This is a genomic window from Mesorhizobium sp. M0145, assembly GCF_040322355.1.
Lineage (GTDB): Bacteria > Pseudomonadota > Alphaproteobacteria > Rhizobiales > Rhizobiaceae > Mesorhizobium.
This window is the reverse complement of sequence record NZ_JAMYTK010000010.1, coordinates 112,652-169,514: the sequence shown is the minus strand read 5'-3', so window position 1 is coordinate 169,514 and position 56,863 is coordinate 112,652. Positions and strand designations below refer to the sequence as shown.

51 protein-coding genes and 1 pseudogene (2 of these 52 cut by a window edge) are annotated in these 56,863 nt (G+C 62.9%); 29 read left to right on the top strand and 23 right to left on the bottom strand.

The window, feature by feature from the left end; genetic code table 11:
* Positions 1-548, top strand: partial view of a transglutaminase-like cysteine peptidase gene (locus NKJ28_RS16935; protein WP_352453647.1) — the 3' portion only. It extends 70 nt beyond the left edge of the window; only the last 548 of its 618 coding nucleotides appear in the window; its start codon lies beyond the left edge, outside the window; its stop codon occupies positions 546-548.
* 9 nt (positions 549-557) lie between these two features.
* On the opposite strand, the gene NKJ28_RS16930 is transcribed toward NKJ28_RS16935, so the two are convergent.
* The 4 genes from NKJ28_RS16930 to NKJ28_RS16915 are packed head-to-tail and all read right to left on the bottom strand — an operon-like array spanning position 558 to position 3,350.
* The gene (locus NKJ28_RS16930) at positions 558-926 is read right to left on the bottom strand and encodes a helix-turn-helix domain-containing protein (RefSeq protein WP_352570112.1); all 369 of its coding nucleotides are present in this window, start codon (positions 924-926) and stop codon (positions 558-560) included.
* Between the two features lie 53 nt (positions 927-979).
* Complete coding sequence (locus tag NKJ28_RS16925) at positions 980-1,516, bottom strand: Smr/MutS family protein (protein ID WP_352636501.1); 537 nt, start codon at positions 1,514-1,516, stop codon at positions 980-982.
* Entirely contained in the window at positions 1,513-2,619 is a 1,107-nt protein-coding gene (gene mltA / locus NKJ28_RS16920; RefSeq protein ID WP_352636500.1) for a murein transglycosylase A, read from the bottom strand. The genes NKJ28_RS16925 and mltA overlap by 4 nt, the downstream gene beginning before the upstream one ends.
* Positions 2,620-2,642: 23 nt before the next feature.
* Entirely contained in the window at positions 2,643-3,350 is a 708-nt protein-coding gene (locus NKJ28_RS16915; RefSeq protein ID WP_352453662.1) for a Tim44/TimA family putative adaptor protein, read from the bottom strand.
* 198 nt (positions 3,351-3,548) lie between these two features.
* Here NKJ28_RS16915 and NKJ28_RS16910 point away from each other — a divergent pair, with 198 nt between their 5' ends.
* From NKJ28_RS16910 to NKJ28_RS16900, 3 genes are all read left to right on the top strand, one after another.
* Positions 3,549-4,040, top strand: a complete 492-nt coding sequence (locus tag NKJ28_RS16910) for an FxsA family protein (RefSeq protein ID WP_352570108.1) — start codon at positions 3,549-3,551, stop codon at positions 4,038-4,040.
* Positions 4,041-4,153: 113 nt separating this feature from the next.
* A complete protein-coding gene (secB, locus tag NKJ28_RS16905; RefSeq protein WP_023675917.1) occupies positions 4,154-4,654 on the top strand; it encodes a protein-export chaperone SecB in 501 nt (166 codons plus the stop codon).
* Between the two features lie 268 nt (positions 4,655-4,922).
* Positions 4,923-5,210, top strand: a complete 288-nt coding sequence (locus tag NKJ28_RS16900; protein ID WP_352570211.1) for a GIY-YIG nuclease family protein — start codon at positions 4,923-4,925, stop codon at positions 5,208-5,210.
* 196 nt (positions 5,211-5,406) lie between these two features.
* Here NKJ28_RS16900 and dnaQ read toward each other — a convergent pair whose 3' ends face one another.
* From dnaQ to NKJ28_RS16875, 5 genes are all read right to left on the bottom strand, one after another.
* Positions 5,407-6,126, bottom strand: coding sequence for a DNA polymerase III subunit epsilon (gene dnaQ / locus NKJ28_RS16895; RefSeq protein ID WP_352458814.1), 720 nt, complete (start codon positions 6,124-6,126; stop codon positions 5,407-5,409).
* Between the two features lie 86 nt (positions 6,127-6,212).
* On the bottom strand, positions 6,213-6,815 hold the full coding sequence (gene coaE / locus NKJ28_RS16890; protein ID WP_352636499.1) for a dephospho-CoA kinase: 603 nt from the start codon (positions 6,813-6,815) through the stop codon (positions 6,213-6,215).
* Entirely contained in the window at positions 6,812-7,654 is an 843-nt protein-coding gene (locus NKJ28_RS16885; RefSeq protein WP_352636498.1) for a shikimate dehydrogenase, read from the bottom strand. The genes coaE and NKJ28_RS16885 overlap by 4 nt, the downstream gene beginning before the upstream one ends.
* A complete protein-coding gene (locus tag NKJ28_RS16880; protein ID WP_352636497.1) occupies positions 7,647-8,246 on the bottom strand; it encodes a Maf-like protein in 600 nt (199 codons plus the stop codon). The genes NKJ28_RS16885 and NKJ28_RS16880 overlap by 8 nt, the downstream gene beginning before the upstream one ends.
* A 164-nt stretch (positions 8,247-8,410) precedes the next feature.
* On the bottom strand, positions 8,411-9,229 hold the full coding sequence (locus NKJ28_RS16875) for a pyruvate, water dikinase regulatory protein (protein WP_352453668.1): 819 nt from the start codon (positions 9,227-9,229) through the stop codon (positions 8,411-8,413).
* 401 nt (positions 9,230-9,630) lie between these two features.
* Between NKJ28_RS16875 and hemE the strand changes: the two genes are divergently transcribed.
* The 3 genes from hemE to rho all read left to right on the top strand — a co-directional run bounded on the left by hemE (position 9,631) and on the right by rho (position 12,640).
* Entirely contained in the window at positions 9,631-10,659 is a 1,029-nt protein-coding gene (gene hemE / locus NKJ28_RS16870) for a uroporphyrinogen decarboxylase (protein WP_352636496.1), read from the top strand.
* A 2-nt stretch (positions 10,660-10,661) separates the two neighbouring features.
* A complete protein-coding gene (gene hemJ, locus NKJ28_RS16865; RefSeq protein ID WP_031211566.1) occupies positions 10,662-11,207 on the top strand; it encodes a protoporphyrinogen oxidase HemJ in 546 nt (181 codons plus the stop codon).
* Between the two features lie 167 nt (positions 11,208-11,374).
* Positions 11,375-12,640, top strand: coding sequence for a transcription termination factor Rho (gene rho, locus NKJ28_RS16860; protein WP_023675925.1), 1,266 nt, complete (start codon positions 11,375-11,377; stop codon positions 12,638-12,640).
* 184 nt (positions 12,641-12,824) lie between these two features.
* On the opposite strand, the gene NKJ28_RS16855 is transcribed toward rho, so the two are convergent.
* Positions 12,825-14,843, bottom strand: coding sequence for a thioredoxin domain-containing protein (locus NKJ28_RS16855; protein WP_352636495.1), 2,019 nt, complete (start codon positions 14,841-14,843; stop codon positions 12,825-12,827).
* Positions 14,844-14,902: 59 nt separating this feature from the next.
* On the opposite strand from NKJ28_RS16855, the gene mnmE reads away from it, so the two are divergent.
* The 5 genes from mnmE to NKJ28_RS16830 all read left to right on the top strand — a co-directional run bounded on the left by mnmE (position 14,903) and on the right by NKJ28_RS16830 (position 20,901).
* Positions 14,903-16,231 carry a tRNA uridine-5-carboxymethylaminomethyl(34) synthesis GTPase MnmE gene (gene mnmE, locus NKJ28_RS16850; RefSeq protein ID WP_352636494.1) on the top strand — a complete coding sequence of 443 codons (1,329 nt, stop codon included), beginning with the start codon at positions 14,903-14,905 and terminating at the stop codon, positions 16,229-16,231.
* Between the two features lie 386 nt (positions 16,232-16,617).
* On the top strand, positions 16,618-18,507 hold the full coding sequence (gene mnmG, locus NKJ28_RS16845; protein ID WP_352636493.1) for a tRNA uridine-5-carboxymethylaminomethyl(34) synthesis enzyme MnmG: 1,890 nt from the start codon (positions 16,618-16,620) through the stop codon (positions 18,505-18,507).
* Positions 18,504-19,145, top strand: coding sequence for a 16S rRNA (guanine(527)-N(7))-methyltransferase RsmG (gene rsmG / locus NKJ28_RS16840; RefSeq protein ID WP_023675929.1), 642 nt, complete (start codon positions 18,504-18,506; stop codon positions 19,143-19,145). The genes mnmG and rsmG overlap by 4 nt, the downstream gene beginning before the upstream one ends.
* Positions 19,146-19,178: 33 nt before the next feature.
* Positions 19,179-19,979 carry a ParA family protein gene (locus NKJ28_RS16835; protein ID WP_352636492.1) on the top strand — a complete coding sequence of 267 codons (801 nt, stop codon included), beginning with the start codon at positions 19,179-19,181 and terminating at the stop codon, positions 19,977-19,979.
* Between the two features lie 40 nt (positions 19,980-20,019).
* Complete coding sequence (locus tag NKJ28_RS16830) at positions 20,020-20,901, top strand: ParB/RepB/Spo0J family partition protein (protein WP_352636491.1); 882 nt, start codon at positions 20,020-20,022, stop codon at positions 20,899-20,901.
* A 228-nt stretch (positions 20,902-21,129) separates the two neighbouring features.
* On the opposite strand, the gene holA is transcribed toward NKJ28_RS16830, so the two are convergent.
* Positions 21,130-22,176, bottom strand: a complete 1,047-nt coding sequence (gene holA, locus NKJ28_RS16825) for a DNA polymerase III subunit delta (RefSeq protein ID WP_352636490.1) — start codon at positions 22,174-22,176, stop codon at positions 21,130-21,132.
* Between the two features lie 432 nt (positions 22,177-22,608).
* On the opposite strand from holA, the gene NKJ28_RS16820 reads away from it, so the two are divergent.
* The 4 genes from NKJ28_RS16820 (at position 22,609) to lpdA (ending at position 27,902) form a co-directional block, all read left to right on the top strand.
* Positions 22,609-23,841 (top strand): 3-methyl-2-oxobutanoate dehydrogenase (2-methylpropanoyl-transferring) subunit alpha, encoded by a 1,233-nt coding sequence (locus NKJ28_RS16820; protein WP_352636507.1) that lies wholly within the window; start codon positions 22,609-22,611, stop codon positions 23,839-23,841.
* A 2-nt stretch (positions 23,842-23,843) separates the two neighbouring features.
* Complete coding sequence (locus tag NKJ28_RS16815) at positions 23,844-24,857, top strand: alpha-ketoacid dehydrogenase subunit beta (protein WP_352636489.1); 1,014 nt, start codon at positions 23,844-23,846, stop codon at positions 24,855-24,857.
* Positions 24,858-24,866: 9 nt separating this feature from the next.
* Entirely contained in the window at positions 24,867-26,261 is a 1,395-nt protein-coding gene (locus NKJ28_RS16810) for a dihydrolipoamide acetyltransferase family protein (protein WP_352636488.1), read from the top strand.
* Between the two features lie 246 nt (positions 26,262-26,507).
* Positions 26,508-27,902 carry a dihydrolipoyl dehydrogenase gene (gene lpdA, locus NKJ28_RS16805; protein ID WP_352636487.1) on the top strand — a complete coding sequence of 465 codons (1,395 nt, stop codon included), beginning with the start codon at positions 26,508-26,510 and terminating at the stop codon, positions 27,900-27,902.
* A gap of 168 nt (positions 27,903-28,070) precedes the next feature.
* Here lpdA and NKJ28_RS16800 read toward each other — a convergent pair whose 3' ends face one another.
* The gene (locus tag NKJ28_RS16800) at positions 28,071-29,174 is read right to left on the bottom strand and encodes a saccharopine dehydrogenase family protein (protein ID WP_352636486.1); all 1,104 of its coding nucleotides are present in this window, start codon (positions 29,172-29,174) and stop codon (positions 28,071-28,073) included.
* 123 nt (positions 29,175-29,297) lie between these two features.
* Between NKJ28_RS16800 and NKJ28_RS16795 the strand changes: the two genes are divergently transcribed.
* The 3 genes from NKJ28_RS16795 (at position 29,298) to NKJ28_RS16785 (ending at position 31,702) form a co-directional block, all read left to right on the top strand.
* Positions 29,298-29,726, top strand: a complete 429-nt coding sequence (locus tag NKJ28_RS16795) for an Lrp/AsnC family transcriptional regulator (protein ID WP_023675939.1) — start codon at positions 29,298-29,300, stop codon at positions 29,724-29,726.
* Between the two features lie 358 nt (positions 29,727-30,084).
* The gene (locus NKJ28_RS16790) at positions 30,085-30,450 is read left to right on the top strand and encodes a RidA family protein (protein WP_023675940.1); all 366 of its coding nucleotides are present in this window, start codon (positions 30,085-30,087) and stop codon (positions 30,448-30,450) included.
* A 22-nt stretch (positions 30,451-30,472) separates the two neighbouring features.
* Positions 30,473-31,702 carry an amidohydrolase/deacetylase family metallohydrolase gene (locus NKJ28_RS16785; protein ID WP_023675941.1) on the top strand — a complete coding sequence of 410 codons (1,230 nt, stop codon included), beginning with the start codon at positions 30,473-30,475 and terminating at the stop codon, positions 31,700-31,702.
* A 154-nt stretch (positions 31,703-31,856) separates the two neighbouring features.
* Here the strand turns inward: NKJ28_RS16785 and NKJ28_RS16780 are convergent, their stop codons facing one another.
* The 6 genes from NKJ28_RS16780 to NKJ28_RS16755 form a co-directional block, all read right to left on the bottom strand.
* Complete coding sequence (locus NKJ28_RS16780) at positions 31,857-33,638, bottom strand: NAD(P)/FAD-dependent oxidoreductase (RefSeq protein ID WP_023675942.1); 1,782 nt, start codon at positions 33,636-33,638, stop codon at positions 31,857-31,859.
* 139 nt (positions 33,639-33,777) lie between these two features.
* Entirely contained in the window at positions 33,778-35,811 is a 2,034-nt protein-coding gene (locus NKJ28_RS16775) for an aldo/keto reductase (protein WP_352570096.1), read from the bottom strand.
* A 56-nt stretch (positions 35,812-35,867) separates the two neighbouring features.
* Positions 35,868-36,965: an ABC transporter ATP-binding protein gene (locus NKJ28_RS16770; RefSeq protein ID WP_023675944.1), complete on the bottom strand. Its 1,098-nt coding sequence runs from the start codon at positions 36,963-36,965 to the stop codon at positions 35,868-35,870.
* An 8-nt stretch (positions 36,966-36,973) separates the two neighbouring features.
* Entirely contained in the window at positions 36,974-37,825 is an 852-nt protein-coding gene (locus NKJ28_RS16765) for a carbohydrate ABC transporter permease (RefSeq protein WP_023675945.1), read from the bottom strand.
* On the bottom strand, positions 37,822-38,682 hold the full coding sequence (locus NKJ28_RS16760) for a carbohydrate ABC transporter permease (protein ID WP_254817930.1): 861 nt from the start codon (positions 38,680-38,682) through the stop codon (positions 37,822-37,824). The genes NKJ28_RS16765 and NKJ28_RS16760 overlap by 4 nt, the downstream gene beginning before the upstream one ends.
* Before the next feature lie 205 nt (positions 38,683-38,887).
* Entirely contained in the window at positions 38,888-40,159 is a 1,272-nt protein-coding gene (locus NKJ28_RS16755; RefSeq protein ID WP_023675947.1) for an extracellular solute-binding protein, read from the bottom strand.
* A 106-nt stretch (positions 40,160-40,265) separates the two neighbouring features.
* Here NKJ28_RS16755 and NKJ28_RS16750 point away from each other — a divergent pair, with 106 nt between their 5' ends.
* Positions 40,266-41,138: a helix-turn-helix domain-containing protein gene (locus tag NKJ28_RS16750; protein ID WP_352541929.1), complete on the top strand. Its 873-nt coding sequence runs from the start codon at positions 40,266-40,268 to the stop codon at positions 41,136-41,138.
* A 9-nt stretch (positions 41,139-41,147) separates the two neighbouring features.
* Here the strand turns inward: NKJ28_RS16750 and NKJ28_RS16745 are convergent, their stop codons facing one another.
* Both NKJ28_RS16745 and NKJ28_RS16740 read right to left on the bottom strand, forming a co-directional pair.
* Entirely contained in the window at positions 41,148-42,386 is a 1,239-nt protein-coding gene (locus NKJ28_RS16745; protein WP_352577351.1) for a M24 family metallopeptidase, read from the bottom strand.
* 188 nt (positions 42,387-42,574) lie between these two features.
* Positions 42,575-42,913: a hypothetical protein gene (locus tag NKJ28_RS16740; protein ID WP_023675950.1), complete on the bottom strand. Its 339-nt coding sequence runs from the start codon at positions 42,911-42,913 to the stop codon at positions 42,575-42,577.
* Positions 42,914-43,314: 401 nt separating this feature from the next.
* On the opposite strand from NKJ28_RS16740, the pseudogene NKJ28_RS16735 reads away from it, so the two are divergent.
* The 4 genes and pseudogenes from NKJ28_RS16735 to NKJ28_RS16720 all read left to right on the top strand — a co-directional run.
* A pseudogene (locus tag NKJ28_RS16735) lies at positions 43,315-43,622 on the top strand (ferritin-like domain-containing protein); the annotation flags it as partial.
* 489 nt (positions 43,623-44,111) lie between these two features.
* The gene (locus tag NKJ28_RS16730; protein WP_352450264.1) at positions 44,112-45,326 is read left to right on the top strand and encodes a glycosyltransferase family protein; all 1,215 of its coding nucleotides are present in this window, start codon (positions 44,112-44,114) and stop codon (positions 45,324-45,326) included.
* 1 nt (position 45,327) lies between these two features.
* Complete coding sequence (locus NKJ28_RS16725; RefSeq protein ID WP_352636485.1) at positions 45,328-46,572, top strand: glycosyltransferase; 1,245 nt, start codon at positions 45,328-45,330, stop codon at positions 46,570-46,572.
* Positions 46,569-47,747 (top strand): glycosyltransferase family protein, encoded by a 1,179-nt coding sequence (locus NKJ28_RS16720; RefSeq protein WP_352570090.1) that lies wholly within the window; start codon positions 46,569-46,571, stop codon positions 47,745-47,747. The genes NKJ28_RS16725 and NKJ28_RS16720 overlap by 4 nt, the downstream gene beginning before the upstream one ends.
* A 213-nt stretch (positions 47,748-47,960) precedes the next feature.
* Here NKJ28_RS16720 and NKJ28_RS16715 read toward each other — a convergent pair whose 3' ends face one another.
* A complete protein-coding gene (locus NKJ28_RS16715; protein WP_352470917.1) occupies positions 47,961-48,629 on the bottom strand; it encodes a class I SAM-dependent methyltransferase in 669 nt (222 codons plus the stop codon).
* 468 nt (positions 48,630-49,097) lie between these two features.
* Here NKJ28_RS16715 and NKJ28_RS16710 point away from each other — a divergent pair, with 468 nt between their 5' ends.
* From NKJ28_RS16710 to NKJ28_RS16700, 3 genes are all read left to right on the top strand, one after another.
* Entirely contained in the window at positions 49,098-51,812 is a 2,715-nt protein-coding gene (locus NKJ28_RS16710; RefSeq protein WP_352570088.1) for an ABC transporter transmembrane domain-containing protein, read from the top strand.
* Between the two features lie 157 nt (positions 51,813-51,969).
* Complete coding sequence (locus tag NKJ28_RS16705) at positions 51,970-52,419, top strand: cyclic nucleotide-binding domain-containing protein (RefSeq protein WP_023675957.1); 450 nt, start codon at positions 51,970-51,972, stop codon at positions 52,417-52,419.
* Positions 52,420-52,541: 122 nt separating this feature from the next.
* Positions 52,542-53,396: an MBL fold metallo-hydrolase gene (locus NKJ28_RS16700; RefSeq protein ID WP_352570087.1), complete on the top strand. Its 855-nt coding sequence runs from the start codon at positions 52,542-52,544 to the stop codon at positions 53,394-53,396.
* Position 53,397: 1 nt separating this feature from the next.
* Here NKJ28_RS16700 and NKJ28_RS16695 read toward each other — a convergent pair whose 3' ends face one another.
* Together NKJ28_RS16695 and NKJ28_RS16690 are read right to left on the bottom strand one after the other, a co-directional pair.
* Entirely contained in the window at positions 53,398-54,222 is an 825-nt protein-coding gene (locus NKJ28_RS16695; protein ID WP_352636484.1) for a polysaccharide deacetylase family protein, read from the bottom strand.
* Positions 54,219-55,307 (bottom strand): glycosyltransferase family 4 protein, encoded by a 1,089-nt coding sequence (locus NKJ28_RS16690; RefSeq protein WP_352636483.1) that lies wholly within the window; start codon positions 55,305-55,307, stop codon positions 54,219-54,221. Before NKJ28_RS16690 ends, NKJ28_RS16695 begins: the two co-directional genes overlap by 4 nt.
* 74 nt (positions 55,308-55,381) lie before the next feature.
* Between NKJ28_RS16690 and NKJ28_RS16685 the strand changes: the two genes are divergently transcribed.
* Positions 55,382-56,560: a DUF3095 domain-containing protein gene (locus NKJ28_RS16685; RefSeq protein WP_352457190.1), complete on the top strand. Its 1,179-nt coding sequence runs from the start codon at positions 55,382-55,384 to the stop codon at positions 56,558-56,560.
* A 105-nt stretch (positions 56,561-56,665) separates the two neighbouring features.
* A protein-coding gene (locus NKJ28_RS16680; RefSeq protein WP_352636482.1) for a nucleotide sugar dehydrogenase crosses the window boundary here: on the top strand, positions 56,666-56,863 show its beginning. Its footprint extends 1,146 nt past the window's final position; only the first 198 of its 1,344 coding nucleotides appear in the window; it begins with the start codon at positions 56,666-56,668; its stop codon lies off the right edge, out of view.

The window sequence follows — 56,863 nt, the reverse complement described above, 5'->3', positions numbered from 1 at the left end:
GGGCCGGTTCGGCCTCGGCGGCCAGCCCGATGATAACAGGTGGCCCGACCTCGCAGCCGATCGGCCATTATGATTTCTGCAAGAGCTACGCGTCCGAATGCTCGATCCGCCCGAAGGATCTGTCGCCCGCCAGCCTGACAGGCTCGCTGTGGCGCAAGCTGCTCAGCGTCACGGCAAAGGTCAACGCCGCCGTCAAGCCGGAGAGCGACTTCGACATCTACGGCAAGGACGAGGTCTGGGCCTATCCCGACAAGGGTGTCGGCGACTGCGAGGACTATGTCCTGGAAAAGCGCCGTGAGCTGAACCGGCTTGGCGTCTCGTTTGCCGATCTGTTGATGACTGTCGTGCGCAAGCCCGACGGTGAGGGCCACGCTGTGCTGACGGTGCGCACCGACAAGGGCGACTACATCCTCGACAATCTGACCGACCAGGTCCGTTCCTGGGACCAGACCGGCTATCGTTTCCTCAAGCGGCAGGCGATCGACAATACCGGCCGCTGGGTCTCGATCCGCGGCGGCCAGCAGGTGCTGGTCGGCTCGGTCCAGTAACAAGGCAACTCATTTCGGCTGTGCCAGCGCGGCGCGGATCGACGCAATGATGCGGCGAAGCTCGGCTTCGTCGAGCTTTTCGATGTTGTCGGCCAGGAGATTGGCAAGCTCGGTCGCCGCAGGGCTAAGACCCGACGTGTCGAGCTTGACGCGCGGATGCGAGGTTTCGGCCAACCGCGCCAGTTCCTCGGCCTCGTCCCAGATGATGTTGAAATAGCCGATGATCTTCTGGATCAGCGTCCAGCTCGGCGCGCCGCGGCGGCCGTGTTCGAGCGCCGAGAGATAGGCTGCGCTGACGCCGATCGCCTTGGCCATGTCCTTCTGGCTGACGCCGCGCTCGTTTCGCAGCACGCGAAGCTTTTCGCCGAATGGGGTCACAAGCGCACCTTCATGGGTGCATCCTCATAGGTGCGTCCCTCATGGGCATGTCCTCATGAGCGCGCCCGCCGCAAGCGGATATAGAGCGCACCCGAGCCGCCATGTTTGCGGGCGGCATGGTCGTGGCTGGAGACGAGGGGCCGGAAGGCGGGTGTCGACAGCCATGACGGCACGGCGCGCCGCAAGACGCCATCGCCGCCCGACGAGGAACCCTTGCCGGTGATCACGAGGACGTAGCGGATGCCGCCGGCATGCGCCCGGCACAGGAAGGAAAACAGCAGCGAATAGGCTTCGTCCTGGGTCAGGCCATGCAGGTCGACGCGGCCTTCGATCGGCAGCCGGCCCTTCGACAGCTTGTCCAGCGTCGGTTCGTCGAGTGCGTGGGAGACATGCTGCGCCTTCTGCTTTGCGGCCGTGGCAGCATTGCCCGCGACCTGTGCCGGCGGCGGCGCCTGCCTGGTCTCGTCGATCTCCGGCCCAACGTGCGGAATTTCGACGGCGGTTTTGCCCTTGAGCGGCTTTGCCGTGCGCGCCACCAGGTTCCACAGCACCCGGTCGTCCTCGCTCAGCCTGTCGATGCGCCGGGTCATCGGCCTGCTCCTGAAACCAGCGACCGGGGGATCAGCGCATAAAAATCTGCGGCGTTGCGGATAACGCCGGCGATCTCGCCGGCCGCATCGCCCGACCCGGCAAACAGATCACCGCGAGCCGGCCCGGTGATCGCCGAGCCGGTGTCCTGCGCGATCATCAGCCGCCGGAACGGTTTTCCGTCGAAGACGGTCAGCGACGGTGCATCGATATGGAAGGGCGTGCCGAACGTGTGCAGCAGCCGGTCGACGGCGATCGAGCGGCCGGGTGTCAGCGCCACCTTGGCGGCAGCGATCGGGCCGAGCTCTGGGTCGTCGACGCCCATCTCGCGGAAGAAGATGTAGGAGCGGTTGCGCCAAAGGATCTCGTCGACGCGTTCCGGATGCGCCTTGAACCAGGCACGGATCGACTGCATCGTCACTTTCTCCAGCGGGATCTCGCCTTCCTCGCTCAAGATCTTGCCCGGTCCGGTAAAGCGCTGGCCGGATTTGGCGGCATAGGTGATGCGGCGAAGCCTGCCGTCGGTCATCTTGAGCCGCGCCGCACCCTGCACGTGGATGAAGAAGGCGTCGACCTTATCGGCGAGCCAGGCGATTTCCAGCCTTTTTCCGGCAAGCGCGCCGCATTCGATCTCGCCGCGGTCGAAATATTCGACCGGGCCGTTCGGCGCCGCACGTGCGAAGGCGAGATAAGGATCCATGCCGGAAGGACGATTGCCGTCGTCGACGTCGACAAGATCGGCCGGGCGCGACAGCAACGGCACCGAAAACCGTTGCGTGCGTACCGGCGAGGCTTCGACCTCCGGCTCGTAAAAGCCGGTGACCAGGCCGGGACCACCACCTTCGGCATCGATACGGGCCGGCACGAAGTGGCGCTCGAAAAAGCTTCGGGCCTGCAACCGATTCGCCGGCGAAACGGTGCGCGCTTCGGCATAGGCGTCGGCAAAGCCATTGTAATCGACGCCGAGCGCGCCGGAGCGGTAGGGTTTCGTCAGGATATGAAAGGCCGAGCGGCGAAAGGCGTCAAAGGCAGGGAGATGGTCGTCCTCGCCCCAGCCCGGCAATTCGCCAAAGGATTTTTCGCTGAAGGCTCGAGAAAGCGACACGACAGCCTCCGCCGCCGTCCAGTTCAGTCTTCTTCTTCGGTGGCGACGAGCTTCCAGTTCGGATCGCGCGAGCGCGCGTCACGAGCGAAGGTCCAGACATCCTTGACCTCGGCGACGGTTTCGGGATCGCCGTCGATGACGGCGCCGGCCTTGTCGCGGGTCGCCGAAATCAGCTCGCTGACAATGCGCAGCGTGATGTGCGCCTCGCTGCCCTTCATCTCGGCCGAAACGATGTCGGCCTTGTCGATGCCGACGAAGGAGGACTGGATCTTTTCGGCTTTCGCCTCACGGTCGCCGATGGCCGCGACGAAGCCGTCATAGACCTCGCGCGACAAAAGGTTCTTCAGCGTTTTGCGGTCGCCATCGGCGTAGGCCATGACGATCATCTCGTAGGCCATCTTGGCGCCGTCGACGAAGGTCTTCGGATCGAAGGTCGGATCATTGTCCTTGATCGCCCGCAGGCCCCGGTTGAGATCGGTGTCCGGCTTGGCAAAGGCATCGATCGCCACATAGGCATCGGCCGCCGGCTCTCCCGCCAGGCGCTTGCGCGGCAGCGAGACCACGTTCTCGGGTTTCTGGGCGGCATCCTTGTCGTTTTTGCGCGCTGCCGTATATGGATCGAAGGGTGGGCGCTCGTTGCCCGTGCGTCGGCCAAGCACGTTGCGCAGCTGGAAGAAGATCACCACCGCCGCAATCAGAAAGAAAATCGTGCCGAAGTCGAAGAAGCCCATATCTTGCGCCAATCAATCCCTGCTTTGGCCGGACCAGCGGCCAAGCAAGGGCCGCGATCACATAGCGTTCGGTATCCAAAGCATATAGAACGCATGGCGCAATCATTCAAATCAAAGGCAGCCATACCTATCTAACAGCTCTGGTGCCAGCGGCGATTGCTCGCCGGCCGGCAAAACATCGAAACGATCGGTCAAGATTTGCGTATCTCGCTGTTTCCCCTGTTCATTCTAACGCTTCCGCTGCTGGAGATAGCCGGTTTCGTCATTGTCGGCCGCCAGATCGGCGCGCTGGCGACGGTCGGGCTGGTGCTGGCCTCGAGCATTGCCGGCGCCTTGCTGCTGCGGCACCAGGGTTTTGGCGTGATGGCCAGGGTCCGTGCCGAAATGGATGCCGGGCGTGATCCGAGCGGCCAGCTTGCGCATGGCGCCATGATCGTGCTGGCCGCGATCCTTTTGATCATCCCCGGCTTCATCTCGGATATTTTCGGCCTTCTGCTGTTCCTGCCGCCGGTGCGCGATCTTGCCTGGCGGATGCTGAAAGGCCGCATCGTGCTGGCCACCGATTTCAGCAGTGATTTGCGGGCAAGGCAACGCGGCAAGACCATCGATCTCGACGACGGCGACTATTCGCGGGCCGACGACCATACGCGCGGACCGGGTTCTCCCTGGCGCCGCCTCAAGGACGAGTAGCTGCAAGGCAACCGGCGTCTTTTGCAAACTTGTCTTGTCGGGCCGGCCATGATAGCGAACGCCCGAATTTCAATCCGGTCAGCAACGCTGCCCAGGCAAAAGGACCACAGCTTATGGCCAGCAACGACGACGCGCCGACCGGCGCAGCCAACGGTAATGGAAATGCGGCGCAGCCTTCGCTCAACGTGCTTGCGCAATATGTGAAGGACCTGTCCTTCGAAAGCCCCGGCGCACCGAACTCGTTGCGCGGCCGCGACAAGGCTCCGGGCATCGCCATCAATGTCAACGTCAACGCCAACCCGCTTTCGGACAAGCAGTTCGACGTCAATTTGACGCTGAACGCAAAAGCGTCGTTCGACCAGGAAGTGCTGTTCAACGTCGAGCTGGTCTACGGCGGCGTCTTCTCCATCAGCGGCTTCCCGCAGGAGCACATGCTGCCGATCCTGTTCATCGAATGCCCGCGGCTGCTGTTCCCGTTCGCCCGGCAGATCATCGCCGAGGCAACACGCAATGGCGGCTTCCCGCCGCTGATGCTAGACCCGATCGATTTCGCGCAGATGTTCCAGCAGAAGTTGGCCGAGGACCAGGCTGCCGCCAAGGTCAAGGTGAGCTGAGGCTGGTTGGCTCGCAGCATCTTTTTGGAAAAACCCGGCGCGAAGCCGGGTTTTTTATAATGATGTCCCGCCCGACAGGCTGAAGGCCAATCGGACGCAAGCGTCGATGGTTCTCTTCAGCGGATCACTGCGCCTTCGTCATCCCAGGGCGGAGCAGGAGCGAAGCGACGTCGCGGAGACCCTGGGATCCATGCCGTGACGTCAGCCGAAGAATACAGCGGCTCAGAACGGCGCTTGTATCCGCAACTGTGCCAGCTACCCTTCAGCCATGACCGGCTATACCTACATGACCGCGAGCCAGAAGCGCGGCACGATCTACATCGGCGTCACCAACGATCTCGGCCGCCGCATGCCGGAGCACAAATCCGGCCAAGGTTCGCGCTTCACCGGCCGCTACGGCGTGCAGCGCCTGGTCTGGTACGAGGAACATTTCGACATTCGTGACGCCATTCAGCGCGAGAAGTCGCTGAAGCGCTGGCCGCGGCAGTGGAAGATCGAGCTGATCGAGAAGACCAATCCAGAGTGGTTCGAGCTTTTTCGCGGAACGGGGTGGTAGTTCGGTTCTGGTCCGCAGGCGCACTGCCGCGTGGTAACGGCATGGATCCCAGGGTCTGCGCCGCGTCGCTTTGCTCCTTGCTCCGCCCTGGGATGACGAATTGGAGGGATATTTCAGCCAATCTCCAAGGTTTGCGATTTGCCACTGAACGGAACTATCGACGTTCGCTGCCGATGACCGCAACCTGTCAAAATCACTATGCGGCGGAACTCGCTTCCGGGGGGACGCGCAGCCAGAGCGCCTTTTCGCCCAATGTGCCAACCATGCCCGCGTGCGCGGTGCGCTCGGCGTCGGTCAGGCGCGATGGCAAGGCGATCGGCCGCACACCGATCGAAATATCGATGTCGTCGACATTCTGCCTTCCGCCCGCCGGAGTCAGGATGCTGTCGAGGATGAGGCTTGCCTGCTTGCCGCCGATAAGCTCGATATAGACCTCGGCCAGCAATTCCGAATCGAGCAGCGCGCCGTGCTTGGTGCGGCGGCCGTTGTCGATGCCGTAGCGGCGGCAGAGCGCATCGAGCGAATTGGGCCCCATCGGATGCTTGCGGCGCGCCAGCGCCAGCGTGTCGACGATCCGTCCCGGATCGATGGCCGGATGGCCAAGCCGGCCGAATTCGAGGTTGAGGAAGCCGATGTCGAAGCCGGCATTGTGCGCGACCAGCTTGGCGCCGTCGATGAAGGCCAGAAACTCCTCGGCGATCTCCATGAAAGTCGGCTTGCCCTGAAGATCGGCGGCGCTGATGCCGTGCACGGCCTGCGCCTCGTGATGGATCTGGCGGCCTTGCGGGTTGATGTATTTGTGGAAGGTTCGGCCGGTCGGGAAGCGGTTGACCAACTCGACGCCGCCAAGCTCGATGACGCGGTCCTCGCGCGTGTCGAGGCCGGTGGTTTCCGTATCGAAGATGATCTCACGCATCGAATCAGTCCACTGGTTCCGGCATCATTCTAGCCGAATCACACCCGGAACAAAATGGCAACAAGTAATGTGGGTCTGCAAGCCTCTTAACCAGGCCTGCCCGCCTTATCCACGACTAGTTCGGCGATGATGGCCTTGACGGCCGCGCGAGCGGCGTCAAAGCCCTGACCGGTGTCGATGACAAAGTCGGCGCGCCGGCGCTTTTCGGCGTCGGAAACCTGCCTGGCCAGGATCGACGCCAGTTTCTCCTCGTTCATGCCCGGCCGCGCCAGCACGCGGGCGCGCTGGACTTCGGGCGGCGCGGTGACGACCACGACCTTGTCGACGCGGTTGCGGCCGCCGGTCTCGAACAGCAGCGGTATATCGAGCACGGCAAGCAGCGCGCCGGCGGCACGATGTTCAGCCAGGAAGGCATCGGCGTCGGCACGGACCAGCGGGTGGATGATCGCTTCCAGCCGTTTCAGCGCGGCGGCGTCGCCGAGCACCCGCTCCGCCAGTGCCGCGCGGTCGACCGCACCAGATCGGGTGGTGCCGGGAAAGGCCGCCTCGACCAAGGGCGCGGCCTTGCCGGCATAAAGGCGATGCACCGCCTCGTCGGAATCATGGACCGGCACGCCGGCTTCGGCGAACATCTTGGCCGCGGTCGATTTGCCCATGCCGATCGATCCGGTGAGGCCGAGCACGATCATTTTATCGCGCCGATATCGGCAATAATTATTTGCCGCAGTTCGGCGGTGACTTCTGGCCTGATGCCGAACCAGCGCTCGAAGCCGGGCACCGCCTGGTGCAGCAGCATGCCGAGCCCATCGACGGTTCTCAGGCCGCGCGCTTTGGCGGTGGCAAGCAGCGGCGTCTCCAGCGGCACGTAGACGATGTCGGTGACGATGGCGCGGTCCGGCAGTCTGCCCGGATCCGCGGACAGGCCTTCATTGCCGTGCATGCCGAGCACTGTCGTGTTGACCAGCAGGCCGGCATCTTCGAGCAATTCGCCGGTCGCCGCCATGCCATGGGCGGAGACGCCGGCACCGAAGCGGTCGCACAGCTCCTGCGCCCTCGCAAGCGTCCGGTTGACGAGGCGGATATCGCTGATGCCGCGTTGCTTCAGCGCGTGGATGACCGCGCGAGCGGCGCCGCCGGCACCGAGCACCACGGCGGGGCCGTTGGCCGCCCAGCTCGGTGCATATTCGTCCAGATTGGCGGCAAAGCCATGGGCATCGGTGTTGCCGCCCCACAATTCGCCATTCTCGAACCACAGCGTATTGACCGCACCGATCTGTTCGGCGTCGGCGTCACGCCGCGTGGCCAAAGCGAAGGCGGCTTCCTTGTGCGGGATGGTGACGTTGCCGCCGCGATAGCCTTGTGCCTGCAGCGTCTGCAGGAATTCGGCAAACGCCTCTGGTGCAACGTCGATGGCCTCGTAGACGCCGCCGATGCCGTATTTCGCCAGCCAGTAGCCGTGGATCTTCGGAGACCTGGAATGCGCGATCGGGTGGCCCGTGACAAACGCCTTTTTCGTGGCCTCAGCCATCGATCGCCCCGAACTCACGCAGCTTGGCTAGCACCGGCAAAAGTGGCAAGCCGACAATAGTAAAATAGTCGCCTTCGATTTTTTCGAACAGCTGGATGCCTTCGCCTTCGATCTGGTAGGCGCCGACGCTGGACAACGCCTTGGCGCCGACGCGCGCAAGATGGCGGCCGATGAAGGCCGGATCGAGCTTGCGCATGGTCAGGCTGGCGATGCCGACATGCCGCCACAGAATCTGGCCGTCACGGCCGAGCACGACGGCGCTGTTGAGATGATGCGTCTTGCCCGACAGCGCCAACAGATGACGGCGCGCTCCTTCCATGTCGGCCGGCTTATGGAACAGCTCGTCGCCGAGCGACAGCGTCTGGTCGCAGCCGAGCACCAGGGCGCCGGGCTTGCGCTCGCTGACGTCGGTGGCCTTGGCTTCGGCGAGCACCAGGGCGACGTCCTCCGGCGACACGCCACTATTCTGCAGCGGCGCCTCGAGCGCGCGCTCATCGACAGAAGCCGGAACCGCTTCGACAGTGACGCCGGCATTGACGAGCAGCGCTTTGCGGAACGGGCTGCCCGAGGCAAGGATGATTTTTTTTGCCATTTTTTCACCCGGTTCCTGACACTAGGGTGTGTCGAGATTCAGGTCAGGCCGAGCCGAAAACGGTGGCTTCCGAGAACCGGAGCGGAGCGTACTTTTCGTACGTGAGCACCGGAAGCGCAGGAAACCGCCGTTTGCAGGCCGGCATCACCTGAATATCACACGACCTACCGCGTCTTGCCGCGCAGGGCAACGATGGCCGCCGCCGTCTCCTCGATCGAACGGCGGCTGACGTCGATCATCGGCCAGCCATGCCGCGTGCATATCTGGCGGGCATAGGTGAGCTCTTCCGCGATCGCGGCACGGTCGACATAGTCGGTCGGCTCATAGGCGCTGGTGCCGAGAATGCGGTTCTGCCGGACTTGCGATATGCGTTCGGCGGTGGCGACCAGGCCGACGATCAGCGGCCTCCTGGCATTGACCAGGGTTTCGGGCACCGGCACGCCGAGCACAATCGGAATGTTGGCGGTCTTGATGCCGCGATTGGCGAGATAGATGCTGGTCGGCGTCTTCGAGGTGCGGGAAATGCCGACGAGCACGATGTCGGCATCGTCCATATTGGCCGGCAGCTGGCCGTCATCATGCTCCATGGTGAAATTGAGCGCGTCGATGCGGCGAAAGTATTCAGCGTCCAGCACATGCTGGGCGCCGACGCGGCGGCCGGCCGGCGTGCCGAGATAGGACTGGAACACCGTCAGCACCGGCTCCAGCACCGAGACGCAAGGCAGGCCCATGGCCGCGCAGCGTTCGTCGATACCGCGGGCAAGCTTCTGGTCGACCACCGTGTAGAGGATGATGCCCGGCTCCTCCTCGATGTCCTCGAACACCTTCGTCACCTGCTTTTCGGTGCGGATGAGCGGGTAGATATGTTCGATGGCGCGCGCGTCCTTGTATTGCGCGGAAGCCGCGCGGCCGGCGGCCAGCAGCGTTTCGCCGGTGGCGTCGGAAATCAGATGAAGGTGAAAGAAGCTCTGCGGTTTGTTCACAGGATACATTCCAGGCTGTGGGCCGATGTGGATAAGCCGGGCGGAAAACTCGGCCACCGCAAAGCGACTGTATCAGATGGCGGTTTGTCCACAATTCGATGTGCTGTCGGCTTCTCCGGGCGGTTGGGGACAAGTCCGGGGACGGAGCTTTTTGCCTTCGCTTCATCCACAGGGGCAATTTCCCTGGCGTGGCGGCAACGCATTGACTCCAGTCGTAAATTCGCGGTTTTCCACAAAGTCCTGCAATCCCGCTGGAGAAGCGCGCGACAATATGCTGGCTGGTCTTTTCGAGGGCAAAGCGGGACAGGAGACAACCACCACAACCAACAGACTCTTAGAATCATAAGATTCCTAAAAATAGAATATTTAATTATAGGGAAGCCTGGAAGGGCGAGCGCTCAATGCCTCAAGACCGGATCGTGCTGGACGTGTTGAGAGGCAAAGCGGCGTTTCCGCCGCCGCTCTGGATGATGCGCCAGGCCGGCCGCTATCTGCCGGAATACCGGGAGACGAGGAGACGGGCCGGATCCTTCCTCGATCTTTGCTACGACCCGGATCTCGCCGTCGAAGTGACGCTGCAGCCGATCGAACGCTTCGGCTTCGATGCATCGATCCTGTTTTCCGATATTCTTGTCGTGCCGCATGCGCTCGGCCGCGACGTGCGCTTCGAGGAAGGACGCGGCCCGCTGCTGACGCCGATCACGGCTGCGGAAATTGCGGCTCTCGACGGCGAAACGTTTCACGTGAATCTCGAGCCGGTCTACGAGACGGTGCGGCGGTTGCGCGCCAGACTGCCTGATGAAACGACGCTGATCGGCTTCTGCGGTGCGCCCTGGACGGTGGCGACCTACATGATTGCCGGCCACGGTACGCCCGACCAGGCGCCGGCCAGGCTGTTCGCCTATCGCGAGCCGGCGGCCTTTCTTAGGCTGCTGAAGGTGCTGGCCGATCATTCGGGTGCTTATCTGATCCGCCAGATCGAGGCCGGCGCCGACGTGGTGCAGATCTTCGATTCGTGGTCAGGCGTACTCGACGAAGCGTCTTTCGAGTTGTTCTGCGTCGAGCCGGTGGCCTCGATCGTCCGGCAAGTGAAGGCTGCCCATCCCAATGTTCCGATCATCGGCTTTCCCAAGGGCGCGGGAGATCACTATCGAAGCTATCGCCAGAAGACCGACGTGACCGGGCTGGGCCTCGACTGGACCGTGCCATTGTCGACGGCGAAGGAATTGCAGCGTGACGGCGCCGTGCAGGGCAATCTCGATCCGCTGCGGCTTGTAGCCGGCGGCAAGGCGCTTGACGACGGCGTGGGGGCGATCCTGAAGGCGCTGGGCGACGGGCCGCTGATCTTCAATCTCGGCCACGGCATCACGCCGGAGACGCCGCTCGCTCATGTCGAGCGGATGGTCAAGCTGGTGCGGAGCGCATCGTGACGATGATGGGCGCGGACAATGCGAACGGCACCAACACCGGTAAGGGCGCGATGCGCCGCGCGGCAATCGCGATCGCCATTTTCCTGGTGCTGGCCGGGCTGCTGTTGCTGTTCGGGCCCGATGATTTCTATCCCTGGGCGAAGGCGATCCATGTGATTGCCGTCATCTCCTGGATGGCTGGCATGCTCTATCTGCCGCGCTTGCTGGTCTATCATGCCGATGCCGAAAAAGGCTCCGTCCAGTCGGAGACTTTCAAGGTGATGGAGCGCCGCCTGCTGCGCGGCATCATCAATCCGGCAATGGTGATCACCTGGGCATTCGGCCTGTGGCTCGCCTGGAAAGGCTTTGGTTTTCAGGGCGGCTGGCTGCATGCCAAGATCGCTGCGGTGGTTGGCCTGTCGGCCGTGCATGGCTATCTCGCCGGCGCCGTCCGGAAATTTGCCGAAGACCGCAATGAAAAATCGGCAAGGCACTGGCGGATCGTCAATGAGATCCCTACATTGCTGATGATCGTCATCGTCGTCCTGGTTATCGTGAAACCGTTCTGACGTCTTCGGTTGCCCGCAAAAAGGCGGCTTGCTCTTTCAACCGACCGACGATAAAAGACGGGTCTTCCTTCCCGTCATGCGCCGCCCATTTATCGCTTCGGCCGCGCCCGGCATTTGTCGCATCCCGCCGATATTTTTCCCAAAGCTTACTCAGAGTCCGTCTAATGATGCAAGAAATGAAACTCACAGAGTTCAAGAACAAGAAACCGCCAGAGCTGATCGCTTATGCGGAATCGCTCGAAGTCGAGAATGCCAGCGTCATGCGCAAGCAGGAGCTGATGTTCGCGATCCTGAAGAGGCTGGCGACCCAGGATATCGAGATCATCGGTGACGGCGTCGTCGAAGTGCTGCAGGACGGTTTTGGCTTCCTGCGCTCCGCCAATGCCAACTATTTGCCAGGTCCCGACGACATCTATATTTCACCGTCGCAGATCCGGCGGTTCTCGCTGAAGACCGGCGATACGGTCGAAGGGCCGATCCGCAGCCCGAAAGAGGGCGAGCGCTATTTCGCGCTGCTCAAGGTCAACACGATCAATTTCGACGACCCGGAAAAAATCCGCCACAAGATCCATTTCGACAATCTGACGCCGCTTTATCCGACCTCGCGGCTGAAGATGGAGATGGAGGTTCCGACCTCCAAGGATATTTCGGCGCGCGTCATCGACCTGGTGGCGCCGCTCGGCAAGGGCCAGCGCGCGTTGATCGTGGCGCAGCCGCGCACCGGCAAGACGGTGCTGCTGCAGAACATCGCCCATTCGATCACCACCAACCATCCGGAATGCTATTTGATCGTGCTTCTGATCGACGAGCGGCCGGAGGAAGTCACCGACATGCAGCGCTCGGTGAAGGGCGAGGTGGTGTCCTCGACTTTCGACGAGCCGGCGGTGCGCCACGTCCAGGTCGCCGAAATGGTCATCGAGAAGGCCAAGCGCCTGGTCGAGCACGGCCGTGACGTCGTCATCCTGCTGGATTCGATCACCCGCCTCGGCCGCGCCTACAACACCGTCGTGCCGTCATCCGGCAAGGTGCTGACCGGCGGTGTCGACGCCAACGCGCTGCAGCGGCCGAAGCGCTTCTTCGGTGCTGCCCGCAATATCGAGGAAGGCGGCTCGCTGACCATCATCGCCACGGCGCTGATCGATACCGGCAGCCGCATGGACGAGGTCATCTTCGAAGAGTTCAAGGGCACCGGCAATTCGGAAATCGTGCTCGACCGCAAGGTGGCGGACAAGCGCATCTATCCGGCCATGGACATCCTCAAATCCGGCACCCGCAAGGAGGACCTGCTGGTTCCGCGCCAGGACCTGCAGAAGATCTTCGTGCTGCGCCGCATCCTGGCGCCGATGGGAACGACCGACGCCATCGAGTTCCTTATCGACAAGCTCAAGCAGACCAAGACCAACGCGGATTTCTTCGATTCGATGAATACGTAAGGGGTTGGCCGGCGCCGTCCTTCCCTTCTCCCCTTGTGGGAGAAGGTGGATTGGCACCCAGCGCCAAGCGGTTGAGGGGTGCCGGACGGAACTCCGTCGGCGCCAAGCTGGAACACCCCTCATCCGACCGAGCTTCGCTCGGTCACCTTCTCCCACAAGGGGAGAAGGGGGAGCCGCGTTGGACTCATTGCCGGTGCAACAGCCGCTCAAGCTCGTCGGCACTAGTCACCACCGGCAGGCAGACCTGCCCCGTGCAGAGCCAGGCGCCGGGCTCGGCCGTTGGCGGCAGGACGCCGCCTGGCAAGGCCGGCAGATTTGTCGCCGAGCCAACAGGCACGACGATGTCCACCCGGCGCGGGTCTGGATTTCGATTCGCAACCGGAACAAGCCTTGGATTCTCCCGTCTATCCACGATCACCAGCTTCAGCGGTTCAAGCGCCAAGGCACAGGCATTGACTATACCCGCCTGGCCATAGCCCTGGTGCTCCGCCCGCCCGCCCGCGTGCTCTGCGACTGTCCAGGCTTTTTCCCAGAGATCGAGATCGCCCGAAAGCGACGACAATCGGACCAGGGCTTCGATGATCTGGCCGGTAGCGGAAGGAATGGCTTCGTCGACATCGCCGCGGATGCGGATCGGCACATCCGCGCTGTCGGACGCGGTCAGATAGTAGCCGGTCTTGTCACTGTCCCGGTGCCAAAGCTCGAGTTGCTCAATGAAGTTCCCGGCGCGATCGATATAGTCGGGATTGCCGGTCGCCTCGAACAGTGAGATGGCGGCGTTGGCCATGGCGGCATAGTCGCTCGACAGAGCCGGAAACAGCTTCCTTGCGCCGAGCATCGAATGCGGCAGGCGGCCGTCACGTCCGGCAGCCGCAATTGCGGCAAAGGCCGCTGCCGCCGCTTCGATCCAGTCGGATCGGCCAAGCGACCGTCCGGCCTCGGCAAGGGCTGCGATCATCAAGCCGTTCCAGTCGGTCAGCGCCTTGCCGTCACGCCCGGGCCGCACGCGCTGTTCCCTCGCTGCCAGCAGCCTTTGCTTGAGCGGAACCCGAAGGTCACGATCGACGACGCTCTGCGCCTGTTGAGCATCAGTCTGGCAAATGATCGGCTTGCCTTCCCAACCATGCGGACCGGCAAGCGTGAAGTATTTGAAAAACAATGCTGAATCGTCGCCAAGAGCTGCTTCGAGCTCATCCCTGCTCCAGGTGTAGAACAACCCCTCCTCGCCCTCGCTATCGGCATCAAGGCTGGCGGCAAAGGCATCGCCCTCGACGCGCATTTCGCGCAACAGCCAGGCAATCGTCTCTTCGATTCGCAGCCGGAACAATTCCTTGCCGGTCGACGCATAGGCCCAATTGCACAAGCGGATGAGCTGGGCATTGTCGTAGAGCATTTTTTCGAAATGCGGGACCAGCCATTCGGCGTCGGTCGAGTAGCGGCTGAGTCCGCCGCCAATATGGTCATAGATGCCGCCGGCCACCATCTTTTCGAGGCTTAGGAGAACAGTGTCGCGGTGGGATGCGGTGCCGTCGCGCAGCCAGGACAGCCAGAGGCTCTGCATGAATGGCGCGTTGGGGAATTTCGGCGCGCCGCGCAGGCCGCCCAAATCGCGGTCGATCATGCCGTCAATGCCATTGGCGAGGTTCGCCAGCATGCCGCGGTCGAGCACGGCCTTGCCATGGCTGCCCGCCAGCCGCGTCTCGACATGCGTGGTCAGGCCGTCGGCACTCTGGCTAACGCTTTCTTTCTTCTCCCGCCAAGCCTTGTCAACCGCCTCCAGCACCTGGACGAAACCCGGCCGGCCGTAGCGGGCTTCGCGCGGAAAGTAGGTGCCGCCCCAGAACGGCTTGCCGTCCGGGGTCAGGAACATGGTCAGCGGCCAGCCGCCCTGCTCGCCCATCGAGGACAGCGCCGCCATGTAGATCTGGTCGATGTCGGGGCGCTCCTCGCGGTCGACCTTGATATTGACGAAGAGACGGTTCATGACGGCGGCGACGTCGTCGTTCTCGAAGCTCTCATGCGCCATGACGTGGCACCAATGGCACGCGGCGTAGCCGACAGAGAGCAGGATCGGACGCTGCAGCACCTTTGCTTCGGCCAGAGCGGCGGGCGACCATGGCCGCCAGTGCACCGGATTGCCGCTGTGCTGCTGCAGATAGGGGCTGGCCTCTTCGGCAAGCAGGTTTTGTGCAGGCAATGTCACGGCGCTACTCGATGGCGGATTGAACAAGCATAGCTAGGGCGCTTCGGCAGAGCGGGCAAATGATTTCAAAAGACTCCATCGTGGCGCTGTCGAGCGGGCGCCTGCCGGCCGGCATTGCAGTGATCCGGATTTCCGGGCCGCAGAGTCGATTCGCTGTCGAAACGATTGCGGGATCGAAGGTGTCAAACCGCGTTGCCACCTATCGCAAGTTCCGGGCGCCCGACGGATCGGTGCTGGACAGCGGCCTGGTCGTCTTCTTTGCCGGTCCCGACAGTTTTACCGGCGAGGACGTTGCAGAGTTCCATGTGCATGGCGGGCGCGCCGTTGTGGCGAGGATGCTGGAAACGATCGCCTCCTTCGACGGCGTCAGGCATGCCGAGCCTGGCGAATTCACCCGCCGCGCCTTTCTCAACGGCAAGCTCGATCTGGTCGAAACCGAGGCGCTGGCCGATCTCATCAACGCCGAAACCGAGGCGCAGCGGCGCTTTGCCGTTCACAACGCCCAAGGCGTGCAGAGCGAACTCTATCTGGGCTGGCGCCGACGGCTGATCCACGCCCGCGCGATGATCGAGGCCGAGATCGACTTTGCCGACGAGGATGACGTGCCGGGCTCGGTCGCCGATACAGTCTGGTCCGATGTCCGGGCGATGATCGGGGAAATAGAGCGCCACGTCGCCGGCTTCCGCGCTGCCGAAATCATTCGCGATGGGTTCGAAGTGGTAATCCTCGGCGCGCCGAATGCCGGCAAGTCCAGCCTGTTCAACGCCTTGGCGCGGCGCGAAGCGGCCATCGTCACCGACGAGCCGGGCACGACCCGCGACCTGCTCGAGGTGGTACTGGACCTTGAGGGGATGCGGGTCAGGGTAACCGACACCGCCGGCCTGCGCGAGGCGCCTGGCATGATCGAGGCGATCGGCATCGAGAAAGCCAGGACCAAGGCGCACAGCGCTGATCTGCTGTTGCTGCTGGAGGATCTGGCAGACCCAATCGCGATCGGTGTGCTGACGAGCGACATTCAGGCGCTGAGGGTCGGAACAAAAATTGACCTGTTGGGGGGCAAATCGCCCTCGCCCGCGGCGCACTATGATTTCGCTATCTCGACGCGGGACGGCACGGGTCTGGCCGAACTGCTGGACGAGATCGGGCGTCGTGCCGCAGTCCAGATCGGCAAGGCCGGCGATATCCTGCCGTCGCGGCTGCGGCATGTCGAGCTGCTCAACGAGACGAAACGCTTCCTGCTCGCAGCAGTGGCCAGTTGTGATCGCGGCCAGGAACTGCAGGCCGAGGAGCTGCGCCTGGCGGCGGATCGGCTCGGACGAATCGTTGGGTCGGTCGATGTCGAAGACATGCTCGATGTGATTTTTTCGCAGTTTTGTATTGGAAAATGACTCACGTGAAACATAAGGGAAGGAGCACCGGCGGTGATTCACGTGAAACACGGGCCCAAGAATAGGTGGGTACTGTTTCACGTGAAACGATCTCGCTCGTAGCGTCTCCCCTTCTCCCCTTGTGGGAGAAGGTGGCCGAGCGAAGCTCGGTCGGATGAGGGGTGTTCCAGCTTGGCATCACCTGCACTCCGTCCAGCACCCCTCAACCGTCTTGGCGCTGCGCGCCAATCCACCTTCTCCCACAAGGGGAGAAGGAAAGACAAAACGGCGCCAGGCGATCTCTGTCTGCATTGTCGGGGGCAGTCATGCGTCTGAAGCGCCCTGCGTCCTTGACAGCGCGTGCCTCCAGGGACATGTGTCGGTCCACTTGAATTCGGGATTCTGAAATGACCAATCACTATGATGTGGTTGTGGTGGGCGGCGGTCATGCTGGTTGCGAGGCAGCCAGTGCCGCTGCGCGGGCTGGCGCCAGGACGGCGCTGGTGACGCTGCGCTTCGACACGATCGGCGTGATGTCCTGCAATCCGGCGATCGGCGGCCTCGGCAAGGGCCATCTGGTTCGCGAGATCGACGCCATGGACGGGCTGATGGGGCGCGTCGCGGATGCCGCCGGAATCCAGTTCCGCCTGCTCAACCGCCGCAAGGGGCCAGCGGTGCGTGGTCCGCGAACGCAGGCCGACCGAAAACTCTATCGCCTCGCCATGCAGGCGGCAATCCGCCAGCAGGCCGGCCTCGATGTCATCGAAGGCGAGGTGCTGGATTTCGAAATCAACAACGGGGAAATCGACGACGGACGCATCGCGGCGGTGCTATTGGCGGATGGGAGCAGGTTCGCCTGCGGCGCCGTGGTGCTGACGACCGGCACTTTTTTGCGCGGGCTGATCCATATCGGCGAAAAGAAGATCGTCGCCGGCCGCATGAACGAGCAGGCGAGCATCAGCCTGTCGGCGACGATGAGCCGCGCCGGCTTCAGGCTCGGGCGGCTGAAGACCGGCACGCCGCCGCGGCTGGACGGCAGGACGATCGATTGGGCGTCACTGGAGAGCCAGGCGGCGGACGAGGACCCCGTGCCGTTCTCGCTGCTGACCGATCGCATCGAAAATCCGCAGATCCATTGCGGCATTACCCGAACGACCAATGCAACGCACGAGCTGATTCGCGCCAATCTCGGCCGCTCGGCCATGTATTCGGGGTCGATCGAAGGCGTCGGGCCGCGTTATTGCCCGTCGATCGAAGACAAGATCGTCAAGTTCGGCGACCGCGAAGGCCACCAGATCTTTCTGGAGCCGGAAGGGCTGGACGACGACACGGTGTACCCGAACGGCATTTCGACCTCGCTGCCCGAGGATGTGCAACTCGACATCCTGAAGACCATTCCGGGGCTGGAGCGGGCAACCATGCTGCAGCCGGGCTATGCCATCGAGTATGACCATGTCGATCCACGCGAGCTCAAGCCAACGCTGGAAACCAGGCGGATCGCCGGCCTTTTCCTCGCCGGCCAGATCAACGGCACCACCGGCTACGAGGAGGCCGGCGCGCAAGGGCTGCTTGCCGGCTTGAATGCAGCGCGCAAGGCGTCGGCGAGCGAAGAAATCGTGCTGAGCCGCACCGAAGCCTATATCGGCGTGATGGTCGACGATTTGACCAGCCGCGGCATCGCCGAGCCGTACCGCATGTTCACCTCGCGGGCCGAGTTCCGGCTTTCGCTGCGAGCCGACAACGCCGATGAGCGGCTGACGCCACTGGCGATAAGGCTGGGGATTGCCTCGCCGGAGCGGATGCAGCGGTTCAACAATGGTATGCAAGACCTTGAGAAGGCGCGACAGCTCGCCCTCGGCACCACCATGACCCCCAATGAGGCAGCGCGCCATGGGCTCGAAATCAACCGGGACGGCGTCCGTCGCTCGGCCTATGAGTTGCTGGCCTATCCCGGCGTCGACATCGCTTGGCTGGCGCGGGTCGATCCGGCTTTCGCGGCGATCGACAGCAAAACGGCCGAACGTCTTGAAACGGAAGCCAAATATTCTGTCTATCTCGACCGCCAGCAGGCCGATGTTTCGCAGATCAGGCATGAGGAGAGCAGGCTTATTCCCGAGTCGCTCGACTTTGCTTCTGTTCCCGGCCTGTCGAACGAGTTGAAGCAGAAGATGCTGGCACGCCAGCCGCGCTCGATTGCCGATGCGCAACGCATGGAAGGCATGACGCCGGCGGCGCTGGCGATTATTGTCGCCCATGTCCGCAATGCCGAGGCGGCCGCGCGAAAGCAGGTCGCGTGAGCGCTGCGTCCTGGGCAAACCTGCAGACGGCAGCGGGCCCGGTTTCACGTGAAACATTCGATCGCCTGGTCGAGTTCGAGGCCGTCTTCCAGAAATGGAACCGCCGGATCAATCTGGCCGCGCAATCGACGCAGGACGATGTCTGGCGCCGCCACATCCTCGACAGCGCGCAGCTGGCGCGAATCAAACCAGAGGCGAAGCGCTGGGTCGATCTCGGCTCCGGCGGTGGGTTTCCGGGCCTTGTGCTGGCCTTTTTGCTTGCCGAGCGGGACGGCGCCGGTATCGACCTGGTTGAAAGCAACCGGAAAAAAGCATCGTTCCTGCAAGCGGTCATCGGACAGTTCAGCCTGCCCGCCAAGGTTATCGCGCGCCGCATCGACGACAGCTATCCTCTTGTTCCAGCACCGCAAATCGTCACAGCCAGGGCACTCGCCTCGCTGCCGGCTTTGCTCAACCTGGCGGCACCGTGGCTGACCAAGGGGTCGCGCGGCCTGTTTCACAAAGGCCGGGATTACCGCGCCGAATTGGCAGAAAGCGCTCAACGATGGTCTTTCGATCTGGTAGAACATGCCAGTGCAACCGACGCGCAGGGCGTCATTCTCGAAGTATCCGACTTGCGACAGCACCCTGGCTTGTGACCGGCGACCCAAATGAATTTCTGGCATAGACCCATGATGAAGAACGGCCCCCGAATCATCACCGTCGCCAACCAGAAGGGCGGCGTCGGCAAGACGACGACGGCCATCAATCTGGCCACCGCGCTGGCGGCCATAGGCGAACAGGTGCTGATCGTCGATCTCGACCCGCAGGGCAATGCCAGCACCGGGCTTGGCATCGACCGGCGCGACCGCAGCGTCTCGTCCTATGATGTGCTGACCGGCGAGCTGGATCTCGAAGCGGCGGCGATCCCGACGGCGGTGCCTGGCCTGTCGATCGTACCGTCGACGCTCGACCTGCTCGGCATCGAGATGGAAATCGCCTCGGCGCCGGATCGGGTGCTGCGGCTGCGCAACGCGCTGCGGGCTTCGGCCGAGCGCTCGGCCAACTTCGGCTATGTGCTGATCGACTGCCCGCCGTCGCTCAACCTGCTGACACTGAATTCGATGGCTGCGGCCGATTCGGTGCTGGTGCCGCTGCAGTGCGAGTTCTTCGCGCTGGAGGGCCTGAGCCAGCTTTTGGAGACGGTCGAGCAGGTGCGCCGCTCGATCAACCCCGACCTGACGATCCAGGGCATCGTGCTGACCATGTTCGACGGGCGCAACAATCTCGCCAACCAGGTGGTGCAGGATGTGCGGGCGCATATGGGCGACAAGGTCTATGAAACCGTCATCCCGCGCAATGTCCGCGTTTCCGAGGCGCCATCCTATGGCAAGCCGGCGATTCTCTACGACCTCAAATGCTCGGGCAGCCAGGCCTATCTGCAGCTTGCTTCGGAAGTCATCCGCCGCGAGCGCAAATTGCGTGCTGCCTGAACAATAAGCCGATTCGACACCGAAACGATCTGGACGGACGATGAACGAAGACCCTTCGAGGAAAAGACTGGGACGGGGACTGGCGGCGCTGATCGGCGAAATCGATCGCCCGGCGGCACCGGAAAAGCCCGGGCTGGCGGCCGACGGCAAGGTGCCGATCGAGTTCCTCAGCCCCAATCCCAAAAACCCGCGCCGGCATTTTGGCGACGCCGACCTGACCGATCTCGCCCAGTCGATCCGCGAACATGGCGTGGTGCAGCCGGTGGTGGCGCGGCCGTCGAAAACCCAAACGGGCCGCTACGAGATCATCGCCGGCGAGCGTCGTTGGCGCGCGGCGCAACGCGCCGGGCTGACCGAAATCCCGATCATCGTACGCGACGTCAACGATCGCACGGCGCTCGAACTGGCGATCATCGAAAACGTCCAGCGCACCGACCTCAACCCGGTCGAGGAGGCGCTGGGCTATCAGCAGCTGATCGACGACCACGGCTATACCCAAGCCGATCTCGGCCAGGTGATCGGCAAGAGCCGCAGCCATGTCGCCAACACGCTGAGGCTGCTCAAGCTGCCCGACGTCATCCGCGACATGCTGGTCGACGGCGCGCTCTCGGCCGGCCACGCCCGTACCCTGGTGACGGCCGACGACCCGGCCGGGCTTGCCAAGCGGATCATCGACGAAGGGCTTTCGGTGCGCCAGGCCGAAGCCTTGGCGCAGATGCCGGTCGGCGCGCCGGCGGCAAAGCGCCAGCCCGCCGCACCGCCGCAAAAGGATGCCGACACGCTGGCGCTGGAGCGGCTGATGACCAGCACGATCGGCATGATCGTCACGATCGAGCACAGCCAGCGCGGCGGCGTGATCAGCGTCGCCTACCGGACGCTGGAGCAGCTTGACGAGCTTTGCCGAAGGCTGAAGCGGGAGTAGGTAGGTTGCTAAAATTAGCCGGCAAATAACGTTTTGCTGCCGCGCGGTGATTGGCGAAATCGTCGAAGTAGTTAATCTCCCCCCTTGAGGGGGAGATGGCCGGCAGGCCAGAAGGGGTCGTCAAATTTCAAGCGCCCACGTCCTCTGTCTTCGCGGAAGGGGCTGGTGTTCTACGCGCTGTGACCCCCTCTGTCGCCTTTGGCGACATCTCCCCCTCAAGGGGGGAGATTAGGTGCGCTGCGCCAGCCTTGCGCTCTCCACGGCGATGCCGAGCAGGGCCTGGCGTGCCAGCGCGACCGACAGATCCGGCCGCCGGCGTGTCTGCAGGATCGCCGTCTGCAGGCGGTTGAGGGCGCGGCCGAGCGCTTCGCTGCTCCACCGTTCGAGGGCTTTCTCGACCAGCTTGCGCCTGGAGAAAAAAACCGGCGGGCGCGCCGCGGCTACGACCGAAGCGGCATTGCGGCCGCCGGCGTCCATCTGGCCGCGCATCGCCTGGATCGCCTGCAACTGCCGCATCGCCGATGAAAGTACCAGAAAGGGCTGGCCGCCGGACTGGCAATGGCGGGTGAAGGCGGTATCGAAGTCGGCGATCCTGCCTTCGAGCAGGGCGTCGACCGCCGCATCGAAGGAGAGGCCCGAGACATCGCCAGACGTCGCCTTGACGTCGTCGAGGCCGATTTCGGCCTGGCCATGCGCGTAAAGCACCAGCTTTTCGATTTCGCCCCGCGAGGCCAGCCGGTCGCCGCCGAGATTGCGGCGCAGCGCCTGCCGCGCCTCCAGCGTCATCGACATGCCGGCCTTGCGCAATTCGTCGTCGATGACCGTATCGATGTCCCTGGCCTCATCGGCATAGCAAGGCAATGCCATGGCATTGTCCGCCGCCTCCACCACGGCGCGCAGGCCGACGCCCTTCTTCAGGTCGCCGGCCTCGATGAGAATGATCGCGTCCCGCGCGGGCTCGACGGTCAGCGCCTTGACGTCGTCGGCAAGCGCCTTCTGGGCGCCGGCATTGCGCACCCATAGCAGGCGCCGCTCCGAAAACATCGGCACGGTGCGGGCCTCGTCGAGCAGGCGGCCCTCGTCGCGATCGACCTCCGAACCGTCCAGCCTGACGACCGAGAACGGATCGTCAAGCGGCAGGCCGGTCTTGCCGGCAAAGGCCTTTGCCCGCTCGGCAACCAGCCCGCGATCGGGACCGTAAAGCAGCACGATCGAGACGCGCGGATCCGGCTTCGCGAGCCATGCATCGACCTCGTATGCTTTCTTTTGTGCCATAGGCGCTGATTAGCATGACGCGGGCGCGGGGTGAACGGCGCCGCCCTCCTTTCCTTCTCCCCCTTGTGGGAGAAGGTGAATTGGCGCGTAGCTCCAAGACGGTTGAGGGGTGCCGGCCGGAGTGCTGTCGATGCCAAGCTGGAACACCCCTCATCCGACCGAGCTTCGCTCGGCCACCTTCTCCCACAAGGGGAGAAGGAGGTGCTCGCGCCGACCAACCCGACGCATTGCCTTATCTGGCGGGAAACCCGGCGCAATCATCTCCCAAATTGCGCGCCGGCGCGGAAGATCGACAAGAAATTTCGCCGACATATCTCCATCCTGTCTGCCGGGGTAGCCAATGTCGGCGGCAGCGAAGCCTCGCCCGACGAATTGGCACTGGTCTGGCGGTGTGCAAATATCCTGGCCGGGCAACAGTGGAGGACCGAGATCATGGCCGATGCCGGAATGCTGCGCTTCCATGTTCCGGAACCGGAAGTGCGGCCGGGCGGGACGCCGGATTTCTCCAATGTGAGCATTCCAAAAGCTGGCTCGGTGCCGCGCCCGAAGATCGACGTCGACCCGCGCGACATCCGCGATCTGGCCTTCTCGATCATCCGCGTGCTCAACCGCGCCGGCGAGGCCGTCGGGCCGTGGGCAGGGCTGCTTTCGGACGACGAGTTGCTGGAGGGGCTGCGCCATATGATGACGCTGCGCAGCTTCGATGCGCGCATGCAGATGGCGCAGCGCCAGGGCAAGACCTCTTTCTACATGCAGCACCTCGGCGAAGAGGCGGTGAGCTGCGCCTTCCGCAAGGCGCTGTCGCGGGGCGACATGAATTTTCCGACCTATCGGCAGGCCGGCCTGCTCATCGCCGACGGCTACCCGATGGTCACGATGATGAACCAGATCTATTCGAACGAGGCCGATCCGCTGAAAGGACGGCAATTGCCGATCATGTATTCGTCGAAGGAGCACGGCTTCTTCTCGATCTCCGGCAATCTGGCGACGCAGTACATCCAGGCGGTCGGCTGGGCGATGGCTTCGGCGATCAGCAATGACCAGAAGATCGCCGCCGCCTGGATCGGCGACGGCTCGACCGCCGAGTCCGACTTCCATTCGGCGCTGGTGTTCGCCTCGACCTACAAGGCGCCGGTCGTGCTCAACGTCGTCAACAACCAGTGGGCGATCTCGACCTTCCAGGGCATCGCCCGCGGCGGTTCCGGCACTTTTGCCGCCCGTGGGCTCGGCTTCGGTATTCCGTCGCTGCGCGTCGACGGCAACGACTATCTCGCCGTCCATGCGGTGGCCAAATGGGCGGCGGAACGGGCGCGCAGCAATCTCGGGCCGACGCTGGTCGAATACGTCACTTACCGCGTCGGCGCCCATTCCAGCTCCGACGACCCGTCGGCTTACCGGCCGAAGGCCGAGTCCGATGCCTGGCCGCTCGGCGACCCGATCGTCAGGCTGAAGAACCATCTCATCCAGCGCGGCGTCTGGTCTGACGAACGCCACGCCCAGGCCGAGGCGGAAATCCTCGACACGGTGATTTCAGCGCAGCGGGAGGCCGAGCGCCATGGCACCCTGCATGCCGGCGGCAAGCCCTCGGCGCGCGACATGTTCGAGGGCGTCTATGCCGAGATGCCGCCGCATCTCAGGCGCCAGCGCCAACAGGCAGGGGTCTGACCATGCCGCGGCGGACCATGATCGAGGCGATCCGCGACGCCATGGACGTGTCGATGGCGCGCGACGAGCGCGTCATCGTGTTCGGCGAGGATGTCGGCTTCTTCGGCGGCGTCTTCCGCTGCACGCAGGGCCTGCAGGCGAAATACGGCAAAGGCCGCTGCTTCGATGCGCCGATCAGCGAATCCGGCATTGTCGGCGCCGCCATCGGCATGGCCGCCTACGGGCTGAAGCCTTGCGTCGAGGTGCAGTTTGCCGACTATGTATATCCGGCCTATGACCAGATCGTCTCGGAAGCGGCGCGGCTGCGCTACCGGTCGAACGGCGATTTCACCTGCCCGATCGTCGTGAGAATGCCGACCGGCGGCGGCATTTTCGGCGGCCAGACCCACAGCCAGAGCCCGGAGGCGCTGTTCACCCACGTCTCCGGCCTGAAAGTCGTGGTGCCCTCGAACCCGCATGACGCCAAGGGCCTTTTGATCGCGTCGATAGAGGATCCGGACCCGGTGATCTTCCTGGAACCGAAGCGGCTTTATAATGGGCCTTTCGACGGTCATCATGAGCGGCCGGTAACGCCATGGTCGAAACATGAGCTCGGCGAAGTCGCCGACGGCCATTACACGGTGCCGCTCGGCAAGGCGGTGATCCGCAGGCAGGGCGCGGCAGTCACTGTGCTTGCCTATGGCACGATGGTCTATGTCGCCCAGGCGGCGGCCGAGGAGACCGGCATCGATGCCGAGATCATCGATCTGAGAACGCTGCTGCCGCTCGACCTCGAGACGATCGTCGCCTCGGTCAGCAAGACCAGGCGCTGCGTGGTCGTGCACGAGGCGACGCTGACATCGGGGTTCGGCGCCGAGCTGTCGGCGCTGGTCCAGGAGAACTGCTTCTACCATCTGGAAGCGCCGGTGGCGCGGGTCACCGGCTGGGACACGCCCTATCCTCATGCGCAGGAGTGGGACTATTTTCCCGGTCCTGCCCGGCTAGGCCGCGCGCTGGTCGAAACGATGGAAGCCTGAGGGGGGACGATGGGCGAATATGTCATCAAGCTGCCCGATGTCGGCGAAGGCGTAGCCGAGGCCGAGCTCGTCGAATGGCAGGTCAAGGTCGGCGATCTCGTGCGCGAGGATGCCGTGCTGGCCGCTGTCATGACCGACAAGGCGACGGTCGAAATTCCTTCGCCCGTCGATGGCGAAATCGTCTGGTTGGGCGCCGAGATCGGCGACACGGTGGCGATCGGCTCGCCGATTGTCAGGTTGAAGGTGGCGGGCGAGGGTAATGTCAGGGATGCTGCGTCGCAGGCCACTGAGGCGGGCGCCAAGAATACCCCCACCCCTAACCCCTCCCCACAAGGGGGAGGGGGACGTGCCGCAACCTCCAAGGCCGAACCCGAGACCGCTCCACGATCATCTGGAAAAACACCAACGCATAAGGGACTAAGTGCGGCGGGTGGCGAATCCCCCTCTCCCTTGTGGGGAGGGGTTAGGGGTGGGGGTACTGCCGCCGGTGGGGGTACTGCGCGGACCTCCGGCGCGCCGCGTCCGGAGGGCGAAAAGCCACTGGCCTCACCGGCCGTCCGCATGAGGGCGAAAGAGGCCGGCATCGACCTTCGGCAGGTCCCGGGAACCGGCCCGGCCGGCCGCATCCAGCATGAGGACATCGAGGCTTTCCTGGCGCGCGGACCTCTGCTCGCCAAGGTTTCCGGCCTTGCCCGCAACGAGGCGGTCAAGGACATCAAGATAGTCGGGCTCAGGCGAAAGATCGCCGAGAAGATGACGCTGGCCAAGTCGCGCATCCCGCATATCACCTATGTCGAGGAGATCGACGTCACCGCGCTCGAGGATTTGCGCGCCGCGCTCAACAAGGAGAAGCGGCCGGGCGGGGACAGGCCGAAGCTGACGCTGCTGCCGTTCTTGATGCGGGCGATGGTCAAGGCAATCGCCGACCAGCCCAATGTCAACGCACTGTTCGACGACGAAGCCGGCATCGTCCACCAGCATGGCGGCGTCCATATCGGCATCGCCGCGCAGACGGCTTCCGGGCTGATGGTGCCGGTGGTCAAGCACGCCGAGGCGCGCGACATCTGGGACTGTGCAGCCGAGGTTGTCAGGCTGGCCGAGGCAGCAAAATCCGGCACGGCGACGCGCGACGAACTCTCGGGATCGACCATCACCATCACTTCGCTGGGCGCCATGGGCGGCGTGGCGACGACGCCGGTGATCAATCATCCGGAAGTGGCGATCGTCGGCGTCAACAAGATGATGGTGCGGCCGGTATGGGACGGCAGCCAGTTCATCCCGCGCAAAATGATGAACCTGTCCTCCAGCTTCGACCACCGCGTCGTCGACGGCTGGGACGCGGCGGTATTTATCCAGCGGATAAAGGCGCTGCTGGAGACGCCGGCGCTGATTTTTGTGGAATGATGAGATGAACAGAGGATCGCAGGGGCGCGAGATGAGAGCAGTAGCGATCCTTCGCGCCCCCCTCTGCCCTACCGGGCATCTCCCCCTCAAGGGGGGAGATCGGCCGTCATCCCGCCTTTCGCCAATCTCCAGCTTTGCAGGACTAAGCCGAACGCGAAAGCTGCCAATCTCCCCCCTTGAGGGGGAGATGTCCGGCAGGACAGAGGGGGGTGCTGCCCCGCCGGCTCGTCGAACTAAGGTGCAATGATGAAGGAAATCTCCTGCAAGCTGCTGGTCATCGGCGCCGGTCCGGGCGGCTATGTCTGTGCCATCCGCGCCGGGCAGCTTGGCATCGACACAGTGATCGTCGAGGCAGGCAAACCGGGCGGCACTTGCCTCAATGTCGGCTGCATCCCGTCAAAGGCGCTGATCCATGCAGCCGAAGAGTTCGAAAAGCTCTCGCACATGGCCGGCGGCAAAAGTCCGCTCGGCATAACGGTCGCGGCACCGTCGCTTGATCTCGCGGCGACCATTGCCTGGAAAGACGGGATCGTTAGCCGGCTGAACAACGGCGTCGCCGGCCTGCTGAAGAAAGCTGGCGTGAAGACGGTGCATGGCTGGGCGACATTTCGCGACGGCAAGACCGTTGCCGTCGAGACCGAGATCGGCATGCAGGTGATCCGAGCCGAAACGGTGGTGATAGCGACCGGCTCGGCGCCGGTCGAGCTGCCATCGCCGCCGTTCGGCGGGCCGGTCATTTCGTCGACCGAGGCGCTGGCGCTGAGCGAAGTTCCGGAGAGGCTGGCGGTGGTCGGCGGCGGCTATATCGGGCTGGAACTCGGCATCGCCTTTGCCAAGCTGGGCGCCAAGGTGACGGTGGTCGAGGCGTTGCCGCGCGTGCTGGCGCAATATGATGCGGAACTGACCCGACCGGTGGTGAAGCGGCTGGCCGAACTCGGCATCGAGGTGCTCGTGAACGCCAAGGCCAAGGGGCTGTCCACTAAGCGCGACGCGCTGCTGGTCGAGACGAATGGCGGCAAGAACGGCAAGATTGCCGCCGACAAGGTGCTTGTCACGGTCGGTCGCAAGCCGGTGACCGAAGGCTGGGGGTTGGAGCAGATCGACCTCGACATGGCCGGACCCTTCATCCGCATCGACGACCAGTGCCGCAGCTCGATGCGTGGAATCTTTGCCATTGGCGACGTCACCGGCGAGCCGATGCTGGCGCACCGGGCCATGGCGCAAGGCGAAATGGTCGCCGAGATCGTCGCCGGCCACAAGCGCAGCTGGGACAGACGAGCGATCCCGGCTGTCTGTTTCACCGATCCGGAGCTGGTCACCGCAGGCCTGTCGCCGGAGGAGGCCAAGACCCGTGGCGAGATCAAGGTCGGACTGTTTCCCTTCACCGCCAATGGCCGGGCGATGACGAAGTTGGGCGAGGACGGATTCGTCCGGGTAGTGGCGCGGGCGGACAACCATCTGGTGCTTGGCATCCAGGCCGTCGGCCAGGGCGTGTCGGAACTGTCGACGGCCTTTGGGCTGGCGCTGGAGATGGGCGCGACGCTGGAGGATATCGCCGGGACGATCCATGCCCATCCGACACAGGGCGAGGGTTTTCAGGAAGCGGCGCTGAAGGCGCTGGGGCGGGCGGTGCATGTCTGAGGGCTCGCGCTCTCCCCCCTTGAGGGGGAGATGGCCGGCAGGCCAGAGGGGGTCGGTTCGACTGGATGCGACCTCCCTTGCGACAGATGGAGGTTGGCGCTCTACGCGAGGCGACCCCCTCTGTCGCCTTCGGCGACATCTCCCCCTCGAGGGGGGAGATTACGCAGCTCATCCTGCAAGCCGGCTAACCATTTCGTGCTGCGCATAGGCGCGGCCGAAGCGGTTGGCCAGGAAGGCGTCGAGGGCGATGTCCTCCTGCTTGATGAAGCCCCTGGCCGGCAAGGTGCCGTCGGCCAGCATGTCGAGCACCGCGCAGACGGCGGAGGCGGTGGTGATCTGGATGGCGCTGCGCACCGTTTCGCCGACGCGCTTGGCGTAGATCTTGTTGGCGTAGGTCTCTTGCAGCAGGCGGCCGTTCTTGCGGCCGCTGACGGTGACGAAGACGATGACCACGTCCTGCAGCGTCGCCGGCAGGGCGCTTTCGAAAATGTCCTTCAGCACGTCGCGGCGGTGGCGCAGGCCGAGGTCGTTGAGCAGCGCCTTCATGATCGCGGCATGGCCGGGATAGCGGATGGTGCGGTAGTTCAGCGTCCGCACCTTGCCTTTCAGCGTTTCGGCCAGCGTGCCCAGCCCGCCCGAGGTGTTGAACGCCTCGTAGGTGACGCCGTCGAGCGAGAATTCTTCACGCTCCTCCAGCGGCGGCACTTCGACAAGCTCGCCTTCGACGATCGCCTCGCACGGCTCGCAATATTCGTTGATGACGCCGTCGGTGCTCCAGGTCAGATTGTAGTTCAGCGCATTCGACGGGTATTGCGGCAGCGCGCCGACCCGCATGCGCACGCTTTCCAGCGTGTCGAAGCGGCTGGCGAGATCGTTGGCAACGATCGAGATGAAGCCCGGCGCCAAGCCGCATTGCGGAATGAAGGCGCTGTTGCCGGAACGCGCCAGTTCCTTGACGCGCCTGGTGCTGACGACGTCCTCGGTCAGATCGAGATAATGCACGCCGGCACTGGCCGCCGCCTCGGCGATGCGCGTGGTCAGATGGAAGGGCGCGGCGCTGAGCACCGCGAACTTGCCGGCCAAGGCGGCTTCGAGCGTGCCGGCGGCTTCGATATCGAGTTCCAGCGTCTCGACCGTTTCAGACAGTTCGGCCGCGCCGAGCTGCGCCGCCGAGCGGTCGATGAGCGTGACATGGTAGTCGCCCGTGGAAGCCAGCATCTCGGCAATGGTCGAGCCGATCTTGCCGGCGCCGACGACGATGATTTCCTTCATGACCGGTCCCTCGCACCAATGCTAAATTCACGGTTAGAATCGCAGCTTGCCTGTCGAAAGGAAGCGTGAGATTGTACGAAACGCAGCCTCTCTTTGGGCAATGTGCCGGTAAGGTTCGTCGAAATGCTCAGCGATGCCGACCAGGCTCTGCTTTCCCTGCTGCGCACCAATGCGCGCGCCTCGACCGCCGAACTGGCGCGGCGGCTCGGCGTCTCACGAACAACGGTGCAAAGCCGGATCGAGCGGCTGGAACAGCGCGGCATCATCGCCGGCTACGGGGTCAGGCTGTTGCCGGATTACGAGCAGGGGCTGGTCAGGGCGCATGTCCTGCTCACCGTCACCCCCAAGCTTGCCGACAAGGTGGTGCGCAGCCTGCAGGCGCTGGCACCGGTTCGCACGCTGCACTCGGTCAGCGGCAATTTCGATATGATCGTCATCGTCGAGGCGCCGTCGATCAGGGATCTCGACACGCTTCTCGACCAGATCGGCGCCATGGACGGAGTCGAGCGCACGTCGTCGTCGATCATCCTGTCGACGCGGATCGACCGCTGAGCCGGCTGGTGTCGCGGGTCCAGACGCTGTCGGGACAGCGCCCCCCTCTCTGCCCTGCCGGGCATCTCCCCCTCCAGGGGGAGATTGGATGTCACCGCGGCTTTCGCCAATCTCCAAGGTGGCTGAATGGATGCTATCGGCGAAGCTGCCGATCTCCCCACTAGAGGGGGAGATGCCAAGTGATCGCAAAGAGGGCAGGACAGAGGGGGTCGCGAAGGATCACCAAGGGCGGTGATCGTTGTGGCGTTACCGCAGCAAAGCGATATAGGCTTTCAAAATGTGGATCGATGGCGTGCAGCCGCCCCCTATCTCTCGCAGCACCGCGCGTTCACCCAAAGAACCTAGACAGGAGGCCTCCTTGCCCAAGCAGTGTTTTGGAAAATCCCATGTGCCGTTGTCGCCGGCGGTCAGGGCCGGCGATTTCGTCTATGTCTCAGGCCAGGTGCCGGTCGGCACAGACGGGCTGGTGGTCAAGGGCGGCATCGCCGAACAGACCGAGCAGGTGCTGTCGAACGTCAAGGCGGCACTGGCGCTGGCCGGCTGTACCCTCGACGACGTAGTCAAGACGACGGTCTGGCTCGAAGACGCCCGCGATTTCGGCATTTTCAACACCGTCTATGCCAGGCATTTCCCGAAAGACCCGCCGGCGCGCACGACAGTGGAGTCGCGGCTGATGATCGACATCAAGATCGAGGTCGAGGCCGTTGCCTACAGGCCGGCCTGACGGGAAAGTGGAGACAGGCGCGATGCAATTCGATCTCCTGATAAAAGGCGGCCGCCTCATCGATCCGGCGTCCGGCCTCGACGCGCAGAGCGATCTGGCGATTGCCGACGGCCGTATCGCCGCGATCGACACCGAAATCCCCTTCGAACGTGCCGCCCGCGTCATCGATGCCACGGGCTCCATCGTCGCGCCGGGCCTGATCGACCTGCACAGCCATGTCTATTGGGGCGGCACGTCGCTCGGCGTCGATGCCGACCGGCTCGCCGCAAAGAGCGGCACCACCACCTTCATCGATGCCGGAAGTGCCGGCGCCGGCAATTTCCTCGGCTTTCGCCGCCACGTCATCGAGCGCTCGAAAGTCCGCATCCTGGCCTATGTCAACATTTCCTTTGCCGGCATATTCGGCTTCTCGCAGACCGTGGCGGTCGGCGAGTGTAGCGATCTCCGGCTCTGCGAACCGCGCGAGACGGTAGCGGCGGCTCGCGAGCACGCGGACGTGGTTGTCGGCGTCAAGGTCCGCTCGGGTCGCCATGCCGGCGGCACCAGCGGCATCGCGCCGGTCGATCTCGCGCTCGAAGCCGCCGACAAAGCCGGCCTGCCGCTGATGGCGCACATAGACGAGCCGCCGCCGGGCCGCTCGGAAGTGCTGCCGCGGCTGCGCAAGGGCGACATCCTCACCCACTGCTTCCGGCCGTTTCCCAACGCGCCGGTCTTCGCCTCGGGGGCGGTGCGGCCAGATATGCGGCTGGCGCGCGAGCGCGGCGTCATCTTCGACATCGGCCACGGCATGGGCTCGTTCGATTTCGAAGTGGCGAAAGCGATGCTCAGCGAGGGGCTGGCGCCGGACGTGATCAGCAGCGACGTGCATCTCTACTGCGTCGACGGGCCGGCCTTCGACATCCTGGTCTGCATGTCGAAGCTGCTGGCGCTTGGCATGCCGCTGGTCGAGGTGCTGCGCGCCGCCACGCAGCGCCCTGCCGAAGCGATCGCCAGGCCCGATCTCGGCAGGCTTGCGGTGGGTGCGGTCGGCGACATCGCGGTGTTGCGGCTGCGTCCGGGCCGCTTCACCTTTGTCGATTCGGTCGGCGCCTCGCTGGTCGCCGAGCAAAGGCTGGTCTCGGACGGAATCGTGGTCGGCGGCAGCTGGTGGCCGAACGAGGCGGTGGACGATCTCGGCGAGACCGAACGCTTCGAAGCGCATGCGCACGACACTCATGTCGATGTGGCGAGCCGGCATTTCGGGCGTGGGTGATCTCCCCCCTTGAGGGGGAGATGTCGCCGAAGGCGACAGAGGGGGTCGGTTCGACCGGGCTCGTCTTCCTGCAACGGATGGAGGTTGGCGCTCGACGCGCGGCGCCCCCCTCTGGCCTGCCGGCCATCTCCCCCTCAAGGGGGGAGATCGGCCGTCACCGCCCCGGCGCTCCATAGACCGGCGTCGCAATGCCTTCCATGCGCGCCTTGATCTGCAGCGCGACGTACTTCGAATAGAAGCGCGACAGCGCCAGATTGCCGCCGTGGAACCACAGCGCTTCCTGTGCCGTCGGCTTCCACATGTTGCGCAATTCGCCTTGCCACGGACCCGGGTCGCCTTTCACGCCCGAGCCAATCCCCCAGCACGGGCCGACCTTGTCGGCGACTTCGCGCGAGACGATCGCCGCCACGGTTTCGTTCATCGAGAGATAGCCGGTGCAGGCGATGATTGCGTCGGCCGCCAGTTCGGTGCCGTCGTCGAAGAGGATGCCTGTCTGCGTCAGCGACTTGATCCCGACGCCACTGCGGATGCCGATCTCGCCGTCGATGATCAGGTCGCAAGCGCCGACATCGATGTAGAAGCCCGAGCCGGTGCGGTAGGCCTTCATCAGGAGCCCGGTCTCGTCGTCGCCGAAATCGATGGCGAAGCCGGCGCCGCGCAAGCGATCGTAGAAGGCCGCGTCGCGCGCCTTGATGATGTCGTAAAGCGCCCGCTGGCCTTGCGGCAGCAGCGCGAACGGCGTCGAGGCGACGATCATGTCCGCTTTCTCGGTGGTGATGCCGCGGGCCAGCGCCTTTTCCGAAAAGATCTCGAAACCGATCTCCATCAGCGTGTCCGACTTGACCACCGTCGTCGGCGAGCGCTGGACCATGGTCACCTCGGCGCCGCTCTCCCAGAGGTCGACGCTGACGTCATGGCCGGAACTTGCCGCGCCGATGACGGCGACCTTCTTGCCGCGGAATTTTTCGCCGCTGGAATACTGGCTGGAATGCAGGATTTCGCCGTCGAAGACCTCGGCGCCCGGCAGGTCGATGCGCCTGGGCGGGCCATAAGCACCGGTTGCAAAGACGATGTGCTTCGGCTTTAGCGTGATGCGCTCGCCGGCGCGGTCGAGCTCGACCGTCCAGACCTTTTCGGTCTCGTCATAGGACGCGCTGACGCATGTCGTGGAGGTCCAGTAGTTGAGCTCCATGACGCGCGTATACATCTCCAGCCAGTCGCCCATCTTGTCCTTGGGCGTGAACACCGGCCAGTTCTCGGGAAACGGGATGTAGGGCAGATGGTCGTACCAGACCGGGTCGTGCAGCACGAGCGAGCGGTAGCGATTGCGCCAGGAATCGCCGGCCTGGGTGTTCTTCTCGATGACGATGGCCGGCACGCCCAATTGCCTGAGCCGCGCCCCCAGCATGATGCCGCCCTGGCCGCCGCCGATAACCAGGCAGTAGGGCTGTTGGCTAACGCCGAGGTCACGCGCCTCGCGGCGCCTCGCCTCCAGCCAGGTTTCGCGTTCCGGGTCTGCCTTGTGGCGGACACCCAGCGGCCGCGCCGGGCCCTTGCGCTCCTCCAACCCCTTGAGATCGCTCATCGCCGTAAACAGCGTCCGGCATTTGCCGTCCCTGAGGCGCATGACGCCTTGACCCCACGCCGATGACGTCTCGAAGCTGAACCAGGCTTCGATCATGCCCTCGTCCGAAGTCGCTTCGCCGCTGAGCTGCCATCGGGCAGGCTTTGTCGTTGCCAGCGTCGCCGCCAGCATGTCGCGGATCGCGGCGCGGCCTTCCATCGTCTTGATGTTCCAGGTGAAGGTCAAGAGATCGCGCCAGTAGCAGTCCTCGACGAACAGGTTGATTGCGGCCTCGACGTCGCCGGCCTCGAGTGCTCGCGCAAAAGAACCAAGCCAGGTGGCCGCCTGTTTCGTCGGTGCGATGTCGAGCATCTGTCTTCCCTAACTTCCAGTGACGTTTGCGCTGCCCTCATTCTTACCCTTTCCCGGTTCTTTGCGGGAGAGGGTAAGGGCCGTGCAAACAGTCCGGAAGCTAAGGGCGCAGCGTAGGCCGAAGCGACTGCCGCTGCCGTCAGGCCCGCGCGCGGGCCTGATCCGAACCGCTATCCAGCCATGCAAGATCGTCCGGCGAAAGTGAAATGTCGAGCGCCTGGAGGCTGTCTTCCAATTCGTCGAGCGTGCGCGGCCCGATCAGCGGGACGGACGGAAAGGGCTGCGCCAGGACATAGGCGAGCGCGACGTGGATCGGGCTCTTGCCCAGCCGTCTGGCGAGCTCGATGGCGCGGTCGCGACGGCCGAAATTCTTCTCCGAGTACCAGACCCGGACCAGCTCCTCATTGTCGCGCCGGTCGCGGCCGGCGCGGTCGGTGAAGAAGCCGCGGCCCTGGCTCGACCAGGCGAAGTTCGGCATCTGCCGGGCGGTGAGCCAGGTCTTCCATTCGTCGCTGGAGGAGGTGACGCAGCCTGCCCAGATCGGCTCCAGCATTTCGGCCAGCGAGAAATTGTTGGAAAGCGCGCCGGGCTTCTGCTTCCCGGTGCGCTCGGCATAGGCAATCGCCTTGTCCATGCGTTCCATCGTCCAGTTCGAGCCGCCGAACGGACCGCGAATGCGGCCGGCCTTGACCTCGCGGTCCATCGCATCGACGAACTCGTCGACCGGCACATCCGGATTGTCGCGGTGCATGAAATAGACGTCGATATGGTCGGTCTGCAGCCGTTCGAGCGACTGGGTGAGCTGTTTGCCGATGACGTCGGGATAGCAGAGCGGCGAGTGCGCGCCCTTGCCGATGACCACCGACTGCTCGCGCACGCCGCGGTTCTTCAGCCACTGGCCGAGCAGCGTCTCGGTATAGCCGGAACCGTAGACGAAGGCGGTGTCGAACAGATTGCCGCCGGCCTCGAAATAAGCATCGAGCAGGATGGCGCCCGACGAAAAGGTGCGGAAATCCTCGAAGCCGAGCGCCAGGCACGAGGCCGGCCGCGGCAGGCCCGGAATGCTGCGCTTGGGGATGGCGGTTCCGCCGGAGCGCAGCTTCCGTCCGGAGATCGTGTTGACGCGCTTTGCCGGTTTCTCGATGTCGTATTCGAGCCCGATTGCGGCCCGCCATTTGTCGAGCACGCGCAGATTGCCGAGACTGTCGGCCCAGCCCATGCCGGGCCAGGCGAACTCCTGCTTTCCGCCGAGAATGGCCTCGCCGGCGGCGTCGACCTCAAATGCGTACAGCCAGCCGTCCTCCGTGACCTCGACCACCTCAGTGTCACCCGGACGGATGATGCGGATTTCGCCGGTGCCGCCTTGCTGGCCGCCGGCATACCAGAAATCCGCCACCTCGATGCGGCCTTTGCTGCCGAGAATACGCAAGACATTGTCCTGAGCGAGCGAGATGCTGCAGGACACTTCCGCGACGATGCCGCCCGGAAAATGCAACAGCGCCGACGCCCATTCGTCGACGCCGGATTGGCCGAGATGCGCAGCGCCGACGACTTTGTCCGGCTCGGCGAAGGGCTTTCCCACTGCTGCGCCGGCAATCAGCCGCGCCATCGAGACGGGATAACCGCCGACATCGAGAATGCCGCCGCCGGCGAGATCCTTGGCGTAGAGACGGTGCTCCGGCATGAAGCCCGGCATGGCGAAGCCGAAGCTGGATTTGATCATCTTGATGTCGCCGATCGCGTCGGCCCTGATCAGCTCGACCAGCTTGGCCGTCTGCGGATGCAGCCGGTACATGAAGGCTTCGCCGAGAAAGGTGCCGGCCTTGCGCGCGGCATGGATCATGGCGTCGGCTTCGAATGCGGTCAGGCCAAGCGGCTTTTCGCAAAGCACGTGCTTTCCGGCCTCGGCCGCCTTGATCGCCCATTCGGCATGGCTCGGATGCGGCGTCGAAATATAGATCGCGTCGACATCCGGATCGCCAACCAAAGCCTCGTAGCCGTCCAGGATGCGAGCGCCGGGGAAAGCCTCGGTGAGCCCCGCCTTGCCGGGATTGCGCGCCCCTAAGGCGACCAATGTGCCGGTGCGCGAATGGGCGACGCCCCCGGCAAAAGCCTTGGCGATGTTGCCGGGCCCGAGAATGCCCCAGCGAACTTTTTCTGGTTTGGACGTCATGTCAAATCTCCGTGGGGTGGCCGCGAGCAATCGCGATCGGACAAAAGAAAGATGGGTTAGCGAATGCGTGCGCCGGTGGCGTCGAAGAGAAGCGAGCGGTCGGCTTTGATCGACACCACCAGGTCGTCGCCGTTCGCGCGATGCCGCGAGGCCTCGCGCTCGATGATCAGTTCCTCGCGTCCGCCCCCGGTACCGGAATTGGCATAGACATAGCTCACCGATCCCAAGTGCTCGGCGACGTCGGCCTTGAGGGTAAGGTCGCAATCGCCCTGGCCGGCATCGAAGAAATGCTCCGGCCGCACGCCAAGCACAACATCGCCGCCTGTTGCAGGCAAGGCATCCGAAAGCGGCTTGCGCAGTCGCGCGCCGCGATGATTGACCAGTTCGACGACCGCCGCACCGTTGTCGGCCCCGACCATTTTTGCCGCCAGGAAGTTCATTTTCGGCGAGCCGACGAAGCCGGCAACGAAGCGGTTGGCGGGGTCGTCGTAGAGATCGAGCGGCGCGCCGATCTGCTCGATATTGCCGGCGTTGAGCACGACGATCCTGTCGGCCAGTGTCATCGCCTCGGTCTGGTCGTGCGTGACATAGACCATGGTAACGCCGAGTTCCTTATGAAGGCGCGATATCTCGACGCGCATCTGCACCCGGAGCTCGGCATCGAGATTGCTGAGCGGTTCGTCGAACAGGAACACTTGCGGCTCACGCACGATGGCGCGGCCGATGGCGACGCGCTGGCGCTGGCCGCCCGACAATTGCCGCGGCCGCCGCTTCATCAGCTCGGCGATGCGCAGGATTTCGGAAGCCCGCTTCACCCGCCGCTCGGTATCTGCCTTGGGGTTGCCGGTCATTCTCAGGCCGAAGCTCAGATTCTGCTCGACCGTCATGTGCGGATAGAGCGCGTAGGACTGGAACACCATGGCGATGCCGCGATCGGCCGCCTCGACGTCGTTCACCACCTTGCCGCCAATGGCGATCTCGCCGTCGCTGATGTCCTCGAGCCCGGCGATCATCCGAAGCAGCGTGGACTTGCCGCAGCCGGAAGGGCCGACGAAGACGACGAATTCGCCGTCATCGATGTCGATATTGGCGCCGTGGACGATCTCGAAGACGCCGAAGCGCTTGATGACGTTTTTGAGTGTGACTGCCGCCATGCTGATCCTTACTTGATGGCGCCGGCGGCGATGCCGGCAACGAAATGGCGCTGCAGAAGCACGAACACGACGAGCATTGGCGCCGTCAGCATCACCGCGCCCGCCATAATGCCGCCCCAGGACACCTTGGTGAGACCGATCAGCGTGCCGAGCGCCACGGGCGCGGTCATTGCGCCCGGCTTGGAATTGATCAGCAGCGGCCAGAGATAGTTGTTCCAGGAGGCAAGGAAGAGGATGATGGCGAGCGCCGCCAGCATCGGCCGCGCCAGAGGCAGTGCGACGAACAGGAATATCCGCCATTCCTTGACGCCCTCGACCTTGGCGGCGTCGAACAGCTCGTGCGGCATCATCGAAAAACTCTGCCGCATGAAGAGCACGCCCAGCGAATTGAACAGCGGCGGCACGATCAGCGCCACCCAAGTGTTGGCGAGCTTGAAGTCGCGCGCCACCATGATGAATTGCGGGATCAGCACGACCGCATAGGGCAGCGTGATGGTGCCGAAGATGATGGCGACGACCATGCCCTTGCCGAAGAAGTTGTAACGCGCCAGCGCCCAGCCGGCCATCGAGGTCAGCATCACCGACAGGAAGGTATAGGTCACCGCCACCGAGACGGAGATGCCGATGGCCCCGATGAAATTGGTGCCGCGCTGCAGATTGCTGACATTGTCGAGGAAATTGCCATGCGGCAAAAGCTCGATGTCGGGGCTGAAGATGCCGTTGTCGGGCATCGTCGAAAAAACCACCATCATCCACAGCGGAAACAGCCAGACCAGCGCCAGCGGCGTCAGGAACAGATGCAGCGCGATGCTGCGTCCCAATCTGGCCTGGGAACGGCTGACTCTTGAGTGCGAGGTCATTTCGGTTCCCTCGTCAGCCATATCTGCACCAGCGAAATGGCAATCGCCAGCCCGGCCATGGTGTACGCGACGGCCGAAGCGTAGCCGAAATTGAGCGACCGGAAGCCCTGGCGGTAAAGCAGCAGCCCGAGCGTTTCGGTGCCGCCGCCCGGCCCGCCACGCTCGGTGATCAGGAAGGGCTCGGTGAACAGCTGCATGGTGCCGATGATCGACAGCACGGCGCAGAACACGATGATCGGCTTGAGCAGCGGCAGCGTGATATAGAAGAACTGTTTGACCTTGCTGACCCGGTCCAGGGTCGCCGCCTCGTAGACATCCTCGGGAATCGACTGCAGGCCGGCGAGCAGGATGATGGCGTTGTAGCCGGCCCAGCGCCACGTCACCGCCATCATGATCACCGCCATCGCCGGGGTGACGTTGGTAAACCAGTCGACACTGGGCAGGCCGATGCTGTTCAGCAATTTGTTGATGATGCCGTAGTCGAGATTGAACATCAGCCGGAAAACCGCCGAATAGGCGACCTCGCCGACCACGACCGGCGCGAAGAAGGCAAAGCGGAACAGGCCACGGGCCTTGAGCAGTGGCGAATTCAAAAGCACCGCCATCACAATCGCCAGCGAAATCATCACCGGCACCTGGATGACAAGGATCAGCAATGTGTTCTTCAAGGCATTGAAGAAGGCCGGATCGCCGATCAGCCGGCCCCAGTTGAAGGTCGGCGCGAAGCGCCACGGCACGGTGCGCGTCGCCTGGAACGAGATCAGGAAGGAATCGATGATCGGCCACAGCCAGAAGATCGAAAAAATCAGCAGATACGGCGCGAGAAAGCGATACGCCGTGGCGTTCTGGTAGCGCATCGTTTTCCTCCTTTCTGCTTTCAAGTTCTTGCCTTCTCCCCTTGTGGGAGAAGGTGGATCGGCGCGTAGCGCCGAGACGGTTGAGGGGTGATGCCCGGAGTGCCGCCGCCGCCAAGCTGGAGCACCCCTCATCCGTCGCCTTCGGCGACACCTTCTCCCACAAGGGGAGAAGGGGAGCCGCGCGCTCGGAGCCGCCTCGTCTAGATCACGACTTGACCGGCAGGCCGGTCGCCGCGGCGATCTGGCTTGCGGCATCGTCGAGCGCTGCCTTGGCGTCGGGATAGCCGCCGGCCAGATATTTGGTCTGCACCGCGCGGATGATGATTTCGGCGTCGCTCTGGAACGGCGTGCCGCGGCTGGGGACGACCTTGGGCAAGGTGCCGAGTATGTCCTTCCACACGGCTTGGCCACCCCAATAGGGCAGGCCTTCGGAGACATAAGGGTCGTTGAGCGCCGAGATCAGCGACGGCACCAGGCCGAAGCCTTTCAGCATGGTGATCTGGCCCTCATTCGTCGCAAGCGTGTATTTCAGATAGGCGTAGGCGGCTTCCTTGTTCTTCGACACCGAGGTGATGGCGAGCGAGGAGCCGCCGAGATTGGCGGCGCGCGGACCGTCGGCGGTCAGGCTCGGCATCAGATAGACGCCCCATTTGCCTGCCCCATCGGGCGATTCGGTGCGCACGGTGCCTTCATACCAGCCGCCATACATCTGCGTGGCGACCTTGCCGGCGGTGTTGTTGGTGATCTTGGTGCTCCAGTCGGCTGAGGAAATGATGCCGGCATCCTTCATCTCCTTGATCTTGGTCATGGCATCGACGCATTTGGGCTGGTTGACCGTGATCGATTGCCCGTCGGCGGAGAAGTAGGCGCAACCCTGCTCGTTGGAGATCATGCGGAAGAATTCGGAATCGCCGTTGAAATCGGCGTTGGTCATCGTGACGCCGGGATTGGCGGCCTGGATTTTCTTGGCGGCGGCGATGAAATCGTCCCAGGTCTTGATCGAGGACGGATCGACGCCAGCCTTCTCGTAGAAGTCGCGGCGGTAGAACATCGCCACTGGACCGGAATCCCAGGGCATCGCATAGGCCTTGTCGTCAACCTCGAGCTCGGTACGCTTGAAGTCGGGGAATTTTGCCTGGTCTTCCGCGGTGTAGCCGAGCGTATGCAGGTCGACGAAGCAATCCGGGAACTGGCTCCAGTAGTTTTCGGCTTCGCCGTTCTCGATCGTAACGATGTCAGGCAGCCCCTCGCCGCCGGCGGCACAGCCGGCGATTGATTTGTCGTAGGTCGGCTGGTTGCCAAGGTCCTCGACCGTCACCTTGATGTCGGGATACTGCTTATTGAAGCCCGCTATGGTGGCCTTCAGCGACGAAGCGGCGATATTCCAGCTCCAGATCGTGATTTCACCGGACTGCGCAAAGGCCGGGCTGGAGCCCAAGGCAAGCGCGAGCGCGGCGCAGGTCAATTTTATGCGCATTGAAATCCTCCCATTTCAGTTGCTCTCTGTTTGCGAGCGTGGCTAGACTAGGCCTCGGGAAAGCCTTGTCCGCGACAAAGGGAATAAGAAATGAGCGGAAAGTAAGATGCCGGAAAGGCCGTTTTACCAGCCTGGCGCCAGCAGCGTGGAGGGCCTGCCGCTGCTGCTGCAGATGTTCCACACCCAGCCCCTGGTGATGCTCAAGCCGCATTGGCACGCCCAGGTCGAGGTGAATTTCATCGTGCGTGGCGCCGTGCATTACCGCATGGATGGGCACGGGCTTTCGCTTTCTGCGGGCGACATGTGCCTGTTCTGGGGCGGCCTGCCGCACCAGATGGACGAAGCCTCCGACGATGCCATCTACGCCGGCGCGCATCTGCCACTGGTGCATTTCTTCCGGCTGCATTTGCCCGTAGATGTCCGCAACAGGCTGATGACCGGCGCGACGCTGGTGACCGACGCCACCGACCGGTCGGACGACCACAATTTCGAGCGCTGGAATCGCTATGCCCGCTCCGGCGATCCGGTCAAGGCCGAGCATGCCGTCAACGAGCTTTTGCTGCGGCTGGAGCGGGTGCGCTTCGAGCCTTACCGGCTGGTGCCCGAAACCCCGGTCGAACAGGAGATAGGCAGTCCCTTCGATCAGCAATCGCTGCGCAATGTCGGGCGCATGTGCGACTTCATCGCCGAGAATTTCCTCTACGAAATCGATTGCGTCGACATCGCCGCGGCGGCCGATATCCATCCCAAATACGCCATGAGCATCTTCAAGAAATCGACCGGCATGACGCTCAATGAATATGTGAATTTGCTGCGCCTCAGCTACGCGCAGGCGCTGCTGATGCATCAGGATGCCAATGTGCTGCGCGTCGCCATGGAATCGGGCTTCGGCTCGCTCAGTGCCTTCAACAAGTCGTTCCGCAAGCTTTCCGGCATGTCGCCGTCGGATTTCCGCAGGGGCGTGGCCGGCGCCAGATAACGGCTGGATTCAAGCGATAATATCCAGGCGCCTCGGCAGGCGGTTCATCGGCGACGGCCCGTTGGCGGTGATCAGGAACTGGTCCTCGAGATTGAAGCTGGCGAGACCGTCGATGTAGAGCGGGATCTCGAATGCCAGCACCATGCCGGCCTCGATCACGACAGTGCTGTCGGCCGAGATGAACGGCCATTGCTCGGAAAACACGGAATTGCCGACGCCGTGGCCGAAATGGCCGCGGCGATAGGAACGCAGGCCCTGGCGCGCCAGGCTTTCGCTGGCGGCGCGATGCACGGCGGCTAACGGCTTTCCGGGCATAAGCGCGACAAGCCCGTCGGCGAAGGCGCGTTCGGCTATCGCATGCAATTCGGCCTGTTCGGGCGACGGCGGCCCGAAGGTGAAATTCCGCGACATATCCGAGGCATAGCCGTTCACGCTGCACACCATGTCGGCCTTCAGCGGATCGCCGGCGGCGGCGACGGCGTCGGCGCCTTTTGGGCGAGCGCCCAGCGTGACGTATTCCGCCGTCGAGATTTGCTGCGACGACCCGGCGGCTGCATCCGCGACGCCTTGCCGGTAAAGCGCGACCAGCTCAGACTGACGCATGCCGGTCGTCGCATGCTGCTGCAGCCGCGACAGGCCGGCTTCCGACAGGGCGATGCCCTGCTGCAGAAGGTCGATCTCGCTCTGCGATTTGATTGCCCGCAGCCTGTCGAGAACCGGTGAGCCGTTGACCAGGGCAGTGCCCGGCAACATCGCCTGCAGCGCGGAAAAATCGCTGGCCGAGACGAAATCCAGCTCGATGCCGAGCGTCGCACGCTCCAGCCCGAATTCTGTAAAGATCGTTTTCAGCTCGCGGACGGAGCGGGCAAGCTCAAAGGTCGCCGGACGTGAAAAACCGGGAGCGCGGCCAACCAGGCCGGCCTCGATGCGCTGCGCAACAGGCCGGTCAGCCGTCGCCGGCTCGAGCGACGCCGATTCGATCCAGATCGCATGCGTGCGCAGCACGGCGCCGGCCATCGCCGCCCGGAGCCGGGCAGCCTGGAAATCCGCCACCACGACGCCGATCGGCAGGTCGCCTCGCTTGGGAATAACGACGAAACCGGCGCCGGCCCGCCGGAACAGGCCGGCCGGGCCGATCCAGGCACCGGTGGCATATTGGAACGCCTCGGGCTCGCAAAGCACCAGCGCCTCGATGCCGGCGCGCTGCATCAGGTCAGTTGCGCGCTCGCGGTCGACAAAGCCGGTCATGGGATCTCCTCGAATGCACTCGAATCCGACGCCGATGCGGCGGCGTTTGGCCTTAGCGTAGCTTCAGTGCCGCCGTGGAGCAGCTTTTTTCTGGAAGCGCTGTTCACCTTGAGAGTTCGTCGTCGGGAAACGAAAAAAGCCGCGGCGAACCACGGCTTTCAACGCGACGAGTGGTCTGTTTCGAATGCTTACTCGGTTTCGTCGGAAGTGTCGTCGGCAGTGTCTGCCGCGTCTTTCGCGGCCTTCCTATCCAGCGCTGCCTGCAAGGCCAGCGTAGCCTGCGGTGAGGCCGGTGTCGTGGCAACGACCGCCATTGCATGAGCAACGCCGGTCGTCGACTTGTCCTTGGCCGCGGCGGAAGTGGCGGCTCCGTGTCCCTGCGAGCCGGCCCCAGCCGAGTTTCCGCCGTTACCGTTGCTGCCGCCATTGCCGTTGCCATTGCCATTGCCCCCGGGAGCAGCGAGTACCGGAGATGCGACAAGGGTGAGAGCGGCTACAGTCGCGAATAGACAGGTGCGCGTTTTCATAGTTCCTCCTTCGAGTCGCCCTCCCGCCAGGATGGGTTTCAGATGAAAAACGTCAGGACTTTCGAATCCGAAAGTCGGCTGTTACCTAGCTTTGTTCAAATACAGTATTCTACAAGACGGACCTTGGTCCGAAATCGATACGCAAAAGTCCTGAATTTTATCGACAGCGTACTTCGGACGACCGCAGCGGCGGGATTTTTGCTGCCGGCAGATCCGGCGCCGCTACAGCGCAGTGTGCGTCGGCTGACATCAGGCTAGGGTCGAGGAAACCTAGCTGCTCGGCCATCGGTGAGATCATTCAAGGTGATTGAGGAACATTCCACATTTCGTGAAGTTGGGAGCGCAGGCGCGCTTTTGAGGTGCCAAAATGTTTGATGCCGGCGGGCTTTTGGGAGGAAGCCATGATCCGCGTCACGCCTGCATTTCGTGTTTCGCGCCGCCGCGCGTTGCAGTTTGGCCTGGGAGCAACGCTCGCTTCGGCCACCGGCCTTGCCCCGGTTTCCCGGGCCTATGCGCAGGATGAGGTCAAAGACGAAGACATTTTTTTCCGGTTCGCCCTCAATCTCGAATATATATGGAAGCCGAATATTACCTGCGCGGTACAACCGGAAAAGGGATCGAAGACTCGGATGCTGGCCCGAAGGCCGGCGCTGTCGTCGGCGGCAAACAGGTCAGCTTTGACACGCCTGCAATCGGCGAGTTCATGCGCCCATGGCGTCCAAAAAGCTAGTGAGTTCAATTGGCTCGCCCGAAAAGGGTCGAACTCCTGACCCCTAGATTCTGGTCTGAGAAGTCAAGATATAGGCGGTTCGAACGTGTCCCCTACTCCGTCAACGCTCCGGCTTCCCACCGCCAAGGCACATCATGGTTTAGGGGCTTGGCTTAGACGCTCGAAGTGAAGTACCCAGCCCATACCTATTCTATTCTGGAGTCTCCACGTTGATCGTAGCGGTCAAGGCCGCCGAGAATCCGAGATGGTCAATACCAGTGAAATGATGCAGGTTCTTCTGGACCACGTGGCAAGCAGGCCGCTGAGCAGACGTAGCTTCCTGGTTTCAGCATATGGACCCTCTTTGTAATACGAATTGAAAATTGCGCCCTCATGTTTCAGAACAGGTCGGTAGACCCGCGAGGATGATTTCGAATCCTGCGGGTCGCTCACGGTCCTCAAGGCGAGAATTCTAAGAGACGTTCAACAATGACCCAGCACGCAGAAAACGCTCGAATTCTCATGTACAGCCACGACACGTTCGGGCTCGGCCATTTGCAGCGCTGCCGGACTATCGCGCATTCGCTGGTCGAGGATTTCCGCGGACTTCAGGTGCTTATCATTTCGGGTGCGACTATCGCTGGCGCCTTCGACTACCGCGCCCGTGTCGACTTCGTGAAGATCCCCAGCGTCATCAAGCTGCGCAACGGCGAATACACCTCGCTGGAAAAGGACATCGATCTGCATGAGACGCTAAGGATGCGCCAGTCGATCATCCGCCATACAGCTGAGACCTTCCGGCCGGATATCTTCATCGTCGACAAGGAACCGCTCGGCCTGCGCGGTGAGATTGAGGACACGCTGTCCTACCTCAAGACGCGGGGCACCACGCTGGTGCTTGGCCTGCGCGAGGTGATGGATGCGCCGCATCTGCTCGAAGCAGAGTGGGCACGCAGAGACGTGATGCGCAAGATAGGCGTCTTTTACGACAAGGTCTGGGCCTATGGTCCGCCGGATTTCTACGATCCGCTGACGGGCTTGGATGTGCCCCCGGCTGTCAGGGCAAAGATGAGGTTCGTCGGTTTCCTGCAACGGAGCCTGCAGCGGAACGAGTTGCCCGGCCACCGACCCGAGGGCGACTATATCCTCGTTACTACCGGTGGCGGCGGTGACGGCGCCGATCTGATCCACGACGTCATCGATGCCTATCAGCAGGATCCGCAATTGCAGCATAGAGCCCTGATCGTGCTTGGGCCTTACATGCCGGCGCGCAAGCGCAACAAGCTGCTCAAGAAGGGGTCCAAGATCCCCTACATCAAGATCATCGAGTTCGACAACCGTATGGAAGACCTGATTGCCGGCGCCAAGGCGGTAGTGGCGATGGGCGGCTACAACACCTATTGCGAGATACTGTCTTTCGACAAGCCGGCGCTGATCGTGCCGCGCGTCGAGCCCCGCCGGGAACAACTGATCCGCGCACGGCGCGCAGCCGAACTCGGCCTCATCGAGATGCTTTTGCCTGAAGAAGCCGAGGATTCCCGGCGGTTTGCTGATGCACTGAAGGTGCTGCCGGACCGGCCCCGCCCATCGCAGAGCAATCCGCATCTGACGCTGGAAGGGCTGCCTCATATTTCCGAAATCGTCGCGGAACTGCTCGACCGGCGGGCCGGCCATCACCTTTCGGTCATTGAAGGAATGACCTGAGTTGCAACATCGCAAGATCGTCGTGGTTCTGAAGGGTTACCCGCGGCTGTCCGAAACCTTCATCGCGCAGGAACTGCTCGGTCTTGAGCGTGCGGGGTTCGACCTGATACTCGTCGCGCTCAGGCGGCCGACCTACGAAAAACGCCACCCCGTGCATGACGAGATCAAAGCGCCCGTCCATTATCTGCCGGAATATCTGCATGAAGAGCCGCTGCGCGTGCTTCGCTCGCTGTTTGCCTCTCTGCTGCGTCCGGGCTTCTGGCGCGCGCTCGGATCGCTGGCTGCCGATATGCCCCGCGACTTTACGCGCAATCGCGCGCGCCGCTTCGGGCAAGCGCTCGTGCTGTCGGCCGAATGGCCGGAAAACGCGGGCTGGCTGCATGCACATTTCGCGCACACGCCTGCATCGGTGACGCGCTATGCCAGCCAGCTTCGTGGCCTGCCCTGGACCTGCTCGGCCCATGCCAAGGACATCTGGACTTCGGCCGACTGGGATCTGGCCGGCAAGCTTTCCTCGGCGCGCTGGACGGTCACTTGCACGAAAACCGGCTTCGACCGTCTGAAAAAACTCGCTAACGGCAACTCGTCTGTGCATCTGAGCTATCATGGGCTCGACCTTGATCGCTTCGGCAGTTTCGGCGAGGCGCGAAAGCAGCATGACGGCTCGGCTCCGGACGAACCGGTTGTCGTTCTGAGTGTCGGGCGCGCCGTTGAAAAGAAAGGTTACGATACGTTGCTGGAGGCCCTTGCCCTGTTGCCCGGCGATTTGGCGTGGCGTTTCGAGCATATCGGCGGCGGCGAAGAACTGGAACGGTTCAAGTCGCTGGCGCAAAAGCTCGGCCTGGATGGTCGCGTCTCTTGGAAAGGCGCGCTTGCGCAGGAGGAGGTGCTTGAGCACTACCGCCGCGCCGACATCTTCGCCCTGGCCTGCAGGATCACCGCAAATGGCGACCGCGACGGTCTGCCGAACGTTCTGGTGGAGGCGGCTAGCCAGCGGCTTGCCTGCGTGTCGACCGATATTTCCGGCGTGCCGGAGCTTTTATCGCCGGATGAAACCGGGTTGCTGGTTCCGACGGAAAACCCGATTGCCCTGGCACAGGCGCTGGAGCGCCTGATCCGTGATCCCGTGCTCCGCGACCGCCTCGGCGACGCCGCAGAGCGGCGCGTGCGCGGCAATTTCGATCATATGGCAAGCATTGGACAGCTCAAGGAACTGTTCGAGCGGGAGTGGCGGGCCGCCGAATGAAGCGGCTGCGCGCTTTCTTCTATGTCCAGCACCTGCTCGGCATCGGCCATCTCGCGCGCGCCAGCCGCATTGCGGCGGCTCTGGTCGATGACGGGTTTGACGTTACCGTCGTGACCGGCGGAGCGCCGATCGCCGGGTTTCCGGGACTGGGTGTACAATCTGTAACCCTGCCACCTGTCACCTCCGGTGATGAAGGATTTTCGGGACTTGTCGACCTGCAAGGCAACCCGATCGACGATGATTTCAAGAAATGGCGTTCAGAGATGCTGCTGCAGGCATTCCGGGATTGCAGGCCTGATATCGTCATTGTCGAGGCGTTTCCATTTGGACGCCGGCAGATGCGTTTCGAACTCTTGCCGCTGATCGAGGCCATCGACGCGACGTCGCCCAGACCGCTGCTGGCGACGTCCGTCCGTGATATCCTCCAGGAGCGCGTCAAGCTGGGCCGAAACGAGGAAACGGTCGATCTCATCAACAGGCATTTCGATCTTGTTATGGTTCACGGCGATCCGGCTTTCGCAACCATCGACAAGACATTTCCACTGGCTGGGGCGATCAGGGCCGAGGTCACCTACACGGGGCTCGTTGCCGCGCCGCCATCGCCCGCGGCCTCCGAGCGCTTCGACGTTCTGGTGTCGGTTGGCGGCGGGGCTGCCGGAAAGAGCCTTGTCAGATCCACCATCGCAGCGGCGCGGAATGCCAACAACGCTTGGAAATGGTGTTTGATCACCGGCCCAAACCTGCCGAAAGACGAGTTTGACGCGATCGCACGCGATGCCACGCCGGGCCTGTCCATCTTCCGGTTCCGCGAGGATTTCGCCAGCCTGCTGACCGGCGCCCGCCTGTCAGTCTCGCAGGCGGGTTACAACACGGTCTGCGATGTCCTGCGCGCGGGCTGTCGCTCCCTGCTCGTCCCATTTGCAGCCGGCGGGGAAACCGAACAGACGGTTCGCGCCCTGATGCTCGAAGAACTCGGTCTTGCAACGGTGCTGATGGAAAAGGACCTGACGCCTGAAGGTTTGGCGCAAGCGGTCGAACAAGCGCTTGTGGAACCGACGCCATCCGCGCATCGTCTCGATCTGGAAGGCGCGCGTCGCTCCGCGCAAATCCTGCGCGAGCGGCATCGAACATGGTCCCTAAACGTGGGGCCCGGTTTCGGAAAAGTTCATGATTAAACAGACGATAGATCCTAGAGCGGTTCATCGTTCCACGCAGAACCGCTCTGTCTCTTTGTTTTGACGCAATTCCGGACGGAAAGCCGTTTCCACACTTTCCTGCAAATGCTCTAACGCGCGTCGCGTCTGGTGAGATTCGTGCGACGCGCTTCAAGTCCTGTTTTTATGCGTGTCGTTGTCCCAAAACCGCTACGCGCTTTTGGGCGAAATGCATTAAACAGTTCCAATCAGCATGAAGCGCGTATAATTTTTTGTCGGCAGTTCGCCGGAGAACCGCACCTCCCGTAGCGCCGCCATTTCCTCGAAGGCTGCAAGCGAAGCCACGCAGTTGATGTGCGTCGGCTCGCTGAAATAATCGTTCGATTGCAGCAGTACATTCGTGCCCGGCGGAAGCAGAGCAAGCCAGGCGCGCAGATCGGCTATGTGTTCGCAGCTCGTATTGATCATCAGATCGGGCCGCCCGGCCGCATAGTCGAGTGCGTACATATCTGCCGTCAGCGCCCGGAACCGGTCGCCGGCTTCCCGGTTGAGGGTCCGGGCGACCGGCGCGACTTCGGGATCGATGTCGATGCTATCGACCGCCGCGATGTCGAAGCGAGCGTCGTTGAAAAGCATTGCCGGCAATACGCCGTACCATCCACCCAGAACCCATATGCGCCCGAAGCGGCCGCCGCCGCTTTCGAACAGCCTGTCGAGCGCCCACATCTTGCAGGCGACCTGCTTGTGGTTGAAGGCGTTGGCGATATCGGCCTTCGGATGCTTGGCGACGACGCGCGCCAGCCCTGCCACGAGAGGGCAGTTGACATAAGCAGCAATTCCCCGCGTGAGGTCCAAGGCTTGCTCGTGCCAGTCCATGGCATTGCGTGGTTGCGTGACATCCATCATAATTCGTCTTGTATGTTGGGATTTTGGGCGACACAACGCAATCTTGCCTTCCGCAAGACTGTTTGATTCCGCGGACGTGATCATGCTGCAAGCCGCTTGGCTATTGCCCGGTGCCGGAGAGAGCCTGTTGCATCTGTCCGGATCATCGGCGTCCATCCGCCAGCACCAGCCGCGCAGCTGCGGCCTCGTGCTGCTCGGCTGTTCGCCAAAGCCCTGCGAAAGCCGCGGACCGTTTGGCCAGCTGCTTTCTTCGCCGATCAACAATGCCCATGTCGTTGCCATCGACCATGCGCCGGAACTGGATCGCGCCGCCTCGCAGGTTCCTTGCATCGTTGAGCGCAGGACAAGGTCCGTGCACAGCAGCTTCGAACTTGTCGTTGGCGATGAAGAAATTGCCGATACGCCATTCGCCAGCAGGTGCTTTTACATCCTGCATCCTTCCAACTGAAGGGTCCACAGTCGCATATGGAAGCCAGCCTAGCCCGCTATATCTGGACGCACACCAAGAAGCAGCAGCTCTGGATATTGATGATCGTCGTGCTTTCGATGATCCCGTATTTCATGTCCTTCGACCTGCCGAAGCTGATCGTCAACGGACCGATCCAAGGTCGCGGCTTCGAGCAACCGGGCGCGACCCAGCCATTCATGAGGCTACATTATAACCTGCCGTTCATTGGAGAGGTCCAGTTCTTCTCCGGTTTTCAGCTCGACCGCGAGGAGACCCTGTTTGCCCTGAGCCTTGTGTTCCTCTTGCTAGTCGTCATCAACGGCCTGTTCAAATTCTACATCAACACCTACAAGGGCCGCCTCGGCGAACGCATGCTGCGGCGTATCCGCTTCGATCTGGTCGACCGTGTGCTGCGTTTTCCGCCGGTTTACTTCAAGCGGGTGAAATCCGCCGAAGTGGCGACCATGGTGAAGGACGAGGTGGAGCCGCTGGGCGGCTTCATCGGCGACGCCTTCCTGCAGCCGGTACTGCTCGGCGGCCAAGCGCTGACGGCCATGCTGTTCATCATGATCCAGAACGTCTGGCTCGGAATGATAGCGGTCGTGATCGTGGCGATCCAGATCGTGCTCATCCCGCGAATGCGGCGGCGGCTGATCGTGCTCGGGCGCCAACGGCAGTTGACGGCGCGCGCGCTTTCGGGCCGGGTTGGCGAAATCGTCGACGGCATCGGCGCGGTTCACGTCCACGATACATCAAACTACGAGCGCGCCGACATAGCTGCCCGGCTCGGGCTCATCTTCAAGATCCGCTTCGATCTTTACCAATGGAAATTCATGGTGAAGTTCCTCAACAATTTTCTCGCGCAGCTCACGCCCTTTCTGTTCTACATGATCGGCGGGTATCTGGTCCTCCAGGGGCGGCTGGACGTCGGCCAGCTCGTGGCCGTGATCGGCGCCTACAAGGACCTGCCCGGACCGATGAAGGAACTGATCGACTGGGATCAGGATCGGCAGGATGTCCAGGTCAAATATCAACAGGTCGTTGAACAGTTCACCGTCGAAGGTCTCATCGCGCCGAAAATCGGGGTATTGACGATCGACGATCCCGATCCGATGACCAAGCCGCTGTCGGCGATCAATCTGTCCGTAGCAGACGATGGCGGTGCAATGCTCCTTAACCGTATCTCCCTCCAGGTCAAGCCGGGTGAGACGGTTGCACTGGTCAGTACCGCAACAGGTGGAGCGGAGGCGCTTGCAGAAGCCTTCGCGCGGCTGAACTGGCCGGACAGCGGAAGGGTCGCTTCGGGCACCGACGACCTGCTTGAACTCCCCGAAGCAGTAACCGGCCGGCGCATGTCGTATGCCTCGTCGGATGTTTTCCTGTTCCAGGCAAGCCTCCGCGACAACCTGCTCTACGGGTTGAAGCATGCGCCGCTGACATCGGTGCCTTATGACGGTGCTGCGGCAGATCAGCACCGCTGGAACATTCACGAGGCGCGCCGGTCGGGCAATCCGGATCTTGATATCCACAGCGACTGGATCAACTATGCTTCCGCTGGCGCTACCGGCCCGCACGACCTCTTTGAAGCCGTGCGCCGGGTGCTCGACGCGGTTGTTCTGTCGCGTGACATTCTGGATCTCGGCTTGCGCTCTTCGGCCGACCTCACGCGTCACACGGAGCTTGCCAGGCGGATCGTCGAACTGCGTGCGGCGCTGCGGACCCGGCTGGAACAAGAGGGGCTGAGCGGACTGGTGGTTCCTTTCGAACCGGGCGCCTACAACAAGGAAGCAACGATCGGCCAAAACCTGCTCTTCGGCGCTGCCGCCGGCCCCGAACTGGCCGATAGGGCCCTGGCGGCCAATCCCTATTTTGCTTCCGTGCTGAGGCAAGCCGGCCTCGACCGCACGCTCTACGAAATGGGCTTGGAGATCGCCAAACAGGCGATCGAGCTGTTTGCCGACCTGCCGCCCGATCACCAGTTCTTCCAGCAGCTCGCCTTCATGAGCGCGGAGGAGATACCCGCCTACGAAACCTTGCTGCAACGGCTCAAGAACCGTCCCTACGAGGCGGTTTCGGAGAACGATCGCGCCATGATCGTCACCTTGAGCTTTGCCTACATCGAGCCCCGGCACCGCTTCGGCCTGCTGAGCGACGAGCTGATGAGCAAGATCGTCGCTGCACGCAACCGGTTCTATGAAGACCTGCCGCCCGAGCTGCACAATGCGGTCGAACGGTATGATCCTGCCAAATACATTGCCGCGGCCACCGTCATGGATAATGTCCTGTTCGGGCGTGTGGGCAACAATCATCCCGACGCGCCCGACCGCATACGCTCCATCGTCTATGACATTCTTGACGAACTGGGGCTTTATGGCGAACTTCTGGATGTCGGCCTGGACTTCAACGTCGGCTCCGGCGGCAGGCGGCTGACCGGTGGACAGCGACAGAAGCTCGATGTTGCCCGGGCCTTGCTCAAGCGTCCCGATTTTCTCATTCTCAACCGGCCGCTGTCGGCGCTCGACCAGCGCATGCAGGATAAGGTGCTGCGAAATGTGCTCGAGGAAGCCAGGCGCGACGGCCATTCGCCGGCAATTGTGTGGGTCGTGACGAATCCGGCAATGGCGATGATGTTCGATCGCGTTATCGTCTTCGACTCGGGTCAATTGGCGGAAGACGGAACACACGAGACACTTTTGGCAGGGAACGGTATCTTCAAGGAACTGTTGTCATAGAGCAACGGACATTCAGATGGGATCATTCTGCCGGTGCACGATATCGGGCTCGCCACCTTTCGCGTGGTTTGTCTCGCCATCCCGGAAAGAGAATTGATTCCATCTGGGCGTCCGTTGCTCTAGTCTGGCAAACGCGAATTTTGGAAGGTTTGCGACAATGCTGCTCAAGGATGAAGTTGGAATGCTGCAACGCGTTCCCTTGTTCTCTGCCATCGAGCCGACAAAGCTCAAGCTGCTTGCGTTCACATCCGATCGTGTGAGCTACAGCGCCGGCCAGATCCTTTTCCGGCAGGGCGACGAGGGAGACGCCGCCTATGTCATCCTTTCAGGCAGGGCCGATATTCTTGTCGATTCCGACAGCGGACCGATAAAAGTTGCCGAACTGGAGCCAAATTCGATCGTTGGCGAGATCGCCATATTGTGCAACAGCTCCCGCACTGCCACCGTCAGAGCGGCAAGTCCGCTGGAAGCCCTGAGAATCCGCAAGGATCATTTCCTGAGGCTTATGAGGGAGTTCCCGGAAATGACCATCGAGATATTGCGGGTTCTTGCCGATCGCCTAAGCCATACGACCGCGGATCTGATCGACGCACGAAGCGCCAAATAACGAAGGACGTGCGCTCGATCCTCGCCGTCGTGACGGCACTGTCCTCTCGCTGAGAAGATCACCCGGAGAAAGCCTGTCTCGCCTAGCAGCAGTTGTTTGGATATGATGGGCGAAGGGGTAGCATGGACGACAACGTTTTCCTGGTCAGGTTTTGGGGTGTCCGCGGCAGCATTTCGGTATCAGGGCCAGAATTCTCTCGCTATGGCGGCAACTCAATCTGCGTCGAGATGCGATGCGGTAAGCATACGCTTCTGTTCGACGCAGGCTCTGGCCTACGGCCTGCCGGCGCGGCGCTTCAGGCGTTGGGCGTGACCGATTTCGACCTGCTTTTCACCCATTGCCATTACGATCACATCATCGGGCTGCCGTCTTTTGCGCCGATCTATGACCGGGGCGCCAAGGTTACGCTTTGGTCCGGGCATCTTGCAGGACACATGACGACCCGGCAGATGGTCGATGAGTTCATGCGGCCGCCGTGGTTTCCGGTGAAACTGGAGGCCTGCAAGGCAAGCCTCGACTATCGCGATTTCGTATCCGGAGACGTGCTTCGCCCGCGCGAAGGGGTGGTGGTCCGAACCGGCAGTCTTATGCATCCGGGCGGCTGCATAGGCTACCGGGTCGAATGGGGCGGCGGCGTCGTGGCGGTGATCACAGACACTGAGCACGAGCCGGACAAACTCGATCAGGCGGTGCTCGGCCTGATCGAAGATGCCGACCTCGTCATTTACGATTGCACCTACACCGAGGAGGAAATGGAACGCCGCCGCGGTTACGGGCACTCGACTTGGCAACAGGGCGTCAAGCTCTGTGAGGCGGCCGGTGCGCGGAGGCTTGCGCTGTTTCACCACGATCCGACACGCACCGACAAGGAACTGGACAAGATCCAGAAACTGGCCAAGGACAGGTTTACCGGCGCTTTTGCCGCGCGGGATGGCCAGACGCTCAAACTTCCAGTCTCATTGCGCAAAAGGCGCTGAGCTATTTTCCTCTATCTCTTTGTTTTGACGCAATTCCGGACGGAAACCGTTCATACTTTCCTGGAATTGTTCTACCGGCGCTGCGCCCGATCAATGTGCTGATCGGAAGCCATGCGCAGGCTTCAGTCTGTGCGGTGACTGTGAACAGCCGTTCGAGGAAGAGCCAGGCCGATTCATCATGTACGAGATGGTGGGTGAGCAGGCCCACCGGTTCGCCCCCATCGAATGCATGCTGCAATTGCGCGATGATAGTCTGAACCAATAGGCCATGATCGCGGCAGCCGCGCGTGCCATGCCAATCCATGATGTCGACATTGCTGTTGATGACCGCAAGTGAAGCCGGCCTTGGCGGCCCATAGACCGACAATGCCGAAAATCCTATCGATCCAAGGTCGGATACCAAGCCGGCGTCGATCCTGTTCCAGGGTGGCACCAGCATCGGAACGGCACGTGCGCCGTGCAGGCCGGTTACGTGCGCCAGCCCGCGAGCCAGATCATCGAGCACCGCCTCGCGTGGCCGATGCGCGCCGAGCTCCTGCTTCTTCTGGCCCTCGGGCGCATGATTTCGGTGCGCCCAGCCATGGATGGCGACCGTGGCATGCGGCGCCTCGTCAAGCCGAACGACAAGCTTCTCGTCAGTCAGGGCGGGAATGACGGCCAGAGTCACCGGAACCGCGAATTCACCGGTGAGGTCGAGCAACCGATCAAGCGCAGGCGTCGGATCCACGGCGTCATCGTCGCGCAGCCAGAACTCTGCCTTACGGTCCGCCCGTTGCCGGCTCGCCAGTTCCTCCACCAAGGGTTGCCAGATTTGATCGGATGTCATGAGACCGGGATCTTCGCAAGAAGTTCGGCCAGACGCGCCGCTGCAGCACCGAGAGAACGTTCTTCGAGGATGAAACGTCTGGCTTCTGCGGCCATGATGGATCTTTCGTCGTTACGGGCCAGAAGCCTTTCAATGGCAGAAGCGAACGCCGCCACATCGTCCGGCGGGGTGAGAAACCCGGCCTGGCCATCCCGGACGACCTCCGGCACGCCGGCGACGTCCTGAGCCACAACCGGAAGGCCGGCGGCCTGTGCTTCAAGATAGGCAACGCCATAGGCCTCGCCGAAACCCGGCCAGACGTAAATTCCCCCACTGTAGAGGACATCCGGCACGGCGGCTGGCTCAATCGCGCCAAGCCATTCGATACGCTCGGCGGGCAAGCCGGCGAATTGCGCTTTGATCTCCTCGCGGGCAGGTCCGTCCCCGACGACCGACATGGTCCAGGGCAGGTGACCGATCGAACCGAGCGCCTGCGCCAGCATGCGATAGCTTTCGACTTTGTCGCCCGGGCGCATCATGGCGACGGTAACGAGGCGCGTCGGACAACCGCGTGCCGGCGTTTCCCGGAATAGCGATGTGTCGATGAAGGGCGAAAGCATGCCGAAAGCGGCGTCGGGTACCGCATCTGCCAGTCCCTGACGATCCCTTTGCGTGAAGCAGATGTTCAGCGCCGCCTGTTCGACGGCTCGCGCCACCAACGCTTGCGTATCGGCCCACAAACCGGTGTTGCGCCGCCTCGAATAGGAGGCTTCCGCTGTCACATAGGGGACACCAAAGGCCAACGCCAGTTCGGGCCCGATCAGGTCGGGCGCCTTGTAATAGGGATGATAGGTGAACCACAGATCGGGCTTGCCGTCACGATCCCAAAGCCTTGCCAGCCGCGCGGCTTCCTCCCGGGCCTCGATCTTGAGCGCATCGAAACTTTTCGAATCCGGTTCGCGTAGATAGAAGCGCAATTCGGATGCCAGTTCGACGCTATGTCCTCCATGCTCCAGCGCCTTGACCAGCATCCGTGCCATCTGGCGGTCGCCGGAGGCGACGGGATGATTGGGCGACTTCAGCGGCGCATAGAAGGCAATTCGCATCGCCGGACCCTATCATCGGAAAGCCTGCGCAAGTCAATTTCGAAGCATGATCGACTTCACCCTCAAGCACTGGAATGTGCTATCTGATGCTCATGGAAACAGCTGCCGCGTCCGATCCGTTTGTTGCTTCTCTGCCGGTCTTCGCAAAGTTCGAAAGCGTTGCCGATATCGATAACTATCGGCCTCTCCCCGATGGCTGGGCGCTGGCCACCGCAGACATCGTCGGCTCGACCAAGGCGATCGAGGCGGGGCGCTATAAAACCGTCAATATGGCCGGTGCCAGCGTCATTTCGGCGCTGCTCAATGCGCTGGGTAGGCAAGATCTTCCCTTTGTCTTCGGCGGCGACGGCGCGCTCGTGGCGTTTCCCGGTTCGGCGCTGGAGATCACCCGCAACGCGCTGGCGGCTGTCCAGAGATGGGTGGCGGACGAACTGGATCTGACCTTGCGTGCCGCAATCGTGCCGATAAAGGATATAAGAGCGCAAGGCCTCGACGTTCGCGTGGCGAGGTTCCAGGCCTCCGATGCGGTCTTCTACGCCATGTTCGCCGGAGGTGGCGGCAGTTGGGCGGAAGCCGAGATGAAAGCGGGGCGCTACCGCATCGATCCTGCGCCGGCCGGCGCGCGGCCGGACCTGACCGGCCTCTCGTGCCGCTGGAACCCGATCGAAGCCCGGCATGGCGAAATCGTCTCAATCATCGCCATACCGGGGGCGTCGCGCGACTTGCGCGGTTTTCAGTTTCTGGTTTCCGACATCATCGCCCTTGCCGGCAGGCAGGAACGCGATGGCCATCCGGTGCCGGTGAACGGGCCGGACTACAGTTTGCTGCCCGCCGGCCTCGATATCGAGGCGCGGGCCACGGCGCCGGCAGGACGGCGGTGGCTATCGAAGCTGTGGATAGTGTTCCTGATGACGCTTACGGCTGTTACGGATAGATATGGCTGGACGATCGGCAGATTCGATCCGAAGATCTACAAACGCGAAGTGGCCAGCAATTCGGATTTCCGGAAGTTCGACGATGGCTTGAAGATGACCATCGACGTTGACGCGGATGTGTTGCAACGGATCGAGAACCGGCTGAAACAGGCGGAAGAGGCGGGCATCTGCAACTATGGCCTGCACCGCCAGAAATCGGCCTTGATGACATGCCTCGTCGCATCGCCGCTGCAGCGCGATCATGTTCATTTCATCGATGGCGCCGCCGGCGGCTATGCGATGGCTGCCGCAAGCCTTAAGGCGAAGGTGCCGGTCTGACGGCTTGCGGACATCGATTTTCCGCAATATGCCTCGGGGCTCTTGTGAGCGGTGAGCCTCACCATGGAAGCGGACGGCCTGTCCGAATTGACGGGAAGCAGATTTTTGGACGCCTCACGATCGACATATGACCATCTTCTGAACCGGATTTCGACGCGTGCCGCGCAAGTCGGCGTGATCGGACTGGGCTATGTCGGGTTGCCGCTGGCGGTTGCGATCGCACGCGCCGGCTTCCCTGTTTGCGGCTTCGACATCGAAGCCCAAAAGGTCGAGAGCCTGAACAACGGGCAATCCTACATCGAG

Bases quoted from the DNA above. Each gene is read 5' to 3' on its own strand.
- secB (WP_023675917.1), top strand. From the start codon at position 4,154: ATGGCCAGCAACGACGACGCGCCGACCGGCGCAGCCAACGGTAATGGA.
- dnaQ (WP_352458814.1), bottom strand. From the start codon at position 6,126: ATGCGTGAGATCATCTTCGATACGGAAACCACCGGCCTCGACACGCGC.
- NKJ28_RS16760 (WP_254817930.1), bottom strand. From the start codon at position 38,682: ATGCGCTACCAGAACGCCACGGCGTATCGCTTTCTCGCGCCGTATCTG.
- NKJ28_RS16795 (WP_023675939.1), top strand. From the start codon at position 29,298: ATGCTCAGCGATGCCGACCAGGCTCTGCTTTCCCTGCTGCGCACCAAT.
- NKJ28_RS16695 (WP_352636484.1), bottom strand. From the start codon at position 54,222: ATGACATCCGATCAAATCTGGCAACCCTTGGTGGAGGAACTGGCGAGC.
- hemJ (WP_031211566.1), top strand. From the start codon at position 10,662: ATGATGGGCGCGGACAATGCGAACGGCACCAACACCGGTAAGGGCGCG.
- NKJ28_RS16690 (WP_352636483.1), bottom strand. From the start codon at position 55,307: ATGCGAATTGCCTTCTATGCGCCGCTGAAGTCGCCCAATCATCCCGTC.
- NKJ28_RS16745 (WP_352577351.1), bottom strand. From the start codon at position 42,386: ATGACCGGCTTTGTCGACCGCGAGCGCGCAACTGACCTGATGCAGCGC.
- lpdA (WP_352636487.1), top strand. From the start codon at position 26,508: ATGAAGGAAATCTCCTGCAAGCTGCTGGTCATCGGCGCCGGTCCGGGC.
- NKJ28_RS16685 (WP_352457190.1), top strand. From the start codon at position 55,382: ATGTGCTATCTGATGCTCATGGAAACAGCTGCCGCGTCCGATCCGTTT.
- NKJ28_RS16800 (WP_352636486.1), bottom strand. From the start codon at position 29,174: ATGAAGGAAATCATCGTCGTCGGCGCCGGCAAGATCGGCTCGACCATT.
- NKJ28_RS16770 (WP_023675944.1), bottom strand. From the start codon at position 36,965: ATGGCGGCAGTCACACTCAAAAACGTCATCAAGCGCTTCGGCGTCTTC.
- NKJ28_RS16730 (WP_352450264.1), top strand. From the start codon at position 44,112: ATGACCCAGCACGCAGAAAACGCTCGAATTCTCATGTACAGCCACGAC.
- NKJ28_RS16705 (WP_023675957.1), top strand. From the start codon at position 51,970: ATGCTGCTCAAGGATGAAGTTGGAATGCTGCAACGCGTTCCCTTGTTC.
- NKJ28_RS16835 (WP_352636492.1), top strand. From the start codon at position 19,179: ATGATGAAGAACGGCCCCCGAATCATCACCGTCGCCAACCAGAAGGGC.
- NKJ28_RS16820 (WP_352636507.1), top strand. From the start codon at position 22,609: ATGGCCGATGCCGGAATGCTGCGCTTCCATGTTCCGGAACCGGAAGTG.
- NKJ28_RS16750 (WP_352541929.1), top strand. From the start codon at position 40,266: ATGCCGGAAAGGCCGTTTTACCAGCCTGGCGCCAGCAGCGTGGAGGGC.
- NKJ28_RS16885 (WP_352636498.1), bottom strand. From the start codon at position 7,654: ATGGCTGAGGCCACGAAAAAGGCGTTTGTCACGGGCCACCCGATCGCG.
- hemE (WP_352636496.1), top strand. From the start codon at position 9,631: ATGCCTCAAGACCGGATCGTGCTGGACGTGTTGAGAGGCAAAGCGGCG.
- NKJ28_RS16710 (WP_352570088.1), top strand. From the start codon at position 49,098: ATGGAAGCCAGCCTAGCCCGCTATATCTGGACGCACACCAAGAAGCAG.
- NKJ28_RS16815 (WP_352636489.1), top strand. From the start codon at position 23,844: ATGCCGCGGCGGACCATGATCGAGGCGATCCGCGACGCCATGGACGTG.
- mnmE (WP_352636494.1), top strand. From the start codon at position 14,903: ATGATTTCAAAAGACTCCATCGTGGCGCTGTCGAGCGGGCGCCTGCCG.
- mnmG (WP_352636493.1), top strand. From the start codon at position 16,618: ATGACCAATCACTATGATGTGGTTGTGGTGGGCGGCGGTCATGCTGGT.
- NKJ28_RS16775 (WP_352570096.1), bottom strand. From the start codon at position 35,811: ATGACGTCCAAACCAGAAAAAGTTCGCTGGGGCATTCTCGGGCCCGGC.
- NKJ28_RS16900 (WP_352570211.1), top strand. From the start codon at position 4,923: ATGACCGGCTATACCTACATGACCGCGAGCCAGAAGCGCGGCACGATC.
- NKJ28_RS16755 (WP_023675947.1), bottom strand. From the start codon at position 40,159: ATGCGCATAAAATTGACCTGCGCCGCGCTCGCGCTTGCCTTGGGCTCC.
- NKJ28_RS16700 (WP_352570087.1), top strand. From the start codon at position 52,542: ATGGACGACAACGTTTTCCTGGTCAGGTTTTGGGGTGTCCGCGGCAGC.
- NKJ28_RS16810 (WP_352636488.1), top strand. From the start codon at position 24,867: ATGGGCGAATATGTCATCAAGCTGCCCGATGTCGGCGAAGGCGTAGCC.
- NKJ28_RS16915 (WP_352453662.1), bottom strand. From the start codon at position 3,350: ATGGGCTTCTTCGACTTCGGCACGATTTTCTTTCTGATTGCGGCGGTG.
- NKJ28_RS16925 (WP_352636501.1), bottom strand. From the start codon at position 1,516: ATGACCCGGCGCATCGACAGGCTGAGCGAGGACGACCGGGTGCTGTGG.
- rho (WP_023675925.1), top strand. From the start codon at position 11,375: ATGCAAGAAATGAAACTCACAGAGTTCAAGAACAAGAAACCGCCAGAG.
- NKJ28_RS16880 (WP_352636497.1), bottom strand. From the start codon at position 8,246: ATGGCAAAAAAAATCATCCTTGCCTCGGGCAGCCCGTTCCGCAAAGCG.
- NKJ28_RS16720 (WP_352570090.1), top strand. From the start codon at position 46,569: ATGAAGCGGCTGCGCGCTTTCTTCTATGTCCAGCACCTGCTCGGCATC.
- coaE (WP_352636499.1), bottom strand. From the start codon at position 6,815: ATGATCGTGCTCGGCCTCACCGGATCGATCGGCATGGGCAAATCGACC.
- NKJ28_RS16740 (WP_023675950.1), bottom strand. From the start codon at position 42,913: ATGAAAACGCGCACCTGTCTATTCGCGACTGTAGCCGCTCTCACCCTT.
- NKJ28_RS16715 (WP_352470917.1), bottom strand. From the start codon at position 48,629: ATGGATGTCACGCAACCACGCAATGCCATGGACTGGCACGAGCAAGCC.
- holA (WP_352636490.1), bottom strand. From the start codon at position 22,176: ATGGCACAAAAGAAAGCATACGAGGTCGATGCATGGCTCGCGAAGCCG.
- NKJ28_RS16765 (WP_023675945.1), bottom strand. From the start codon at position 37,825: ATGACCTCGCACTCAAGAGTCAGCCGTTCCCAGGCCAGATTGGGACGC.
- NKJ28_RS16785 (WP_023675941.1), top strand. From the start codon at position 30,473: ATGCAATTCGATCTCCTGATAAAAGGCGGCCGCCTCATCGATCCGGCG.
- NKJ28_RS16830 (WP_352636491.1), top strand. From the start codon at position 20,020: ATGAACGAAGACCCTTCGAGGAAAAGACTGGGACGGGGACTGGCGGCG.
- NKJ28_RS16780 (WP_023675942.1), bottom strand. From the start codon at position 33,638: ATGCTCGACATCGCACCGACGAAACAGGCGGCCACCTGGCTTGGTTCT.